46 protein-coding genes are annotated in these 57,411 nt (G+C 52.2%); 35 read left to right on the top strand and 11 right to left on the bottom strand.

What is annotated here, in order from left to right:
* Positions 1–99: 99 nt before the first annotated feature.
* Positions 100–741 carry a pyridoxamine 5'-phosphate oxidase family protein gene (locus tag ACFQ03_RS11485; RefSeq protein WP_379288240.1) on the bottom strand — a complete coding sequence of 214 codons (642 nt, stop codon included), beginning with the start codon at positions 739–741 and terminating at the stop codon, positions 100–102.
* Between the two features lie 273 nt (positions 742–1,014).
* Between ACFQ03_RS11485 and pdxR the strand changes: the two genes are divergently transcribed.
* Positions 1,015–2,463, top strand: coding sequence for a MocR-like pyridoxine biosynthesis transcription factor PdxR (pdxR, locus tag ACFQ03_RS11480; RefSeq protein WP_379288238.1), 1,449 nt, complete (start codon positions 1,015–1,017; stop codon positions 2,461–2,463).
* A gap of 461 nt (positions 2,464–2,924) precedes the next feature.
* Here the strand turns inward: pdxR and ACFQ03_RS11475 are convergent, their stop codons facing one another.
* Together ACFQ03_RS11475 and asd are read right to left on the bottom strand one after the other, a co-directional pair.
* Positions 2,925–4,172, bottom strand: a complete 1,248-nt coding sequence (locus ACFQ03_RS11475) for an MFS transporter (RefSeq protein ID WP_379288236.1) — start codon at positions 4,170–4,172, stop codon at positions 2,925–2,927.
* Between the two features lie 75 nt (positions 4,173–4,247).
* Positions 4,248–5,039 carry an archaetidylserine decarboxylase gene (asd, locus tag ACFQ03_RS11470; protein ID WP_150959677.1) on the bottom strand — a complete coding sequence of 264 codons (792 nt, stop codon included), beginning with the start codon at positions 5,037–5,039 and terminating at the stop codon, positions 4,248–4,250.
* Between the two features lie 172 nt (positions 5,040–5,211).
* On the opposite strand from asd, the gene ACFQ03_RS11465 reads away from it, so the two are divergent.
* Positions 5,212–6,174: an acetylxylan esterase gene (locus tag ACFQ03_RS11465; protein ID WP_379288233.1), complete on the top strand. Its 963-nt coding sequence runs from the start codon at positions 5,212–5,214 to the stop codon at positions 6,172–6,174.
* A 708-nt stretch (positions 6,175–6,882) separates the two neighbouring features.
* On the opposite strand, the gene ACFQ03_RS11460 is transcribed toward ACFQ03_RS11465, so the two are convergent.
* Positions 6,883–8,604: a methyl-accepting chemotaxis protein gene (locus ACFQ03_RS11460; protein WP_379288231.1), complete on the bottom strand. Its 1,722-nt coding sequence runs from the start codon at positions 8,602–8,604 to the stop codon at positions 6,883–6,885.
* Positions 8,605–8,928: 324 nt separating this feature from the next.
* Between ACFQ03_RS11460 and ACFQ03_RS11455 the strand changes: the two genes are divergently transcribed.
* From ACFQ03_RS11455 to ACFQ03_RS11445, 3 genes are read left to right on the top strand one after another with little or no spacing between them, the layout of a single operon-like run.
* Complete coding sequence (locus ACFQ03_RS11455) at positions 8,929–9,099, top strand: cytochrome c oxidase subunit 2A (protein ID WP_144939873.1); 171 nt, start codon at positions 8,929–8,931, stop codon at positions 9,097–9,099.
* A gap of 34 nt (positions 9,100–9,133) precedes the next feature.
* Positions 9,134–9,604, top strand: a complete 471-nt coding sequence (locus ACFQ03_RS11450; RefSeq protein WP_144939875.1) for a cytochrome c oxidase subunit II — start codon at positions 9,134–9,136, stop codon at positions 9,602–9,604.
* A gap of 29 nt (positions 9,605–9,633) precedes the next feature.
* Positions 9,634–11,292, top strand: a complete 1,659-nt coding sequence (locus ACFQ03_RS11445) for a b(o/a)3-type cytochrome-c oxidase subunit 1 (RefSeq protein ID WP_150959675.1) — start codon at positions 9,634–9,636, stop codon at positions 11,290–11,292.
* A gap of 163 nt (positions 11,293–11,455) precedes the next feature.
* Here ACFQ03_RS11445 and ACFQ03_RS11440 read toward each other — a convergent pair whose 3' ends face one another.
* Entirely contained in the window at positions 11,456–12,187 is a 732-nt protein-coding gene (locus tag ACFQ03_RS11440; protein WP_150959674.1) for a Crp/Fnr family transcriptional regulator, read from the bottom strand.
* 34 nt (positions 12,188–12,221) lie between these two features.
* The gene (locus ACFQ03_RS11435) at positions 12,222–13,349 is read right to left on the bottom strand and encodes a YheC/YheD family protein (protein ID WP_144939881.1); all 1,128 of its coding nucleotides are present in this window, start codon (positions 13,347–13,349) and stop codon (positions 12,222–12,224) included.
* A gap of 240 nt (positions 13,350–13,589) precedes the next feature.
* On the opposite strand from ACFQ03_RS11435, the gene ACFQ03_RS11430 reads away from it, so the two are divergent.
* Positions 13,590–18,515: a WIAG-tail domain gene (locus ACFQ03_RS11430; RefSeq protein ID WP_379288227.1), complete on the top strand. Its 4,926-nt coding sequence runs from the start codon at positions 13,590–13,592 to the stop codon at positions 18,513–18,515.
* Positions 18,516–19,814: 1,299 nt separating this feature from the next.
* Complete coding sequence (locus ACFQ03_RS11425) at positions 19,815–20,090, top strand: hypothetical protein (RefSeq protein WP_144939941.1); 276 nt, start codon at positions 19,815–19,817, stop codon at positions 20,088–20,090.
* A 28-nt stretch (positions 20,091–20,118) separates the two neighbouring features.
* Here ACFQ03_RS11425 and ACFQ03_RS11420 read toward each other — a convergent pair whose 3' ends face one another.
* Positions 20,119–20,622 (bottom strand): CcdC family protein, encoded by a 504-nt coding sequence (locus tag ACFQ03_RS11420; RefSeq protein WP_144939949.1) that lies wholly within the window; start codon positions 20,620–20,622, stop codon positions 20,119–20,121.
* A 311-nt stretch (positions 20,623–20,933) separates the two neighbouring features.
* On the opposite strand from ACFQ03_RS11420, the gene ACFQ03_RS11415 reads away from it, so the two are divergent.
* The 18 genes from ACFQ03_RS11415 to ACFQ03_RS11330 all read left to right on the top strand — a co-directional run bounded on the left by ACFQ03_RS11415 (position 20,934) and on the right by ACFQ03_RS11330 (position 41,831).
* The gene (locus ACFQ03_RS11415; protein ID WP_379288225.1) at positions 20,934–26,174 is read left to right on the top strand and encodes a fibronectin type III domain-containing protein; all 5,241 of its coding nucleotides are present in this window, start codon (positions 20,934–20,936) and stop codon (positions 26,172–26,174) included.
* Positions 26,175–26,495: 321 nt separating this feature from the next.
* Positions 26,496–27,359, top strand: coding sequence for a hypothetical protein (locus tag ACFQ03_RS11410; protein ID WP_379288223.1), 864 nt, complete (start codon positions 26,496–26,498; stop codon positions 27,357–27,359).
* Positions 27,356–28,087: a glycosyltransferase family 2 protein gene (locus ACFQ03_RS11405; protein WP_379288221.1), complete on the top strand. Its 732-nt coding sequence runs from the start codon at positions 27,356–27,358 to the stop codon at positions 28,085–28,087. The genes ACFQ03_RS11410 and ACFQ03_RS11405 overlap by 4 nt, the downstream gene beginning before the upstream one ends.
* 63 nt (positions 28,088–28,150) lie before the next feature.
* Positions 28,151–28,867, top strand: a complete 717-nt coding sequence (locus ACFQ03_RS11400; protein WP_379288219.1) for a sugar phosphate nucleotidyltransferase — start codon at positions 28,151–28,153, stop codon at positions 28,865–28,867.
* Between the two features lie 71 nt (positions 28,868–28,938).
* Positions 28,939–30,120 carry a CgeB family protein gene (locus ACFQ03_RS11395; protein ID WP_379288217.1) on the top strand — a complete coding sequence of 394 codons (1,182 nt, stop codon included), beginning with the start codon at positions 28,939–28,941 and terminating at the stop codon, positions 30,118–30,120.
* Entirely contained in the window at positions 30,117–31,241 is a 1,125-nt protein-coding gene (locus ACFQ03_RS11390; protein WP_379288216.1) for a CgeB family protein, read from the top strand. Before ACFQ03_RS11395 ends, ACFQ03_RS11390 begins: the two co-directional genes overlap by 4 nt.
* A gap of 47 nt (positions 31,242–31,288) precedes the next feature.
* Positions 31,289–31,609 carry a hypothetical protein gene (locus ACFQ03_RS11385; protein ID WP_379288215.1) on the top strand — a complete coding sequence of 107 codons (321 nt, stop codon included), beginning with the start codon at positions 31,289–31,291 and terminating at the stop codon, positions 31,607–31,609.
* Positions 31,610–32,168: 559 nt separating this feature from the next.
* Complete coding sequence (locus ACFQ03_RS11380) at positions 32,169–33,203, top strand: mannose-1-phosphate guanylyltransferase (protein WP_144939927.1); 1,035 nt, start codon at positions 32,169–32,171, stop codon at positions 33,201–33,203.
* The gene (locus tag ACFQ03_RS11375) at positions 33,200–34,147 is read left to right on the top strand and encodes a GDP-mannose 4,6-dehydratase (RefSeq protein WP_144939925.1); all 948 of its coding nucleotides are present in this window, start codon (positions 33,200–33,202) and stop codon (positions 34,145–34,147) included. Before ACFQ03_RS11380 ends, ACFQ03_RS11375 begins: the two co-directional genes overlap by 4 nt.
* 30 nt (positions 34,148–34,177) lie before the next feature.
* Positions 34,178–35,491 carry a glycosyltransferase family 4 protein gene (locus tag ACFQ03_RS11370; RefSeq protein WP_379288212.1) on the top strand — a complete coding sequence of 438 codons (1,314 nt, stop codon included), beginning with the start codon at positions 34,178–34,180 and terminating at the stop codon, positions 35,489–35,491.
* 207 nt (positions 35,492–35,698) lie between these two features.
* Entirely contained in the window at positions 35,699–36,829 is a 1,131-nt protein-coding gene (locus ACFQ03_RS11365; RefSeq protein ID WP_379288210.1) for a glycosyltransferase family 2 protein, read from the top strand.
* A gap of 130 nt (positions 36,830–36,959) precedes the next feature.
* The gene (locus ACFQ03_RS11360; RefSeq protein WP_144939921.1) at positions 36,960–37,559 is read left to right on the top strand and encodes a class I SAM-dependent methyltransferase; all 600 of its coding nucleotides are present in this window, start codon (positions 36,960–36,962) and stop codon (positions 37,557–37,559) included.
* A 40-nt stretch (positions 37,560–37,599) separates the two neighbouring features.
* Positions 37,600–38,496, top strand: coding sequence for a UTP--glucose-1-phosphate uridylyltransferase GalU (galU, locus tag ACFQ03_RS11355; protein WP_144939945.1), 897 nt, complete (start codon positions 37,600–37,602; stop codon positions 38,494–38,496).
* Positions 38,493–39,458, top strand: a complete 966-nt coding sequence (locus ACFQ03_RS11350; protein WP_144939919.1) for an SDR family NAD(P)-dependent oxidoreductase — start codon at positions 38,493–38,495, stop codon at positions 39,456–39,458. The genes galU and ACFQ03_RS11350 overlap by 4 nt, the downstream gene beginning before the upstream one ends.
* Positions 39,455–40,834, top strand: coding sequence for a UDP-glucose dehydrogenase family protein (locus ACFQ03_RS11345; protein WP_379288207.1), 1,380 nt, complete (start codon positions 39,455–39,457; stop codon positions 40,832–40,834). The genes ACFQ03_RS11350 and ACFQ03_RS11345 overlap by 4 nt, the downstream gene beginning before the upstream one ends.
* Before the next feature lie 81 nt (positions 40,835–40,915).
* On the top strand, positions 40,916–41,203 hold the full coding sequence (locus ACFQ03_RS11340) for a nucleoside-diphosphate sugar epimerase (RefSeq protein ID WP_144939915.1): 288 nt from the start codon (positions 40,916–40,918) through the stop codon (positions 41,201–41,203).
* A 20-nt stretch (positions 41,204–41,223) separates the two neighbouring features.
* Positions 41,224–41,556, top strand: coding sequence for a restriction endonuclease subunit S (locus tag ACFQ03_RS11335; RefSeq protein WP_144939913.1), 333 nt, complete (start codon positions 41,224–41,226; stop codon positions 41,554–41,556).
* Complete coding sequence (locus ACFQ03_RS11330; protein WP_379288205.1) at positions 41,553–41,831, top strand: hypothetical protein; 279 nt, start codon at positions 41,553–41,555, stop codon at positions 41,829–41,831. Before ACFQ03_RS11335 ends, ACFQ03_RS11330 begins: the two co-directional genes overlap by 4 nt.
* 3 nt (positions 41,832–41,834) lie before the next feature.
* Here the strand turns inward: ACFQ03_RS11330 and ACFQ03_RS11325 are convergent, their stop codons facing one another.
* On the bottom strand, positions 41,835–42,815 hold the full coding sequence (locus ACFQ03_RS11325) for an NAD(P)H-quinone oxidoreductase (RefSeq protein ID WP_144939909.1): 981 nt from the start codon (positions 42,813–42,815) through the stop codon (positions 41,835–41,837).
* Positions 42,816–42,882: 67 nt separating this feature from the next.
* The gene (locus ACFQ03_RS11320; RefSeq protein ID WP_144939907.1) at positions 42,883–43,887 is read right to left on the bottom strand and encodes a ketoacyl-ACP synthase III; all 1,005 of its coding nucleotides are present in this window, start codon (positions 43,885–43,887) and stop codon (positions 42,883–42,885) included.
* 228 nt (positions 43,888–44,115) lie between these two features.
* On the opposite strand from ACFQ03_RS11320, the gene ACFQ03_RS11315 reads away from it, so the two are divergent.
* The 4 genes from ACFQ03_RS11315 (at position 44,116) to ACFQ03_RS11300 (ending at position 48,254) form a co-directional block, all read left to right on the top strand.
* The gene (locus ACFQ03_RS11315) at positions 44,116–44,760 is read left to right on the top strand and encodes a YhcN/YlaJ family sporulation lipoprotein (RefSeq protein ID WP_144939905.1); all 645 of its coding nucleotides are present in this window, start codon (positions 44,116–44,118) and stop codon (positions 44,758–44,760) included.
* A gap of 120 nt (positions 44,761–44,880) precedes the next feature.
* The gene (locus tag ACFQ03_RS11310) at positions 44,881–45,105 is read left to right on the top strand and encodes a helix-turn-helix domain-containing protein (protein WP_144939903.1); all 225 of its coding nucleotides are present in this window, start codon (positions 44,881–44,883) and stop codon (positions 45,103–45,105) included.
* 1,407 nt (positions 45,106–46,512) lie between these two features.
* Positions 46,513–47,256 (top strand): class I SAM-dependent methyltransferase, encoded by a 744-nt coding sequence (locus ACFQ03_RS11305; RefSeq protein WP_144939901.1) that lies wholly within the window; start codon positions 46,513–46,515, stop codon positions 47,254–47,256.
* A complete protein-coding gene (locus ACFQ03_RS11300) occupies positions 47,253–48,254 on the top strand; it encodes an MBL fold metallo-hydrolase (protein ID WP_379288201.1) in 1,002 nt (333 codons plus the stop codon). The genes ACFQ03_RS11305 and ACFQ03_RS11300 overlap by 4 nt, the downstream gene beginning before the upstream one ends.
* A gap of 35 nt (positions 48,255–48,289) precedes the next feature.
* On the opposite strand, the gene ACFQ03_RS11295 is transcribed toward ACFQ03_RS11300, so the two are convergent.
* Entirely contained in the window at positions 48,290–48,841 is a 552-nt protein-coding gene (locus ACFQ03_RS11295; RefSeq protein ID WP_379288199.1) for a phosphatidylglycerophosphatase A family protein, read from the bottom strand.
* A 181-nt stretch (positions 48,842–49,022) separates the two neighbouring features.
* Here ACFQ03_RS11295 and ACFQ03_RS11290 point away from each other — a divergent pair, with 181 nt between their 5' ends.
* The 3 genes from ACFQ03_RS11290 to ACFQ03_RS11280 all read left to right on the top strand — a co-directional run bounded on the left by ACFQ03_RS11290 (position 49,023) and on the right by ACFQ03_RS11280 (position 51,581).
* Positions 49,023–50,072: a GerMN domain-containing protein gene (locus tag ACFQ03_RS11290; protein WP_144939895.1), complete on the top strand. Its 1,050-nt coding sequence runs from the start codon at positions 49,023–49,025 to the stop codon at positions 50,070–50,072.
* A 131-nt stretch (positions 50,073–50,203) separates the two neighbouring features.
* The gene (gene rph / locus ACFQ03_RS11285) at positions 50,204–50,959 is read left to right on the top strand and encodes a ribonuclease PH (protein ID WP_144939893.1); all 756 of its coding nucleotides are present in this window, start codon (positions 50,204–50,206) and stop codon (positions 50,957–50,959) included.
* The gene (locus ACFQ03_RS11280; RefSeq protein ID WP_379288196.1) at positions 50,946–51,581 is read left to right on the top strand and encodes an XTP/dITP diphosphatase; all 636 of its coding nucleotides are present in this window, start codon (positions 50,946–50,948) and stop codon (positions 51,579–51,581) included. The genes rph and ACFQ03_RS11280 overlap by 14 nt, the downstream gene beginning before the upstream one ends.
* 433 nt (positions 51,582–52,014) lie before the next feature.
* Here the strand turns inward: ACFQ03_RS11280 and ACFQ03_RS11275 are convergent, their stop codons facing one another.
* Complete coding sequence (locus ACFQ03_RS11275) at positions 52,015–52,611, bottom strand: biotin transporter BioY (RefSeq protein WP_144939889.1); 597 nt, start codon at positions 52,609–52,611, stop codon at positions 52,015–52,017.
* 104 nt (positions 52,612–52,715) lie between these two features.
* Here ACFQ03_RS11275 and ACFQ03_RS11270 point away from each other — a divergent pair, with 104 nt between their 5' ends.
* From ACFQ03_RS11270 to ACFQ03_RS11260, 3 genes are all read left to right on the top strand, one after another.
* The gene (locus tag ACFQ03_RS11270) at positions 52,716–53,597 is read left to right on the top strand and encodes an energy-coupling factor ABC transporter ATP-binding protein (RefSeq protein ID WP_379288194.1); all 882 of its coding nucleotides are present in this window, start codon (positions 52,716–52,718) and stop codon (positions 53,595–53,597) included.
* Complete coding sequence (locus ACFQ03_RS11265; protein ID WP_379288192.1) at positions 53,581–55,524, top strand: ATP-binding cassette domain-containing protein; 1,944 nt, start codon at positions 53,581–53,583, stop codon at positions 55,522–55,524. The genes ACFQ03_RS11270 and ACFQ03_RS11265 overlap by 17 nt, the downstream gene beginning before the upstream one ends.
* A gap of 157 nt (positions 55,525–55,681) precedes the next feature.
* Positions 55,682–56,734 (top strand): flavin-containing monooxygenase, encoded by a 1,053-nt coding sequence (locus ACFQ03_RS11260; protein WP_379288242.1) that lies wholly within the window; start codon positions 55,682–55,684, stop codon positions 56,732–56,734.
* Positions 56,735–57,411: the final 677 nt, after the last annotated feature.

Below are 57,411 nucleotides of genomic sequence, written 5' to 3'. Positions count from 1 at the left end.
CGCAGTTTGGCAACAGGGGGTTATACCCCAAGAGCAAACCACCCGTTGGACGGGTGGTTATGATTTTTCCCTCAAGCCGGATGAAATCCGGTTTGCGATCTATGCCTCTGTAGAGTCGTTACCATTGTCTTTATGAGCCGGACAATATTTCCGCATCAGCCTTGCCGTCTCTTCGTCCAGTTCTCTCTTTCGGCTGTTCAGCGAGGTAATAATGGATTCCCGGACCTCCTCATGCAAATTTTGGCCGAATTTGAATTTGGCAGACATCTCCATAATCTTTATGGCGAGAACGGCCACCCCTTTGATCCTTGGACGGTACTCCGGATCTTCGGCCGTAATCGGCCTGTAACCTCCTTCCGGCTGCAGCTTACTCATGAAGGCCTGCAGCACCCCGGCTTTTTCCACAGGATCTTCCACCAATTCAGCCGTTCCTTTAATGAGGACGGATTTGAAATAGGCGGTGGCCGGACAAGCCATTTCCGGGTCGGTATAATAGGACGGGATCAGGGAATATTCCTTGGCGATCAGGAAGGTGACCTGTTTGCACGCCTTCAGATGCTTCATCTTCTGGCCGTTTCGGCTGCCGTGAAAATAGATTTTTCCCTGGTGGTAGACGTAATTGACCGGGGTGACGTGAGGCCAGCCATCCTCTCCTGTAGTGCCTAGACAGCCGTATGTCATCTCGTTCAGAAACTGCTCCACTTCCGCTTGCTCGTTCATTGAAAATTCTTTTCTCCTCAAGCCCAACACCCCTTTTTTTATGAGCTAAGCCTATAGTATTGTACTTGTACTAAATGATTTGCTTCCGTGCGGGAAGCCTACGATCGGAACAGTAAGGCCGGATTCTTCAAGGCCGCGTTTAAAATAAACTCTTGGCTCCTTCTGCTGTCCACTTGCTAACAATCCTAATCTTTTTATTGACATGAAAAAAGATCCATTTTACTCTATTTTTAATAGACCACTGAGAATGGAGAATAGATTGCCGGAAGCCTTATACACACGGAGGTGAATGAAGTGGATTTCCAGGTTCACTATTTGGAATATACCAAGCGCTATCCGGCCAAATATGAAGCGCTGTTTCAGGCGATAAAAGACGCGATTACAGACGGGAGGCTGCCTTATCGGACCCGGCTCCCTTCGACAAGAGAACTGGCGAAGCTGTATGCGGTATCGCGGGGAACGGTCAATGTCGCTTACGAAATGCTCGCAGCAGAAGGATATATTGCCTCTCAGACCGGGAAAGGGACGTTCGTTACCCGGAAAGCCGCCCCATCCGGGCAGGCGGACCGGCCCGCGGTCCCGCTGCGGTTTTCCCCGTGGGGGAAACGAATGGCCGAGCTGCCGATGCGTTCCTTTGCTGCAGGGCATAAGGGGGTCCCGGACCGGATCAGCTTTCATATCGGAGAGCCTGATTTGACTGTCTTTCCGAATTCGATATGGAATAAATATTTGTATGCCCAGGTCAGAATGCAGAGGGAAAGATGGCTGGAAGATGCATACGAAACTGCCGGACATGCTCCGCTGCGCCGGGCGATCGCCCATCACATAGGCCGGACAAGGGGAATACGGGCAGAGCCGGATGATATTGTCATCGTGAACGGATCGATGCAGGCGATCGGCTTGCTCGTCATGCTGCTTGTGGCCCCGGAAGACCCTGTCGTTATGGAAAATCCGGGATATGGCGGGTTTCGCCATGCGGTGCTGGCCGCCGGAGGAAAAATTCTGGCCGCGTCGGTGGACGAGGAGGGAATCGTGCCCGAAGATTGGGAGGCGCGATTGGCGCTGGTGACCCCCGGGAGACAGTTTCCGACGGGACATGTATTGACGATGGAACGGAGGCTGAAGCTGCTGGAATGGGCCTTCAGGAAGGGAGGAATCGTAATAGAGGATGATTATGACAGCGAATTCCGTCATCGCGGCAAGCCGCTGGAGCCGCTGAAGGTGCTGGATCGGGAGGACCGGGTGGTGTTCATCGGAACATTTTCCAAAACGATGCTGCCCCGGCTTCGCATCGGTTATGCCGTGCTTCCCCGCAGCCTTCGTGAGGTTTTTGTTAAAGCGAAGCAGCTGTTCGAGCCTCATCCAACGGCAGTGCTGGACCAAGCGGCACTGGCTGTCATGATGAACAGCGGTCAATATGAGCGGCATCTCAGGCGGATGCGAAGAGTGTACAGCCGTAAATACTCGGCACTGCTGGATAGACTGAAGGGACGGCTGTCCCACTTATTCGAGCCTGTGGAATCGGAAGCCGGACTGCATTTGTTCGCATGGTGGAGACGCTCGCCCGAACAATTTGCGGAATACGCCGCAGCCTGCCGCGAGGAAGGGGTGCAGTGGTCCGAGACCTCTTCCTACTTTGTCGGAAAAGCTGGATGCTCTGCCTGTTTTAGCTTCTCCCATCTGAGCTTGTCTGAAATAGAAGAGGGCATCGAACGGATGGTCCGGGCGTGGCAGCGGATATAACAGCTCAACGAGCCAACCAAGCTTTGCACAAACTAGCTGCGGCTTTTCCACTTAGTGACCGCATTTCGCTTCAGAGGAACAAACTAGCTGTATGAAATCCAGTTAGACGCGCTATTCTGCGATTACGGCAACGTCAAGGATATTTAACGAGTTTCAAGCTGCGAAAGTGGAGTGATGAGAAACAACGCCCGATAGACAGGTCTGAAGCCAATCAAATGTGAATTCATCTATACAATGGGGCGTCTCTGAACGAGAAAACCTCCGGCCCTCTCTACAGAGGCGCCGGAGGTTTATTAATTTTATAAGTTAGGGGCTCCCCGCAAAGTACTCGGAATATGCTTCGGAGGCTATACGTCACTTTGTGGGGATTTTACAGAGGCTCCCCGCAAAGTACTCGGAATATGCTTTGGAGGCTATACGTCGATGGCGACCGACAGGTCATGTATGTTTGTGGGGTTATTTTATTCCTCTCCCATTTCCACATTCCATTCCCTGATTTTGCGGTCCGAAGGAAGCAGCATCGTCAAAATCCCTATTATCGGCAGGAAGCCGCAGGCAATCATTGTGAAGGAAATCGACGTAAGGTCGATCAATTTCCCGAGAGCGACGGCTCCCAGCGCCCCCATCCCGAAGGCCAGGCCGACAATGAGACCGGAGACGGTGCCGATCTTGCCGGGCATAAGCTCCTGGGCGTACACGACGGATACCGAGAAGCTGGAAAGGACGATAAATCCGATCAGCAGAAGCAGGACGAACGCCCATACCTGACCGACAAACGGCAGCAAAATAGCGAACGGAGCCGAGCCGAGCATAGAGAAGGCCAGAATGTTCCTCCTGCCGAATCTGTCCGCCAGGGGTCCTCCCAACAGAGTCCCCAGCGCGCCGGCGGCCAGAAAGGCAAAGATGAAATATTGCGCGGTTTCCTTGCTGATCCCGAAATTTTCTATCGCATAGAACGAGTAATAATTAGAGATCGCCGCATGGTACCAGGACCGGGCAAAGACGAGAAAAACGAGCAGATACAGGGCAACGGTGATCTGCTTCTTCCGCTCGGCCTGCAATCCGGACGCCCGGCTGCCGCGAGTCTTCGGCTTCGGAGGATGGGCCGCCAAATAACCGCGGTACCATCTGGCAATGTACATCTGCACTCCGATCGCCGCTGCCGCAACGACCGTAAACCAGGCCGCTCCGGACAAACCGAGGCGGTAAAAAATAAAAATAGCCATCAGCGGAGCCAACGCTTGGCCGGCGTTGCCGCCTACCTGATAAATCGATTGCGCCAGCCCTCTTCTCGATCCGGCGGCCATGTAAGAAACGCGGGAGCCTTCCGGGTGGAAGACAGCCGAACCAAGGCCAACGAGAAGCACCGAAAGCAGCATCATGGTATAGTTGCCGGCAAATGCGAGCGTAAGCATCCCGGCAAAAGTAAAGACCATTCCCAACGGCAGGAGGAATGGCGAGGGCTTGGAATCGGTATAGGCGCCCACTATGGGCTGCATGATGGAGGCCGTGAAATTGAGCGAAAAGGTAAGCAGACCGATTTTCGTGTACGAAAGCCCCATCGAGTCCTTCAAGATGGGATAAATGGCGGGGAACACCGCCTGGATCGAATCGTTAAACAGATGGACCAGACTAACGAGAAAAAGTATCCGATACAAAGTCGGCTTTGGATCCGGCCGGGCTATGCCGGCCGCTACAGCGGTTTGCATATGTTGTAACCTTCTTCCCATGAATGAAAAATCTTATGTTCTTAGCGAAAAATCAATAAATCGAACCGTCAGTCATCACTTCTTGCTATGAAAGGTTCCGAGCCGTTCCCCCATCTTGACCTTGCTGCCGATGGCCAGGCCGTCTCTCGGATCGAAGGTGCCGTTCTCCATGAGGAGGACGACGGTGGAGCCGAACTCGAAATAGGCCAGCTCATCTCCCGCCGCGAGCTCATTCGGCAGAGGCTCGACATACTGAATGCTGCTGACATTCAGGGCTCCGACCTTGACGACCGCAAGCTCTCCGAAGGGATGCTTTAGGTAAGTAACGAGCCGTTCATTCCGGCTGAGCACCCTTCTCATGTAGCGAAGGCCGAACTCGTTCACCGGGTATACCTTGCCCGGAATATGCTCCTTCTCGATCACCGTTCCCGACACCGGAGAATGAATCCGGTGATAATCGGTAGGGCTAAGGTATAGCACATAATAGAAGCCGTCTTTGTAGTTAAGCTGTCTCGGGGATTGATTCAGCAATTCTTCCAGCGTGTAATCCTGCCCCTTCACGTTAACAATCTGTCCGGACGCTATCGTCCCCATCCCCGTGATGGCGGCGTCAACCGGACTGATTAAAGCCTCGGCGGTCGTATCAATCGGTCGCAATCCGGATTTCAGTCGGCGGGTAAAGAAATCGTTCAACGATTTATATTCAGCCACAGGCTTCTCGGCATCTTCTATTCGAATTCCATATGATTTGGCGAACCATGGAATTAGAGAGCGGCTTATTTTCGATTTGGCAAAGGCTCCGGTCAATCGGGAAACCGATTTTCGCGAAGAAAGTTCGGTAAGTAAACGAAAAAATCGTTTTGCCATATAGTGTATTCACCTGTTTTCCCATGAATTAATAATCTATGAGGACTATCTTGACATAGAAGGAACGACAAATCAATAACCTAATCCATACATATTTACGTTAAGTGCGATTCTGTAGTACATTCAAGAGGATAGTTTAATATATGAAAATAGTGAGAGAGGATGTATGGAAATGCCTTTAGTAGACATGCCCTTGTCCGAGCTGGAGAAATATAAGCCGGCACTGACGGCGGAGCCGGATTTTGACGCCTTCTGGGGGGAGGCTAAACGCGAATCGTCGGCTGTTCCTCTGCAGGCTAAAGTGGTTCCGGTCGATTATCCGGCCAAGAATGTATCGGTATACGATGTCACTTACAACGGAATGGATGGAACGCCTATTCATGGAATCTATCTCGTACCCAACGAATCCATGGCTAAGCGCCCGATGCCGGTCATCGTTAAATACCACGGGTACACCGGCAGGGCGGGCAGACCCCAGGATTATATGCACTGGGTATGTATGGGGATCGCCGTCTTTGCCATCGATGTGAGAGGGCAGGGCGGGCTGTCACCCGATTACGCCCAATATCCAACCGGCAGCGCCCCGGGATGGATGACCTTGGGGATTCTTGATCCTTCGCGCTATTACTACAAACAAGTTTATATGGATTGCGTTCGGGCAATCGATTTCGTATGTGAACGCGAGGAGATCGACACCTCCCGCATTATCGTCTCAGGCAACAGCCAGGGCGGTGGCCTGACACTGGCGGCAGCGGGCCTGGATGACCGGCCGAAGCTGGCCCTGCCGATTTTCCCGTATCTGTGTGACTTCCGCCGTGCGCTGGAAATCTATACGACCGGACCGTATGCCGAGATCAGAAACTGGTTCCGCATCTACGACCCGGAGCACGAACAGGAAGCGCAAGTATACAGAACGCTCAGCTACTTCGACGGAATGAATCATGCCGCAAGGGTGGAAGCCAAGACGATGATGGCCATTACGCTTCAGGACACCACCTGTCCGCCTTCGACTTGCTTCGCCGCCTTCAATCATCTTCCCGGGGAGAAGGAAGCGAAGATTTATCCGGACTTCGGTCATGAGGGTCTTCCGTTTCATGAACTGGCTATGATGCGTTTTGTGGAAAAGCATCTGTAGTCAAGAGCTTTGGCAGGCTCTCCGTTAGCAGAGGGATAAGCCGGCATATCATACAATGCCCGGATGAGGGGAAATGGGCCGTCCATTAGGGCCGTTTGACAGAAGGCAAAGCCGATTCGACAAAATTAGAAGCTGACAGGTGTAAAAACTTCCCATCAAATGACATACAATGTGCCACGCATAAGCTATACTATTGTTGCAAGCCGTCATCATTTTATCCTGGACTGTTCAATGCTTCATTATTTCAATGGAAGGGGAGAGCAGGTATGGCACTCGCTAAATTTTATTGTGTGGAATGTAATCATTTGATCTCGGAGGAAAACGCCGGGTCAATTTTTCGTACGGGCTTCTATCGGAGGGGCGTCCCTCTAGGTCAATGCCGTGAATGCAGGGACAATAACACGTCTCATGTGCCTCGTTATACATTAACGGATACATACAGCTCCAAGCTGGGTTAGCCGTCATCTATATTTGTGGATAACCGTTCCGTTCAGGCATATCGACCCGTGGACGGAATAGCGAAATTAAAGAGGTTGTCTCATAAGTCGATCTATAATTTTTCAAGCCCCACCTAGAGTTAATTTGGTAACTAAAAAAAGGACCCCGTTCCCACACCAGTGGGATTTGAGGTCCTTTTTGCTTCGTTTTTGGGATGTTCCGTTTTATGCGAACGCTTTTGGGACACCCCTTTAGTTGTCCTGTATTTGCTTATGACAATCTGAACCTGGCTATCGCTTCCTGCAAATTCTCTGCCACACGGGTGAGATCGTTCGCCGAGGCGGAAATTTCCTGTACCGCCGCCAATTGCTCCTCTGTCGTTGCAGCGACCGTCTGCGCGTTGCTCAGCGCTTCCCGGGCTATGGAAGCCGATTGCTCGACGGATGCCAGCACCTCTTGCGAGCCGGCGGACATCTGTTCCGTAACGGCGGAGGTCTCATCGATTTGCCGGACCATCTGCCTGATCGCCTCAAGAATGGCCTCGAAGGCTTGTCCTGCCTCGTTGACGACCAACGTTCCCTGCTCCACATCGCGTGAGCCCTGCTCCATGGACTGCACGGCCTTCATAGTATCCCCCTGAATCTCCTCAACCAATTGGCTGACCCTCTGTGCAGATTGCTCCGACTGAGCGGCCAAATTGCGGATTTCTTTGGCCACTACCCCGAAACCGCGGCCTTCTTCACCAGCACGGGCAGCCTCAATTCCCGCGTTTAACGAGAGAATGTTCGTCCGGCCAGCGATGGAGGAAATTTCATAGACAATCTGTCCAATTTGCTCCGAGCGCTGATGCAGCCGGTCGATCGCTTCCGCCAGCTGCCTGACGGACATACCGATTGTAGCCATCTGGTTGACCGCTTGTTGGGCGAGCTGGGATCCTTGCTCCGCCTGGTGTTCGGCATTCTGAGAGTTGTCCGCGATGATTCCGGCGGATTCGGCCACCTTCTGAATGCCGACAGCCATTTCCTCCATCGCCCGAGCCATCTCTTCCGAGCGCACCATCGTATTCTCCGCGCCTTCAGCCATCTGCTGAACGCTCTGAGAGACCGAATGGGCGGATTCGGCGGTCTGTTCGGAGCTGGCTGCCAGCTCCTGGGACGCTGCCGCTACTTGCGCGGACGAATCGCTGGCCTGGCGGATGACCGATCTTAATTGCTCGACCATCCGATTGACCGCTGCCGCCATTTCGCCGGCCTCGTCGCGGTTGCGGATGACGATGGGCTCAACCGCCAGATTGCCGGATGTGATATCATTCATGGTTCGGGTCACGCGGGCGAGCGGGGAGGAGATCATTTTGGCAAGGGAGCCTGCAACGATCAACCCTATCAATAGACCAGCAGCAATCGCTATCCAACCCAATCTTGTGCTAAAGCCGTATTGCTTCCGGGTTTCTTCGCTGGTTTCATTTGCCATCTTCCAATTCAGCTCGGTAAGCGGCAGCAATTTCTCCTGAGCTTCGAGCAAGATAGCCGTTCCATTCTGGAGGCTCTGGATCGCTCTCTCTTTATCTGCTCTGCTGAGATCGATCATCTGTTCATTCCAGGCCAGAAACTTCGACCAGCCAATGTTGAAATCGTCAAACAGATCTCTTTCTTCCTCCAACGTAATGGTTTTCTCATAAGTCAAGAGCAGTTCCTGGATAGTATCGATTTGCTGCTTTCTTTCCTCCATGAGCCTTTCCTCTTCTTCTCCGGAAGAGAGCAGCAGGAGCAATGTTTTGGCGCGAAAATCATTCAGAGCGGCTTCGGTTTTATGAATCGTCGCCATTCCCGGCATCCAGTCCGTCAAGACCGTTTCCATCTTGTTATTAATGCTCCGCATTCCGGACAAGTTCATGAGGGATGATACGGTTGTCAAGGCCAGGAGAAGCAGAAAACCTCCCATTATTTTTTTCCCTACCGTAATTCTTAATGCGGATTTCAATTTTTGTTTCATTGGCTTCATTTGTCACCTCTACGTAGAAAATTTACCCATAGAAACTTTATCGGCATTGTTTCGACAAAATTCAACATGTATTTTTAAAAGAATAAGAGCCCGATGATGCGAGAGCTCTCCACTATTTAAACCTGTATGATCTTCTGGCCGATACGGCTCGTCGCCTGAATTTTCAATGCGTTTGTAAAAGTGGCGAAATTAAGTAGATTCCATTGCGATCCTGTGAACTGTGACTTTTGTCATAGTGAAGGCCGGGACCTGACTCCTACAATAAGCTTAAACAGCGCCGCTTTAAGGGCGCGCGGCAGGAAGGGGGAACCTAAGATGCAGCAACCGATAGCTACCCAAAAAGACAGCAAGGCCAAAACTCCACCATCTCCGGTTAACGAAGAGAAAGAAACGTTAAAAGGAACATTCGCTGCGGTTTTGATGCTCGGAGGATTTATCGCCTTGACCTGGTTGGGCGTATTTCTTCTATACATCGTTCGCAGTTAGTTAAGAGAAACCGCAACATAAAGGAGAGGCTCTTATGCATATTCATCGGCTGGAAAAGATTTGGTTAATCATTGGAATATCCATGCTGGTCATCTTTTTGGCTGTGCTTGGAGTCGGCACTTTCGCAATGGGCGTGGCGCCGCCGGGAGGGCATCACCATTCGATAGACCCCGAAACGGTGACGGAGAAAGAACCTTTCAACAATCCGGGCTTACGGCAGATTGGCGAGAACGAATATGAAGCCGTCATGCTGGCCTTTGCTTTCGGCTACAGTCCCGAGCAAATGGAGGTGCCGGTTGGCGCCAAGGTTCATTTTGTCGTTACCAGTACGGATGTGGTCCATGGCTTTGCCATTCCGGGAACTAACGTGAACATGATGGCTGTGCCCGGGGAAGTCAATACGATCAGCCATACTTTTAATGAGCCCGGGGAATATTTAATTCTCTGCAATGAGTATTGCGGTGCGGCGCACGAAATGATGATGACGACGATCATTGTACGATAACGGACGGTCAATCGGGGAGGTTGGAATCTATGGAGACGAATACTAAACAAGCATTGCCGATAGACCGGCGGGATGCCACTCTGGTTCTGGCACATGTGCTTCTGGCATTTGTGGCGCTGCTGCTCGGGGGGATTGCCGGAGTGCTGCAAGGTCTGGTCAGAGGAGGGCTAATTACCCTGCCATCGGGAATCGGTTATTATCAATTGCTAACAGCGCATGGTGTGCTGATGGCTCTTATTTTTACCACTTACTTCATTATTGGATTTATGCTGTCGGGAGTAGCGAAGACGACCGGAGGCCGGCTGCTCCCGTTATCGCGGAAGCTGGGCTGGATCGGATATGTGCTGATGACGGCCGGCACCGTAATCGGAACGATTTTTATCCTGCTGAATAAGGCGACCGTTTTGTATACCTTCTATGCGCCTATGCAGGCTTCCCCGTGGTTCTATATTGCTCTGGTGCTTGTCGTGGCCGGAAGCTGGATGAGCGGGATTGCCATGTTTCATAATTATCGGCAATGGAAGAAGACGAATCGCGGCAAATTATCGCCCCTGTTTGCGTTCATGGCCGTTGTGACGATGATTATGTGGATGGTGGCTACGGTTGGTGTCGCCCTGGAGATCATTCTCCAGCTCATTCCCTGGTCCTTCGGCTGGGTGGAGCGGGTTAATGTCATGCTGAGCCGCACCTTGTTCTGGTTCTTCGGTCACCCGCTCGTCTACTTTTGGCTGCTGCCGGCTTATATTTGCTGGTACGTGGTCATTCCCAAGGTCATCGGCGGCAAAATGTTCAGCGATGCGCTGGCACGCCTTTCGTTTCTGCTGTTTCTATTGTTTTCGATTCCGGTCGGCTTTCACCATCAACTGATGGAGCCGGGCATCTCGGACTTCTGGAAATATTTGCAGGTCGTGCTTACGATGATGGTTGTCATCCCGTCTCTCATGACCGCCTTCTCGTTGTTTGCGACATTCGAACGAACCGGCAGGGAGAAGGGGGCCCGGGGCCTGTTCGGCTGGTTCAAAATGCTTCCGTGGAAGGATGTACGTTTCTTCGCCCCGTTCATGGGCATGCTCATATTCATCCCGGCCGGCGCCGGAGGAATTATCAATGCCAGCAACCAGGTGAATGCCGTAGTGCATAATACGCTGTGGGTTACCGGCCATTTCCACCTGACGGTCGCAACGACAGTAGCGCTTACCTTCTTCGGCATTACGTACTGGCTGATCCCTTCCATCACGGGGAGGACACTTACCGCTCGTATGCATAAACTGGGGATTGCGCAGACGATCATCTGGGCCGTAGGAATGTTCTTCATGTCCGGCTCGATGCATACTGCCGGATTGTTCGGCTCCCCGCGTCGTACGGCATTCACGACTTACCAGGATCATCCGGATGCCGTCTTCTGGATGCCGTACCATGTGGCGATGGCGGTCGGCGGAACCATCCTGTTCATCGGTGTTGTGCTGATGGTCTACAACGTTGTCGCCCTGCTGAGAGCACCCAAAGGATATACCGAATATCCCTTGGCCGAAGTTGCGGAAACGGCGGAGCAAACCCCGCGTTTGTTCGAGCGCTGGGGAGTATGGATATCGCTTGTCGTTATCCTCATTCTGGTCGCTTACTCCGTACCGATGATGGATATGGTCAATAACCCCGTTCCGGGTTCGAAGCCTTTTGTCACCTGGTAAGATTCAGGTTATCTAACCTTCGGAAACTGAAGAACCTCGGATTCCGCCCTAATGGTGGTTTCCGAGGTTCCTTAGTTTATAATTTCATAAGTTCCGGGGCTCCCCGCAAAGTACCCGGAATAAGCTTCGAAGGCTATGCGTCACTTTGTGGGGAATTCCGCGCCTAGATGCGGCAGATTTCCGCGGGGCAGTCCGGGCAGCGGACGACCCGCTTGAGGCTCGACAGCTCGCGCACGACGATGTGTCCCTTCTCGTAGCCGATGATGCCTTCTTCTTTGAAAGCTGCAAGCATCCGGTTGACACTCTCCCGGCTCGTTCCGATCATATTGGCCAAATCGCTGTTAGACAGCTTGAGCCGAATGTAGATCCCATCTTCCACAGGCTCGCCGTAAGAATTGGTAAGGCGGATTAAGGTTGAGGCTAGGGCGCCCTTTTTGCCGTACAGGATCAGATCGCGGAATTTGGATTCGGTCGTTCGCTGCATGAGACTCATCCATTTGATGAACTGCAGGGCAAATTCTCCGCTCTCCGAGATCAATTGCTCCAGCTCCTTCTGCTGAATGACGCCTATCTCCGAATTTTGTACCGCGACGGCATCGTAAGAATATTGGACGGGGGCATAGCTCGCGAATTCCCCGAAGAAGTCTCCCTCTTGTAAATAGAATAGAATGAGATCTTTGCCGTCATCTGTAGATTTGGTAATCCTGATCTTCCCTTTTTTAACAAAAAAGAGGTGCTCTGCAGGTTCCCCCTCCCAGAACAAGTGAGAGCCTTTGGCCACGGAATGATCGTTCATCAGCCTGCTTAGCTGTTGGAAATGATCTTCCGCCAGAAAGTGGCCAATCTGATAATGAAGCTCATTCTTCTTCGGCTCGCATAGATTTGATGGGGACATGAGAAATTCCTCCTTGAGAAGCACTGTCCTTCTATTATAAACGATTTATGCTTGAAACTGTATGAGGAATATCTGTGTCCTCCCGCTTTTCCAAATAATCCAGCAAATAACTGGCGTAACCGATCGGGTGATGGCAGGACGCGGCCCACAGCTCGATTCTCCCGGTCTTCCGGAAAACATGGCCGACATCGGGAAGCCATCTTAGAAAGACGGGAATATCGGGCTCCTTCAGTCCGATCTCCATTCCGATGTCGGCCAACGAAGGCAGATACTGGCTAAGCTGCTCGCCGATGGCAACGGCTACCCTCTCTATTTCCTCCAGCAACGTAATTCCGTTGGCGGACAGCTTGGATTCAAGATGCTTCACGAACGGTTCCTTCTCCACATTCTCCTCCGGCTTCCACTCTTCGGAATCGGTATGGATCTCTTCCGGTTTTTCCACCAAACCTGTCAGCTGCCATTTCCCGGTTTCATTTCGCTGTACGCAGACATAGAAGAGAGCCGGCCTTCCGTCCCATCTCACCATGGAGACAGAGGGTCTGATCACATATTTGTTGTACAGCTCAATCAGAGTTTCCTCTTCCGTATGGAGCAAGCTCTGCGGAGAGTCCTCACCCGGATTTAACATTCCGCTAAATATCCACTCTCCTTCCTCATTTTTCACGAGCTCGCGATACCCTCTATGGATTAAGGCGCTCCCCTTTTCCAATACGACGGAGGGATAAAGCTCAAGCATTCTTCTTAAAACTTCGGGAGAGAACGGATAAATAATCGGAAGATGAGGATGGAGGGAGGGATCGAGTGATAGTAAATGGCGAATGTCCGGCAAGCTGTATCGGTTGCAGGCATTGAATACGATCCGGCCTCCGGCGGTAGACCAGCGGGCCAGGAAATCGATGGACGGCTGCTTCCGGTATATCGCCCGGTTATACACAACAGTCGGAGTCTTCACGGTGACTCTTCTGTATGCTCCCTGTTTCCGGAGGATCGCCTTCACTTTCTTTCCTCCGCTCTTCAAGTCTTTTAAACGTAAATAACAAGGATTTACCCCGTATTTGGCGCCAGCCTCCTCATACTGATTCAGCAGAGCGACGTCCCCGGCTCCGTACAGAATTCGTCTGTATACCGGATCATTGACCAAGATTCCGACTAACCGCCCCATGACGCTCCTCCTTCCTGAAATCATCATATGTTATATGAAACTTGACGGTAACCGGAAAATCCATATGGCCGGGAGGCGTTATTTCATTTAAGCCGAAAGCCGTTCCGCTTGAGTAGTTATTGCATGCGGCAGTTGGGTGGGCGTCTAATTTCCTTTGAAATTAGATTTATAGGTGACCGCCCTGTCAGGCTCCGCATATGTTACAAATGACCAGGTAACTTGCAAGGGAGGAGTCGAGCGATGAAAAAACGAAAGGCATCACCTTCCAGAAAACGCGTACGGGAACGCGGGACGTTCATAGACGCTAATTTGTCGGAGTTGAACTGGCTGGATGACGATATTTACCGGGTGGAAGATAACCCCAAGGATAAAAAGGGGAGAACGGAAATCAGGCAAGTTAGGGAAAATGAAGATGGAACCGTCAAGAACGGATTGCAGCTTCACAGGATGGTACTGGAGAAGAAGAAGGAACGGGCCGGTCAAGTTCCTGTACCCAGGCCGCCGCAGTCTCATCATGTCATTTCCCCTTCCGAGACCAGGGAGGAAATTACGGATACTTCTACAAAAGACAGGGAACAGCAGTCCGTATCTGGCGTCCAAGAGGACTTAAGCTTTCAGGAGGATAAAAGTAGTTCTGATACCGCCCATACGGAAAGTAAAGCCCGAGGAGAAGAGGGAAGGGTGGAGTCCAAGATGGCCTCTAACGAAGCTCAAGAAAAACGCTCTTCAACGGATCGTCCGGATAAGATGGCGGTATTGGATAGAAAGACGGAAATGCCGAATACCCCCATCATCTATACGGATGATCTGGTGGATGCGGCGGTTACCGGGGAGAAAATCGCCCCTCATGCGATTGATTCCCGCAAGCTAAAGCCCGGAAGCGTAACGACGGAGGCACTGGAGGATTTTGCCGTGTCCACCGAGAAGCTCGGCAACGGGACCGTTACCGGAATCAAGCTGGCCGAACAGGTGGTGGAAGAGAAGCACCTCATGGATCGGTCTATTTCCGGAGCCAAGCTCAAGGATTATTCCATATCCGGGGACAAGTTAAAGGATAACAGCATAACATCCGCCAAGCTGGCGGACAAAACGATTGATTCGATCAAAATTGCGGACGGCTCCATTCAAGCCAAGCACCTTCATCCCAACTCGATCTCGACGGAGCTTATCCAGGATCAGGCCATTACTACCGAGAAGATCAAGAGCGGAGCCATCCTTTCCAGCAATTTGGGCAATCAGGTTATCAATTCCGCCAAATTGGCCGACGGGGCGGTAACTACGGATAAACTGCGCGACGGGGCCGTCGTGTCAGATAAAATCTGCCCTAACAGCATAACTGCGGTACATCTTCAAGAGGAATCGGTGGAAGGAAGACATATCCGTGGCCGGTCTATCGGCAACAATCACTTGGCGGATGGCTCCATAACTCATGCCAAGCTGGCGGACCAGGCGGTACAATCCCAGAACATTGCTCCCCAGGCGATTGGAACAAGACATATGCAGGAGAAATCTTTGACCAGCGCTCTATTTGCGAAGGAGGCCGTCGATTCCGACATCCTTGCTTCTGAATCGGTCTTATCCAGACATATAGCAAGGGAGCAAATTACTGCCGAGCATCTGGCCTACCATGGGGTGACGCACTCCAAGCTTGCCGACGGAAGCGTCTCACGGGAGAAAATCACGGATGGGGCGGTAAGCGGTGAGAAACTGGCCGATGGAGCGGTTGGAACCACGAAGCTGGCACCTGATTCCATTCTTAGTGAGCATTTGACAGACGGCTGCGTCACACGGGAAAATCTGGCTCATCTTTCCGTAGAGGCTCATCATCTGAACCGCCATTCCGTCTCCGCGCAGCACATTCAGGACCGGGCGGTTTCGACCTCGGCCATTATGGATGAAGCGATCACCACTATAAAGCTGGCTGCGGGAGCCGTCACGAAGGAAAAGCTTAGCGAAGATTCGGTCGATAGCATTCATATTGTGTCCGAGGCCATTCGCGGCTACCATTTGCCAGCGGATGTCATCCGGACCTATCACCTGGACAGCGAGTCGGTAAGTGAGGATAAGCTGGCTCCGGAATCCGTCAACGGAAGCAAAATCAGAAAACAGGCCATAGGGACCCAACACCTGGTCGACGGTGCGGTGACGAGCGGGAAGCTTGCGCCTCAAGCAGTTAAGAGCGAGCATTTGGCCGACAGGTCGGTAACGACTGCACATCTCCATCCGCAGTCAGTCGGTTCGGAACAGCTTCAGGAAAACTCGGTGACAACCCATGCGCTGAGAGACAGCAGCATAACGACAAGCAAGCTGGCTACAGGGAGCGTAACTGCCGACAAGCTGGATATCGAAATTGTGTCCGGCAAGCACATTAAGACCGAAACGGTTCAAGGACGTCATATACAGCAGGGCAGCATTCAGGGCCGGCATTTGGAAAAAGGAGCGGTCCAAATGGACCATTTGGCTGCTCACAGCGTGGATGAGAGCAAGGTGAAGCCGGGCTCCATCCATACAGAGCAATTGGCCGGCGCGGCGGTGACGTCGGAGAAGCTGGCGACCGGGTCTGTCTTAAGCGGGCATATCGCCCATAAAGCGGTTCATACGGAACATCTGGGAGAGCGGATTATCCAGGAGACGCATCTCAAGGAAGGCTCCGTGACGGAGGATATTCTGGGCAAGGAGGCGGTAACGGGAAGCAAGCTGGCTCCCGGGGCCGTGACCTTCGACAAGCTCGCAGAGCAATCTGTCGGAGGAATTCACCTGCAGGAGCAGGCCATCGGCGAAGAACATCTTAGAGATGAGATGATAGCCCCCCGCCATTTAATGAAGGAGGCTTTTACATCCAATATTTTCGCCGACCAGGGGATAGACGGCAGCAAGGTGAAATCGTTGACGATCGATACCGAACAGCTGGCCAACGGTTCGGTGACCGCCGAGAAGATCATCTCGGGAGCTATACATGGCTATCACTTGGCAAATCATTCGGTGTCGACAGAGCATTTGGCCGGCCGCATTGTCGGTCCAGCCCATATCCAAGAGAATGCGGTAAGCGGGCCGATGCTGCAGAATGAATCGATCACCTCCGACAAGCTGGCTCCCGGTGCAGTGAACAGCACCATTCTTGAAGAAGAAACGGTCGAAAGCAGGCATATCCGTCTGAAGTCGATTGGCGAAGGGCATATTCAGGATGGAGCGGTAGTCGCCCGCCATATACAGCCTGAAGGATTGACCGGAGCGCATCTGGCTCCTGAGAGTATAGACGGCTCTCGACTCCAACCGGGGAGCATAGGCCGTTTTCATTTGGAAGAACAGACAGTTACCGGAGCGCATCTGGCTCCCGGTGCGGTCGCCTCCGAGCATCTTCAACCGCAATCGATTCTGGCAGACCATCTGCGGCCGGGATTGATCGAAACCGGGCATATTCAGGAAGGAGCGATTACCGCCGAGCTGCTGCAGAAGGAGACGATCACCTCCGATAAGCTGGCATTGGGAGCAGTCACCGCAGAGGTGCTGGAGGAAGGAGCGGTCGAAAGCCGGCATATTAAACAGGATGCGATCCGCGGCTATCATATTCATATCGGATCGATTCTCGGCCGACACATTCAGACGGAAGCGATTCATGCCCGCCACATCAAGAAAGGGATACTGACATGGGATCATTTTGAGGAGCCGGGAGTGGACGCTTCGCTCGTTCGAAATTTGAGTGTAGAATCCGAGCAGATTGTCAATGGAGCGGTAACCGGGTCAAAGCTTGCAGTAGAATCGGTTGGCAGTGAGCATATCGTCAGCGAAGCGGTAAGCTCCGATCATATAGCCCCCGAAGCGGTGACGGAGGAGCATCTGAAGGATGGAGCAGTAACCGGACCGAAACTTGCAGTAGAATCGGTTGGCAGCGAGCATATCATCAGCGAAGCGATAAGCTCCGGCCATATAGCGCCCGAGGCCGTGACGGAGGAGCATCTGGAGGATGGAGCGGTAACCGGCCCCAAGCTTGCAGTAGAATCGGTTGGCAGCGAGCATATCATAAGCGAAGCGATAAGCTCCGGCCATATAGCACCCGAAGCGGTGACGGAGGAGCATCTGGAGGATGGAGCGGTAACCGGGCCGAAACTTGCGGCGGAATCGGTTGGCAGCGAGCATATCGTCAGCGAAGCGATAAACTCCGGCCATATAGCACCCGAAGCCGTGACGGAGGAGCATCTGGAGGATGGAGCGGTAACCGGCCCCAAGCTTGCGGCGGAATCGGTTGGCAGCGAGCATATCGTCAGCGAAGCGATAAGCTCCGGCCATATAGCGCCCGAGGCCGTGACGGAGGAGCATCTGAAGGATGGAGCAGTAACCGGGCCCAAGCTCTCTACTGATTCTGTTGGCAGCAAGCATATCGTCATTGAAGCGATAAGCTCCGAGCATATAGCACCCGAAGCGGTGACGGTGGAGCATCTGAAGGATGGCTCGGTGACGGCCCCGAAGCTTGCTGAACGAAGCGTCGCCGGAATCCACATCCAGCCGGGCAGCATTCAACTGGAGCACTTGGCTCCCGAGCTGCTGGAGAACCTGCAGCGGACCGTTACCGCTGCTGTCCTTCCGGCGGAAACACCGGAAGTTGCCGCAGGCCCGCAGGAGACTTCCTCGACAGAGGAAGCGCAAGGCGCTGAGTCTTTGGAAGAAGGGCTTGAATCTGTGGCAGAACCCGCCGTTCCCGCATCCGATTCCGAAGAGGAAGTGAATGCGGAGGCACCGGTACCCGGAATGGAAGAAGCTAAAGATGAGAAGTTGGCAGAAACTAAGGATGCGCTGGTATCCGGATTGGAAGCAACAGAGAATGTACCGCTATCAGGACCGGGAGAACCGTCGAATTCGCCGTCGTCCAAGTCCGACGGGGCACAGCCAGAATTGGCTGCCCAAGCGACTACAGTCTCTCCCCTGCAGCAGTTCGGAGCAGCGCCATTCCGAATCGGGCTGGAGGAAGATTCGGTCGAGGTCGCCGTCAAGCTTCCTCAGGCTTACTCCGATGATCGTTATTCCATCGTGGCGATGACGAACCATCCGGCCTGCTATGCCGTATTGAAAGAGCAGGCGGCCGGCTCGGCTGTCATAGAGGTTGTTCGGACCAGACTGTGCCCGGCTTTCGATGGAATGATCACCTGGATTGCCCTCGGCCACCAATAACACACGAACGAGAAGACGCCCGGTAAACCTTTGGCCGGGCGTCGTTTTTTTTGTTTATCCAGATGCTGCGACAGAATTTGTGGGCCTGCATTTATTTATAGCCAATTCAATTTGCGTTTCTAACGCTCCCCTTATGCCTTCTTGGGAGCAAAATGTTCCATGGAACAGACTTACAAACCTTATTACAAAACAACCTATTACAAAACAACCTATTACAAAACAACCTATTACAAAACAACCTATTACAAAACAACCTATTACAAAACAACCTATTACAAAACAACCTATTACAAAACAACCTATTACAAAACAACCCCTTTTACCAAACCCCCATAAAACTTTTCGTGAAAGCTGCTTGAGATGAAAAAAAAGTTGTTTCCGGTATTTACATTTATCTCTTAATTGATGCTTTTGACTGTTATCCCTTAGACTCAGAAAAGATTATGACTTGCTTTCCTTCAGCCTTGCCACTGTCCTTGTAATTTTTAATCGGTATCTATCCTGGGCATGGTGTCTGGTCACCCACGTGTAAGGGGCAACTCACCCCGGGAGTAGCGTGTTAAGATGGTGGGGAGCTGATCAATATGTTTGGAACCTTTCGGGCCATCGGTGAGAGGAAATTGAGCAGTAGGGATAACAGTCAAAGGATGAGAAGAAGCAACAGGCTGGGCAAGAGTAACTGAGCGAAGGGGATAGCGGTTCAAAGGGTGAGCAAAGAGCAACAGGCCTCGGCACGAAGCTACTGAGTGAGCGGGATAACAGTCAAAAGGAGAGAAGAAGCAACAGGCGAGCAAGAGTAATTGAGCGAAGGGGATAGCGGTCCATAGGGTGAGCAAAGAGCAACAGGCCTTGGCACGAAGCTACTGAGTGAGTGGGATAACAGTCAAAAGGAGAGAAGAAGCAACAGGCTGGGTAAGAGTAACTGAGTGAAGGGGATAATGGTCCAAATGGTGAGCAAAGAGCAACAGGCCTCGACATGAAGCTACTGAGTGAGTGGGATAACAGTCAAAAGGTCGCCGGAGGAGGAGCCGGGCCCTAAAACGCAGAAGTCCCTACAAATAGGTAAATAAAAGGCGGATGGATCCGGTTCTAGATAGAAACATTGAAATGAACTCTGCCCAATAAATTAAACTTGTGTTTTAATAGAATTAATGAACAAGGATCACATTATCGATCCTTGTACTGCGGGCTGGAAAATATAATGTATAATTAATAAAAAAATGGAGGGAGAGGAGAAGAAATAATATAGAAGTTAATTCCTTTTATGCAAAAAATGGTAATAAAAAGGAGGTTGTTAATATGAGAAAGAATAGAATCTTTGTGCTCATAATGATGATCTGGCTTACCATCTTAACGGTTTGGTCGATCAATAAAGTAACCGCATCCCTGACCTTTGACCGCCCCATAACCATAAGCGGGTGGCCGGAGCAAAACCAGCAAATAACGGCCGTTCCGATGGACAAGAATACGGTGTGGATTATTGATTCCAACGATTATAGTTATATTAAGGTGATTACTCGTGATAATGAAGGCTTTAAAATAACACAGTCCTTCATGTCTCTAAGGAATGAATAAAAGCCATCTGTACATATTCAAGGTGCTGTTAATCTTTTTCCCCCGGTGCTTTCTGTCCTCTCCGTTCCAGCCTGCGGTACTGGACAAGCATAGCCGCCCGCCAAGGAAGCAGCATGCCGAACGCCAGAATGAAGAAAATTCCGGCACTTTGGGAAATAGTAATATAAGGCTCCAGAACATCGTGCAGTAGAGTACGCACTAGCAGCAAACCTATGATAACGACAATGAACATGCTTGATCGCTTTAAATAAATCTCATCGCCTACCTGATGAAATTTAGAGGTACGGATGAGCGGGTAAGAAAAAAGCAGCGCCCCGACCAGAAAGGCAGCAGCGACCCATGTCCACGGGATGCGGAATGCGGGTGCCAGAAACATTAAAAAGCCTGTTGCCATTCCGACAGGAGGCATAATGATTTTCTTGAGAGAGGTCGGTTTGTTAGCTGCCCTCAGTCTCAGAACAATGACGGCGCTGCCCGCGAACAGCGATACGAGGATGGACAGGACCTGCGGAGAAAACAGTGCGTGAGTCATCACAATATCACTCCATTTGCAAAAGTATGTGGCCATGGAATGAAGTAGGTCACCTTTCTATTGTAACTAATGTTGCAGCTATCTTCAAAACAGCCGTTGAAGCTAGCAATTACATAGATAATCCGCAGATTAGATAGGCGGCAGTCGGTCATGCGTTCATTATCAGTTTCTCCGTAGCTATGGCTGGTATGGACAAGATCTGAGCAAATGATTATTTATGTTATGGGGATTATTTCCTATGCTGATGAAGAATTTAATCATTTGAGTCAGGAGGGGAAATAGCGACCGTAATCTTTAAAAGAAGGCTGGCCATGCTGATGGTGATCACGACTATTTTGTATGCGTTTACAGTGTGGGTACCGACTGCGGTAACTCCAGTTATGGCTGCGGAGGATTATCTAGTTAATGATGATTTCGAGGATGGAGCAGTTCCAGACAGCTATATAATTAACCCGAATCCGCCAACGGCCGACAATTACGTTGAGGTAAGGGAAGATCCGGCGAATCCGGGGAATAAGGCTCTATATCTTCATGATACTGCCGGAACTACCTCTGTGGCCCGCTCCTTCCTCCCGCAGACGAGCGGTAGGCTGATTCTGGAAGCCGATTTCATGCATCATGAGGGTAAAACGAACGGAATGAGAATTATCCGTCTTCAGTCCTCGGACAATAAAACGGCGGTAAGCATTGAAACAAACAGCGGTCAATTTTCATATCGGAGGGCGTCAGCGGCTTCCCATAGCCTTTTTTATAATTACAGCGCCGACACCTGGTATAAGCTTAAGATCGTTGCTGATCTGGACCGACAATGTGCGGACATCTACCTGGACGGAGAACTTATGCTGACGGATCAGCCCTTCGACGCCGAAGTCCGGGATATAGCGAAATGGGATTCCAACACTCCGGGCAGCTCTAATCGCAGCCATTTTCTGGATAACATCAAGGTATATAAGAACGATCCGGTTACAGTTCCCCTCCCGCCGTCAGAGCTTCGTGCCCGCTCCATGGACGGCAGCGTGGAATTAAGCTGGGGGGCTGTCACCGAAACAACCTACTATACGGTTAAGGCGGGAACCGCTTCCGGCCAATATGACTTGTTCTACCGGACGGAGAATGCGGCGGTCACCTCTTATACGATAGAGGGGTTGAACAATGGCACACCTTACTACTTCACGGTGAGCGCATCCAATTCCGTGGGAGAAGGACCGAATGCGGCAGAGGTTACCGCGACACCGTCAGCCGCCCCGCCGGAACCGACCGGAGTATCGGTCCATGCCGGAGATAAGCAAATCCGACTGTCCTGGGATGCTGTAGCGGGTGCCGAATCCTATACGGTTAGAAGCAGCACCGTTTCCGGCGGGCCTTATACGATTGCCGCCTCGGGGCTTGCGGAAACGGAGTACACTTATACCGGTCTGCTTAACAATAGAACGTATTATTTCGTAATCAGCGCCGAGACGAACGGAGTGGAAGGCCGGACATCGGAAGAAATTGCTGCCTCTCCGATTTCGTCGAAGCCTGTGCAAGCGCCGATGAATTTAAGGGTTCCTCCTATGGCTTATGACGAGCAAAGCATCATTCTGGTTTGGGAAAAGCCGGAGGAATACAGCGGCATTCGCGATTACCGCGTTTATCAGGATGGAAAATTTATTGGCACCGCTAATGAGAACAAGGCGATTCATTCCCCGGCCAGGCGCTTCATCGACAAGTTCTATGCCGAGGATACAGAGCAAATCCATGTGCCGATATCCATGCATAACTTTACAGTCACCGGTCTCGCTCCGTCAACGGCTTATACCTTCACTGTGACCGCGGTTGACGCCGACGGCAACGAATCTCCCGCCAGCAATCCGGTAACACAGACTACGGCTGCCGTTCCCGAAATATTTAACATCGAAGATTATGGGGCGGTGGGTGACGGCGAGACATTGAACACTGCAGCCATTCAGGCGGCGATCGATGATGCGACGCCGGGAGGCAAAGTGGTTATTCCTCCGGGTGTTTTCAAATCCGGGGCCATCTGGTTGAAAAGCGATATGACTTTGGAAATCAGCAGAGGAGCAACGCTTCTCGGTTCGGAAGACCCGGAGGATTACCCCTACGGCTATATGCTGTATAACTATACGACGGTACCTCGTTTTTACTCGCTGATTAACGCTCATACTTATGACCGCGGGACGCTCCGCAATATCCGTATTGTCGGAGAAGGCACGATAGACGGGAACGGATGGCTGCCGCCGGTTCGGTATGATGATGATTATTTCCCAGTCCAACCGCCGGGCAATAACTCCACGTACGAGCAGTTTGGCGTATTGGCCAAAAATCAGACAAACTATGCCCGCGATGTACTCGGCTTAACTCAGGCAGGTGCTTATTCGACACGCTCCAATCTAATTACTCTTAGGGGTGTCGAGAATGTTTTCTATGGCGGATTTACCGCTTTAAATCCGTCCAACCATACTTTGGTTAATCTGGATTCCGATCACATTACCGTCGGAGGAGTCAAGCTGCTTACCTTCGATGACAACAATGCGGATGGGATTGAATTTGGCGGCGGCGAAGATCTGGTTGTGTTCAACAACGTTTTTGACACCGGTGATGATTCGATGAATTTTGCCGCCGGACAAGGGGCTCAAGGACAGAAGGAGGAGCCTACGCGTAATGCATGGATTTTTAACAACTACATGCGGGAGGGACACGGCGGCGTCGTTATGGGAAGCCATACGGCGGCCTGGATTGAGAATATATTGGCCGAAGACAACGTAATGGACAGGACGGAAGTCGGACTGCGCGCCAAAACGAGTACTCCTACCGGCGGCGGAGCAAGGAATATTGTGTTCCGGGATACCGCGATGAGAAACGGCAAGAATCAGGCCTTTATTTTTACTTCGTCTTACTCTGACGTGAATTCGGCGATTGAATATGAGCCTGCCGACCGGCCTTCCCAATTTAAGGGCATTTACGTTCATAACGTATCTGTCGACCATTATGCCAAGGAATCGATTAACGTGGCAGGGGTAGACGGGGGCTTTCACGAGGATATTCATTTCGACCACGTGACCTTCTATCGCTCCAAGCCCGCCAACATCAATTATATGCGCGGCAGCACCTTTAACCACGTGGTGTTCGTTGATCTGCAGAATCCTTGGGCCATAACGAATTCATCCGATCTGGAATTCAGCGGAATGACAACCATGAACACGGCTTCTGAGGATGCGGCTGTGCCGCCTCGCTGGCCGGAGGGAAGCCAATTAACGGCTCCCGCAGTTAACGATACCTCCGTCACTCTCACCTGGACCCCGGCGCAGGATAATGTGAAGGTAACGGGATACAGAATATTTGAGGGCGATACTATCGTTGGCGTTTCAACAGCGACAGGCATGGGGGAAGCGGCCAATACATATACGGTTCAGGGCCTCTCTCCCGGTTTAAGCTACGAGTTCAGGGTGGAGGCGGCGGACGCCACAGGAAACTGGACGGATGCGGGAATAAGACTGAACGTGGTGACAACGGGGCATAAGGATACAGTACCGCCCGTAGTTCCGGACGGAAGCCGGATTGAGCTGGCGGACAAAATCCATACGACCTGGCTCACGATAAAATGGCCTGAGGCTTCGGACAACATAGGAGTTCACAAGTATCTTATTTACGTCAACGGCGAACTGAAGGGCCAGAGCAGAGTAACGTCCTCTTCCCCGGGGAACATGTATACAGTGACGGGTTTGTCGTTCGAAACCCCGTATACTATCGAGGTGGAGGCGGCAGATGCTGCCGGAAATACGGCGAGATATCCCGAACCTCTTGTCGTAACTACGGCAGGGGCTTATGATACCGCTGTCCCCTATTGGCCGGAAGGGGCAGAATTGACGACAGAATCAGTTGCGCCGGACAGTGTGCTTCTGCGCTGGACGGAGGCGAAGGATGATTTGGGAGTCACGGGCTATCGAATTTATAAGGATGGCAAACCGTTTGAGGGTGAAGTGAAATTTACACCGGCCAACCAAGCTCATACAGTCCCAGGTGAAGCCACTTCGTTCAAAGTGGACGGATTATTGCCCGAAACCGAATATCGCTTCAGGGTTGAGGCAGGGGATGCGGCCTCTAAATGGACGGGCAGCGGCCCGAGCGTTACGGTAAAGACATCTGCCGCCGGTGAAGGTCCTCCGGACCCGGTCGATCCGACAGACCCTCCGGCCCCGGTTGACCCGACAGACCCTCCGGCCCCGGTTGACCCGACAGATCCTCCGGACCCGGTCGATCCCACGGATCCGCCTGACCCGTCTCCTGGACGCGATCCGCATCCGATCGGGGGCTACTGGCCGCTGGTTACCCGCTGGAGCGATGTAATCTCGCACTTTGTAGAAGGGGCTCAGGTCCGGGTTAAGATCGATCCGGTCCGGATGAAGGATTGGCTGAGCAGAAATCCGGAGAAGGCTCCTTACTTGGAAATGGGAACCCAAGGCGACGCGCATGATATTACGTTCGAATGGAGCGGCGAAGTCGTCCGGAGGCTGACGGAGTGGAATGCGGACATTACCCTCCTATTGGACGCGGGGTTCGCTGCCTTTTCCCTCCCCTTAAAGCTGTTGAACGACCCGGGCATTGAGGAGGAACTGCGTACTGCGGCAGAGGACATTGTCTTTACAGTCAGGGTAAACCTGGCGGACGAAAATTTCGTTAAACGTTTGGAGATTTATTTGCAGAATCATGGAATGAAGCGGGAGTCGGATATCGTTCAATGGACGGCGACAGCATCTGTTGACGGACGCGTAATCGAACTGCGGGATATCGGCATGCATTATGGCCATTATTTGCCGATAGCCAATGAGAGCATAGAGCCCGATCGTTCCACTGTTGCTCAATATGATCCGGCTGATCAGCGGCTGTCCTTCGTCCCATCTGTCTTCCGGAGGACGGAGGAAGGATGGGGGGCGGACTTCAGGCGGATAGGCAGCGGCTTCTATTTGGCGATAAGCCAATCTCGCTCCTTCAGCGATATGGAAGGCCATTGGGCGGAGGAAGATGTGATCATGCTGGCGAACAAACTCCTTGCGGAAGGGATTGCGAATGACCAATTCGCGCCGGAGCTTCCGGTAACCCGTGCCCAGTTTACGGAATGGCTGGTGCGGGTGCTCGGGTTAAGCGAAGCGGGAGCGGGTGATGAGCCGCTCTTTAAAGACACCGCGCCCGGAGACTGGTTCTCCCGATCGGTGGCAACCGCTGCGAAGCATCGGCTGGTCGTTGGTTATGAGGACGGGAGCTTCCGGCCGAATCAGGGGATTACGCGGGAGGAAATGGCCGTCCTGGTCCATCGTGCTTGGACATTCGCAGACGGAAGGGCCTTGTCACAGAGTCCTGTAAACCGGATACCGCAGTTCCTGGATACGGACAGGATCAACCTGTGGGCCATACCGGCGGTTCAACGGTTGGCAGAGAGCGGATGGATTGAGGGAAGAGCCGACGGATTCTTCGAACCGCAGCAGCCGGCAAGCAGAGCGGAGGCGGCGGTCATGCTGGTGAGGCTATTGAGACAGCTTGATTTTATTAAGTGACCGTAACGCCGATCGGGGACCAAGCCTCTCCGGTCGGCGCCTCATCAGTTGTCCTCCGCATAATTTCATATTCTCGGCAGCGCCTAACCTAACGGTTAGGCTTTTTTTGTGTTTTTGGAGGATGTGAAGAGTCCCGGTTACAGGTGCCGTTACACAACTTTCACGGAGACATACAATGGGATGAAAACCATTGAGCCCGAACAAGTTGTTCGGCTAACAGAAAGGCTAGATTATCCGGGTTCATTATCCGAAAATCCAAGCAGCGGTTGTCTTCCGAAAGAGCCGTACATTTTCCGAATCCGGTATGAGTGAGGGGTTGAGATGACAAGAAAAGTACGAACAAGAAGAGGCCGGCGCCAAGTCCTCAGCTCCCGCGCAAGGAAGGCTGCAATCCGCTGGGGACGCAGACGGCAGGGGAAAATAACCGGCTCGAGAAACAGAAGAAGAGGCATCGCACCCAGGCTGAGAAAATACAATCGCGGCAGCAGGGCAAGCCGGACAGCAAGAGCAAAACTCCTTCGCCACCCGGCTCCGCCCTTCCCCGCCTCCGCGATCAGCCGGACGACGGCTATTCTAGGTGTCCAAGAGCCCTATCCGGCTGTCCATTCTATCCTGGATGAGCTGCAGAAGCTGCCGCTTGAGGACATTATTCTCGTCCTCCGCCATTCCGATGACGCTTGGTTCGCTCAACTGCGGGCACATCCCGCCAGGCCGATCCTTGTGCGTGCGCAACCGCCATCGGAATCCGATACGGAGGCCAGGGAGGCCGGCGCGAGGATCAGCCGCTCCGACATTCTGCTCTTTGCCGATGCGGAGAAAGCTGTTCCGGCCGAAGCTCTCGTACCTCTCATCCTGGCTGTTGCCGGCGGGGTGGAGATGGTCGTGCAGAACGGGTCTGCGGGTCCCCCCTCCCTCCCCTACTCCCTCTCTCGGACGGCTGCCGAGCGGATGGGGTACGGTCGTGCGGCCGATCCCAGCGCTGCCTTATCTGATGCTCTCCGATTGGGTATGAGTGTACAGGCACCCATAGCCGCGGGTGCTGCAGAAGCCCCTTCGGGAGAGCAGGAAAAGCTGCAGGTTAGCAGTCATTCGCTCCAACCCCGGAGTGCGTCGGAGCCTCCAGGCCCCCTGCTTTCCCGGGATTCGGACGATCTGCCGCATGTGGCAGGGGGAGAACGGCCATGACAATGACGAGCATCATCATCCCGACGTATAATGGCCGGGAACTGCTGGCGGCTTGCATTCAGTCCATTCGCTCCTCTACCTCCTCTCCTTATGAGCTGATCGTGGTGGATAACGGTTCTGTCGATGGTACAGCGGAGTATTGCCGTGAGGAACAGCTTACTTATGTCGGGCTGCCGGATAACCGAGGTTTTCCGGCCGCTTGCAATATAGGGTTGAGGCTGGCGAAGGGAAGCTCCCTGATGCTCCTTAACAATGATGTAGTCGTAACCGGCGGATGGCTGGAACGATTGCTTGAAGCTTTGCACAGCGCCCCGGATATAGGAATCGTCGGCCCCTGCTCCAATCGGGTAAGCGGAAGCCAGAAGGTCCGCTTGGGCTATGCCTCTATGGAGCAGTTCCACTGCGAGGCTCATCGGTATATGGAAGCGAGAAGGGGAATCCGTACGGCCACCCGGCGCTTGACCGGCTTCTGCTTTCTATTCAGAAGAGAGCTGTGGGAGCGGATCGGGGAATTGGATGAGCGATTTACTCCCGGTTATTACGAGGACGATGATTATTGTTATCGGGCAAGGAGAGCCGGTTACCGGCTGCTGATTGCCCGGGATGCGTATGTTCATCATATCGGCAGTGCCAGCTTCCGCAGGCATTCGAAGCGGAGCAAACTGCTTTATATCAACCGAAGAAAATTTATTCGAAAATGGGGAGTTCATCCGCATCGGTTTATCTGATGAAGGACCTGACAGGCAACCTGTCAAGTCCATGACCATAACGGATGAAGGGGAGGAAAGCTTATGAAAGGAGTTATTCTGGCAGGCGGCAAAGGTACCCGATTGGCGCCGCTGACGGCGGTAGTTAATAAACATCTCCTGCCGGTAGGGAAATATCCGATGATCCATTACAGTGTACTGAAGCTGCGCGAAGCGGGAATCACCGATATTCTGCTGGTGACCGGCCGGGAAGCGGCCGGAGATTTCATCAGGTATTTGGGGAGCGGCTCGGAGATGGGGGTCCGTCTTACCTATCGGGTTCAAGAGGAGGCTGCCGGAATCGCGAATGCATTGGAATTGGCCCGGCCCTTTATTCAGGAAGGGGAAAAATTCGTCGTTATGCTGGGGGATAATTTATTCGAGGAGAGCCTGACACCTTTCGTCCGCAGCTTTGAACAAAGGGAAGGCGCAATGGTGCTGCTCAAGAAAGTCGATGAGCCCTATCGTTACGGAGTCCCCGTCTTTAGGGAAGGACGTATTATCCGAATTGAAGAAAAGCCGGACCATCCCCGTTCGGAATATTGCGTCACCGGGATCTATTGGTATGACAGCGGAGTATTTGATCGAATAAGGCGAATTGTCCCTTCGGAGCGGGGAGAACTGGAAATATCCGATGTTAACAACCTGTATGCCGAGGAAATGCTTCTTGCCTATGAAGTAATGGCCGATTGGTGGATTGATGCGGGCACATTCTCTTCCTTGCAGGAGGCCTCCAAGTACATGCTTAAACGGCAAGAGTGAGGCTGCCGGTTCTAACGGACCGGGCGCATCGCGGAAGAAGAACAACATTCGGGAAAGGAGCTGCAGATGTCATGAGAAGCGGCAGACAGGCTACATTCATACGCAGGAGGACGGGCAAAACCAGGCGCTTGGCAGGCGGGCGGACAGAGGACGGATTCCGCGCAGGCCATGCAGACGGATGGAGCGACGGTTATCATTACGGCCGCTGCCGGAAGGTGATGGAACAGGTTCCGGACCCATCCGAAATTTTGTATGACCTTCATGTCGTTTTTGTTCACGAGGCGCTGTTTGCCCTTAATGAAGGCATTCGCAGCGGTCTTGAATCGTTGGTCTCGCGAGTGTCGGTCGTCAATCCGATGCAGGCGGACGCGGCGGCCTATATTGCAGGTCTTGCTCCTGATTTGGTCCTCGTCTTGAACGGAGTTCATGCTTTTCCCCCCGAGCAGGCGCAGGCACTAAAGCAATACGGGGTGAAAACCGCGGTATGGTTCGCCGACGATCCGTATTTCACGGACGTCTCCTCCCAAATCGCCCCTTTATATGATTATGTATTTACGCATGAAATGGGCTGTGTTCCCTTCTACCAAGGCCTTGGCTGTCCAAATGTGCACTATTTGCCGTTGGCGGCCAGCCGCAAGGTGTTCTACCCTCAGCCTGTAGGCAGCGAGTACCGGACGGATATTTGTTTTATCGGCACCGGATTCTGGAACCGGATCTCCTTCTTCGATCAAATCAGCCGATACTTGACCGGGAAGAAAGTGATGATTTCGGGAGGTCTCTGGACGAGGCTCAAAGCCTATCCGCGGTTAAAGCATCGGATTACGCTTGCAGGAACGCCCTTCGAGCAGACAGCGGCCTATTATAGCGGAGCCAAGATCGTCGTCAATCTCCACCGGGCTGCGGAAGACAGCCAGCATAATAAAAATTCCCGCCGGCTTCCCGCGCTGTCCGTCAACCCGCGGACATTTGAGATGGCGGCCTGCGGGACTCTGCAGCTCACCGATATTCGCCAGGACCTGAACGATTTCTATATTCCCGGCAGCGAGATAGAAACTTATACATCCGCACAGGAATGGATCGAGAAAGTGGAATATTATTTAAATCATGAAGACCGACGGCGGGAAGTAGCGCTGCGCGGGTTACACCGAACCATGAAGGAGCATACTTACCGCCATCGGCTGATTCAGCTGTTAACGACGGTATTCGGCGATAGACTCGAGTCAGCAAATAAACGATCGGAGGTGACATCATGAGACGTTCGCCGGGAAGGGCCCAGCCTCGTTATACTGCGGGAAGAATGATCGGTTATCAGCAAGGACTTATAGAAGGTCGCCACTATGGAAGAGCATTGGCGGTCAAGCAGCAGTTCGCCGCGATGCACCAACCGCGGTTATGGAACAAGCGGGTTCTGTTCGTAACAAGCGGCAAAGGCTTCCCCTACTCTCCGCTGGACGAGGCGGTGGCCGCAGCATTGCGTAAAATGACGGCCTATTGCGAAACGGCTCTGCCTAATGATCCGATTCTCGGCATTATCGATCGGGTGCAGCCGGATCTTGTGCTGGTATTGGAGGGGATGGTACTTCCTCCGGACGTTATGAATACGATCCACTCGCGGGGAATCCGAACAGCGCTATGGCTGACGGATGACCCTTATTATACGGATATTACAGGCCGAATCGCCCCCTATTACGAATTTGTGTTCACACTTGAAAAAAGCTGTCTCCCGTTTTATCAGCAAATGGGCTGTTCCCGTGTCCATTATTTGCCGTTGGGAGCCAATCCCGATGTTTTCCTGCCGCGTCCCGTTCACCCGTTCCGGCGCCGGGAGATCAGCTTTATCGGAACCGGGTATTGGAATCGGATCGCCTTCTTCAATCAAGTGCTCCCCCTTCTTCATCACCGCAATTTCCTGTTGTCCGGCTGGTGGTGGCATCGACTTAGGCGGTTCCGTACGTATCGCCGCAAGATTCAGCTGGGCAGATGGATGGGGCCGCAGGAAACTTCGGAAGTCTATTGTGCTTCCCAAATCGTCATCAATTTGCATCGCGCCTTCGATGATGAGTCCTATAATTCCAACAGCCGGAAAATTCCGGCGGTATCCCTCAACCCGCGGACATTTGAAATCGCCGCTTGCGGGGCTTTTCAGCTAACAGACGAAAGATCCGACCTTGCAAGCTTCTATGTTCCCGGAGAAGAAATCATTACTTACAGCTCTCCGAGCGATTTTGTCGAGAAGGTGAACTATTATTTAAGCCGGCCGGAGGAAAGAAGGGATATTGCGCTGAGAGCTTTAAAACGGACCCTGCATGAGCACACCTACGAGCAGCGGCTGAATCAGCTCTTTACTATCATCTTTGAACAAACGCCGGGCTGACGGGCGCGGCCTGTCGCCTCAATTTTACAGAAGGAGGTCGCATGACTATGGCAGCTCATTCTATGCGGGCAAGACGAAGGAGCTTGCGGAGCCGCAAAGCTTCTCCGATACGGCTTCATGCCAGACCGGCCAGAAGAAGAACGGCGCGCCGGAGAAACGGTTTATCCTCCCGCCGGTCCATGTTCCGTCGGAAGGGTAAGGCTGCACGCGGACGCAGACGGCTTGGAACGAAACGAACAAGAAGTTACATCCCCCGCAGAACCGGCCCTTACTGGCAGGGCTATCAGCTCGGATACCGGCAGGGCTTCGATGAAGGGGCGGCACAGGGAATGGCGGAGGGAGCCGAAGGGCTTCAGGCTTCCGCTTGAACATGTTCCCGCCGTTTTCCAGAGCCTAGCCGTTTTTCCGGCAGAGTCCGAAGATGCTGAATTCTACTTTATGTCCTTAGCGGAGGCTTCCCTCGAGCAGGGAAGATCCTTCCATCCTACGGGGACAAGCCTTTACTTTTTCTCTATTCTTCTTCTCCTATTTCCTCTCTAATGGCAAATTCCATATTTTCTACTATTCTATGATTCTTCTCTACGAAAGATTCCTGTTGAATTACGAAATGACCGGCCCTTTTTTTGCTAGTGAAAGAATTGCCTGAAGATAGATGTCAAGGTCATAAGCCCCGATGAAACAGGGGATGGACGACCGCCAATTTTTTTCAAGATAGGTTTCTGCTTCATTTATATGAAAAGAAGACTGCATACTATGTATCCTAGTAACACTTATCCCTTAAGTTCTTTTACCCCTATTCCGACGGCTCGACATCACTCCAAGCATGGCTAGCATCAGTCGCATAAAATTACGAGTTGCGCCAGTTAACTTGATGTATTCATTAGGGGACTTGTGAACAACTGCCAGATGGAAAGGAGAGAGCTGCGGATGAAGGTCGTCATTATGGCCGGAGGCAAAGGAACCCGATTCTGGCCGAGAAGTGTTGAGCGCAAGCCTAAACAGTTTCTATCCCTCACCTCGAAGGAAACAATGCTGCAGGTTACGTACGGACGGTTTCGCAAATGGCTGCCGCGGGAGAGCATTTATGTAGTTACAACGAAAACCTATCGATCCCTGGTAGAGCAGCAGCTCCCGGACTTGCCCGCGGACCATATTATCGAGGAGCCGGCCCCTCGGGATACCGGTCCTTGCGTAGCTCTGACGGCGAATTTTTTCTTGAGGAGAGAAGAGGATGAAGTGATCGTGACCGCTCCGTCCGACCAATATATTCCCGATGACGAAGCGCTGATGAAGGCTTTGTGGAAGGCCGAGCAGAGAGCGGAAAGCGATTTGGCCATCGTTACGCTTGGAGTGATCCCGACCAGAGCCGAGACCGGCTACGGGTATATTGAGGCGGAGGAAAGCGCAGAAGGCATCCGGCGGGTCCGCAGATTTATCGAGAAACCTTCTCACGAGAAGGCCCAGGAGCTGATTCTCCAGCCCAATATGTATTGGAACAGCGGGATTTTCATCTGGAAGCCTTCTACGATTGCCTATTATATGAAGCTCTATCAAGCATCAATCTGGAAGAGAATAGACCTGCCGGGGGATACCTGGAAGGAAGGCTATTCCGAGCTGCCTAAAATATCCGTGGATTACGCGGTGCTGGAGAAAGCCGATACGATCTGGACGGTACCGGTCGACTTCGAATGGGATGACGTCGGGTTGTGGACGTCTTTGGAAAGAATTCACGGTACGGATGAGCACGGCAACTTGGCGGAGGGCCCCATCCGATTTTTACATTCGTTCAACAACATCGTCTTTACGGACAAAGCGAAGACGGTCGTCATCGGAGCCGCAGACCTGATCATCGTCTCTACCGGGGAAGGGCTGCTGGTATGCCACAAATCGGATGAGCAGCTCATTAAACAGGTTCTGCAGGAGTGGGAACGCGAAGAAGAAGGAGGAAGCGAGAGAGAATGAAGGCATTGATTACTGGAATATCGGGATTTGTAGGAAGCCACTTGGCCGAGTATTTGCTCGGCAAGCAGGTGGAGGTGACGGGAACGATACGCAATCGCAGCCGAATGGACCATATCCGTCATCTTAAAGATATTCAATTGGTCGAGTGTGAATTGAGGGATCCTTTTTCGGTGGAATCCTTGCTCGCGAAGGTTAAGCCGGATCTTATTTTTCATCTGGCCGCACAAAGCTTTGTTCCGACCTCATGGAATTCGCCTGTGGATACGATCCACAATAATGTGGCCGGACAGGTGAATATCTTTGAAGCGGTGCGCAAGCATGATCTGGACTGCAAAATTCAGATTGCCTGCTCCAGCGAGGAATACGGGCATGTGGAGCCTGACGAGGTGCCGATCAAGGAAACGAATCCGCTCCGCCCGCTAAGCCCTTATGCTGTAAGCAAAGTAGCCCAGGAATATTTGGGCTATCAATACCACAAAAGCTACGGGCTGAAGGTAATCCCGACCCGTACCTTCAACCATACCGGACCGCGCCGCGGAGAAAATTTCGTGACCTCGAATTTTGCCAAGCAAATTGCGGAAATCGAGAAAGGTATCAAGCCTCCGGTACTTATGGTCGGCAATCTGGAAGCGAAGCGGGATTTTACCGATGTTCGCGATGTCGTCCGGGCTTATTGGCTCGCTTTGGAGAAAGGAACACCCGGGGAGACCTACAATATCGCTTCCGGCAAATGCTGCACCATACGCGAGATGCTGAATCTTCTGCTTTCCTTCAGTAATAAGGAAATTACCGTTCAGCAGGACCCCGAGCGGCTGCGTCCATCGGATGTCGAAATTTTGCTTGGGGATTACAGTAAATTCCATCAGGCCACCGGATGGAAGCCGGAAATTCCGTTCGAGCAAACGATGGAAGACCTGTTAAATTACTGGCGCGAGCGTGTTTAAGAGCGATCGTAGAAAGGAGAGAGAGTCGGAATGGCTATCCTGAAGCCAAGAAAATGGTCGGCAGGACGCCGTACTCGCCTTAAGCGGAAGCGGCGCAGAAGGAATATCATTCGCCGATCCATTGCCGGATCCGGCAAAGGAAGGCGCCTTCTGATCGGCAGAAGGCGCAGAGGCTTGGCGTCCGGGCATCGCAGGAGGATCCGTGTTCGCCGCTATCAGCTGCCTATACTGCCTGCCGGCGTCAATCTGATCGGCACGGGAAGGGCGGAGAGCGGAATCGGAGAGAGCCTGCGAGCGGCCGCCCGGGCGTTGACGGCCGCAGAGGTTCCTTTCGGCATCATCGAGATTCCGGGATCTCCTTCGCGGACGTCGGATTTATCGTGGATGCATAAGGAAATGAGCGAGCCTGTCTTTAGAGTCAACGTGCTCCATATGAACGCGGATTTTCTCAAGCCGTACCAGATGCATAACGGGCAAGTCTTTCATAACCATTTGAACATCGGGGTTTGGCACTGGGAGCTGTCCGACTTCCCCAACGAATGGTGCGACAGCTTCCGGCTTGTTCATGAAGTATGGGCACCGTCCCAGTTCGTACTGCAGTCCATTGCCCAGAAATCACCCGTATCGGTCGTCCACATTCCCCATTCGATCGAGGTGAGGGTTCCGAATGAACTGACACGCGCCCATTTCGGACTGCCGCATGATCGCTTCCTGTTCCTGTCTATGTACGATACGTTCAGCTTCGCCGAGAGGAAAAATCCTCTTGCAGCGATAGAGGCGTTCAAGCGGGCGTTCGATCGGAATGATCCGCGGGTGGGGCTGGTCATCAAGGTCAACAATCCGCATGCCGATATCATTTCCAGCGCGGGGATCGAATTGGCGAAGCTCAGAGGGGCGGCGGAAGGATGGCCGAACATTCATCTGATGGAGCGGGTGCTGGACCGGAGAGAGATCAATGCCTTGTTCAGTTTGACGCACAGTTACGTTTCCCTCCACCGTTCCGAAGGGTTCGGCCTGCCGCTGGCTGAAGCGATGTTCCTCGGCAAGCCCGTTATCGGAACCTATTATTCGGGCAATGTCGATTTTATGAACCATGACAATTCTTGCCCCGTCCAATACCGGCTGATCCCGGTCGGGCAAGATTACGGCCCGTACAAGGCTTATCAGGTGTGGGCCGATCCGGATATCGAACAGGCAGCGCATTATATGCGCCGGCTGGTAGACGATCACCCTTACTATCAAATGATATCCGTTCAGGGAGCCCATACGATCTACAGCCAATATTCTCCGGCTGCCGTTGGCCAGAGAATCAGGCAAAGATTACAGCAGCTCCATGTTCTTTGAATCCCCTTCGAAAAATGTTTCCGGCGGCAAGCAGAAAGAGACCTTGTCTTTTGGAATCTTGTCCTGCCGCCTCACCAGAGAAGCTCCGCAGCTCGGGGGCTAAGCGTCAGGTGGAGCGAGAATCTCCACCTGATTTCCCGATGCTGAAGGATCTTCCAAACGGCATCAGCAGGATGCCTTCACTTTCAGCCATGGGGAGGCGATGAAATGAACATGTCCCGACTTACCGTTCCCGTAGTCCTGTTTATTTTTAAAAGACCGGATGTTACCGAACAGGTTTTCAACGCCATACGGTCAGCCAGACCGACGAAGCTGTTTCTGATCGCCGACGGTCCCCGTCCTGACCAGCCGGGCGAAGCGGAGTTATGCTCCGCAACTCGCGCTGTTGTCAGTAGGGTGGATTGGCCATGTGAAGTATCGACCTTGTTTTCCCCGGTTAATTTGGGGTTGAATCAGCGGATAACATCTGGCTTAAATTGGGTGTTCAGTCAGGTGGAAGAAGCGATCATTCTGGAGGATGACTGTCTTCCGCATCCGACTTTTTTTCCGTTCTGTCAGGAATTGCTGAACCGGTACAGGAATGATGAGCGGATTATGATGATCTCCGGCAACAATTTTCAGAAGGGCCGCGGCCGGCTTGAAGCCAGTTATTATTTTTCCCGCTTGTTTCATATCTGGGGCTGGGCGACCTGGCGCAGGGCCTGGAACCACTACGATGACTCCCTCCGCCTGTGGCCGGAGATCAGCCGTAACGGCTGGCTGCAAAGTGTGACGAGCGATCCGAATGCCATCCGTTTCTTCCATAAGATGTATCAGGACCACCTGGACGGCAAGCATGTGCTGTCTTGGGATTATAAGTGGAATTTGTCCTGTTGGCTGCAGAACGGGCTGAGTGTGATGCCCAATGCGAATCTGGTAACCAACATCGGGTTCGGCCGAAGCTCCACTTATGCGCATGATGCGGATAGCGCGCTAGCGCATCTGCCGCTGGTGCCGATGAGCTTTCCGCTCGTTCATCCGCCGTTTATTATGGCGGACTCCCAGGCGGATCAGTATACCATGGAGCAGCAGTTCTATCTGCCGGAGCCCGATTCCGGGCCCGCTGCCGCTGCCGGTGCCCCTCCCGTTCTGGAAAGCCCGGTTACGCGCCTTGCCAAGAGACAACTGCGTCAGCGAAGACGAAGAATCCGCCGGGCGGGCATTTCCCGGAGACGGGCGCGGAGAACGAGAAGCGGCAGGGGAAGAGTCCGTTCGGTACGCTCGACGAGGAAGGCGGGAGCGGCCGCGATGTCCGGGCGAAGGAGGATGCGGCGAAGCCGGAGGAGAAGGGCCGGCTGACAGGCAGAGAATGCCATTCAGGCCGAAGGTCGGGTGTCCGTCTGTACAGAGGACCTTCTCCAGCCGGCTCTTTTATGCACAATGAAGTCCGAATGTACCGCTTCTATTTATAAGAGAGGGGAGAGTCCTTTTGGGTTTAGTCGATTACATGAAGGCGCAGCCTCTATATCATTTGCTGGCCAATCAGGCTTCGATACTGGAAGGAAATCTGCTTGAATATAACGATCCCGCAACAGCCGAGTCCCAGGTGCAATTTCTGCGGTATGCTCTGGCGAAGGCAAACCCTCGGAGAGTGCTGGAAACGGGAACGAACAAAGGGTATTTTTCTTATGTTCTATCGCATTTGGTAAGTCAGGTCGAGATTTTTACTTTTGATATGAATCCTCAATCCCAGGATTGCGTTCATCTGATCAACCAGCATCAATCCAATGTGCGGGTTCATTTTACATTCGGAGACACCAGGGTTACCCTGCCTTCGTTTCATCAGCCTGGAATCGGCTTCGCCTGGATTGATGGAGGCCATGATGAAGATACGGCGTACAATGATCTATTCCATGCGGTCCGGCTCGGAATTCCATATATTGCGATGGATGATGTGAAGCAGTTTCCCCATCTGGCCCACCCGATTGGCATGATCCTGACGAATTTTCCCCAATACCGTCAAGTGTTCAATCCGTTCTATGAAACGGATGCCCGCGGAGCCATATTGTTGTCGACTGTATGGAATTGATTGATTACGGATTGTGAGGAGGGATGAAGCTGTGGGAGCCATGGTCCGCAAAGCGGTGATTCCGGCGGCGGGTCTCGGGACCCGTTTTCTTCCGGCCACGATAGCGATGCCCAAGGAGATGCTGCCGATCGTCGATAAGCCGGCTATTCAATATATTATTGAGGAAGCGGCGGCCTCCGGCATCCAGGATATTATCGTTGTGACGGGCAAGAGCAAGCGTTCCATTGAGGATCATTTCGACCGTAATCTGGAGCTGGAGCTTCTGCTGGCGGAGCGCGGCAAGGATTCGTTATTGCATAAAGTAAGGGAAGTAGCACAATTAGCGGACCTCCATTATGTCAGGCAGAGGGAGGCAGTTGGTCTTGGGCATGCCATATGGTGTGCGCGGAAATTTATCGGGGATGAGCCGTTCGCGGTCCTGCTGGGAGATATGATCATAGATGCACCGGTTCCGTGCCTGAAGCAGTTGATCGATGTGTATGAGCAGCACGGACATTCCTGTCTGGGAGTGGAGCAGGTCCTGCCATCGGAAACGGAGAAGTACGGGATCATAGACGGAACACAGTGCGGGGAACGCCTCTATTCGGTAGATCGCTTGGTGGAGAAGCCCATGGAGAATCCGCCGACGAATTTGGCCATCTCGGGAAGATATATTTTGGAGCCGGACATTTTTCCAATTCTGGAACGAACCCAGAGAGATGCAGGGGGAGAAATTCAGTTAACCGATGCGCTGCAGATGCTGGCGAAGCATCATACGTTACTAGCTTATCAATACGAAGGAAGATTGTTTGACGTCGGGGATAAACTTGGATTTCTGAAGGCAACGGTGGAGTTTGCCGCCCGCAGGGAGCTGCTTGGAACGGAATTCCGCCATTTTCTGCGCAGGTTCGTTCTGCAGACGGAGGAAGAAGGCGACGGAAGAGGGGAGAACGGATGAAAGCAGTCGTAACGGGAGCGGCAGGCTTCCTGGGCTCGGAGCTTACCCGGCAATTGATCCGGGAAGGGTATCAGGTGATAGCCATCGATAATTTGAGCACCGGTCTAAGGGAACGTCTGCAGGAGCTGGAGGCGCATCCGTCCTTCCAGTTTATTAATGCGGATGTGTCTTCGCCGGAAATGGCCGACCTTGAGAACGTGCAGGGGGTAGAGGAGATTTATCATTTGGCCTCCCCTGCATCTCCCCGATTCTATCAAGCTTATCCGTTGGAGACAATTGCCGCAAATACGCTGGGAACGAAACGGATGCTCGATTTCGCACGAACTTGGAACGCCAAGCTGCTGTACACGAGTACAAGCGAGGTTTATGGGGATCCCGAGGTTCATCCCCAATCCGAGGAATACCGCGGGCATGTCACGACCATGGGTCCCAGAGCCTGTTATGACGAATCGAAGCGGCTGGGGGAAGTGTACTGTTATGAGTATTATTCGAGATGGGGAGTTCGGGTTGCCATCGCCCGGCTATTCAATACTTATTCGGCCGCTCTGCGTAACGATGACGGAAGGGTAATTTCCAACCTGGTTACGCAGGCGCTGACCTCACAGCCGATGACGGTATACGGGGATGGCAGTCAGACCCGCTCCTTCTGTTATATAGATGATACGATTCGCGGGCTTCGTTCCATGATGAGGGAGGCTGCGGCCGATGGAGAGGTCATAAATCTTGGAAATCCCGGGGAGATTTCCATTCTCGATTTGGCCCGGCTGATTCGGAAGCTGGCGGGATCGGATAGTCCGATTATCTTCCGGCCGCTTCCGAAGGACGATCCGAAGCAGCGAAATCCCCGTATCGATAAGGCGATTAAGCTGTTGAACTGGAGGCCGAGCGTCACATTAGAAGAAGGCCTCAGACGGACGATCGCCGCTTATCGCTCTGTCCTGTCCAAGGAGGGAGCGGAATGAAGATAGTCTGCATCGGAGCCGGTTATGTGGGCAGCGTAACTGCGGCTGCATTAGCGGCGTTAGGTTACAAGACAACGGTTGTGGATATGGACCGGATGAAGGTCGAACAGATAGCCTTGGGAAACAGCCCGATCTATGAGCCGGGGCTGGGGGAATTGATAAAGATGACAGCAGGGAGGACATTGTTCTCCTCGATGTCCTATGAAGCCGTCCGGGAGGCCGATGCTGTGTTTATCTGCGTCGGAACTCCCTCGGCTCCCGGGGGCTCGGCCGATTTGACTTATTACCGTCAAGCGGTATCCTCCATTGCACGGCATCTGGATCCCGCTAGGCTGACGGTGATTGTGAACAAATCGACTGTGCCCGTAGGTACGGCAGGGCTTGCGGTTTCCTTGCTGGAAGACGAAGGATGGGAGGCAGGCAGGCAAGTATCCGTCGTCAGCAATCCCGAATTTCTGCGCGAAGGCTTGGCCGTTGAGGATGTTTTCCATCCGGAAAGAATCGTCGTCGGGGTGAGCGACAGGCGGTCGGGCGAAATAATGCGAGACTTGTATCTCCCATTCATAGAGCGACGCTATCCCGAAGCCCTGCAGGCCTTCCTCAAGGATCATTATCCCCGGAACAAGACGCGGAGCGCATATATGGAGACCGATCCGCGGAGCGCCGAGCTGATCAAATATGCCTCCAACGCTTTCCTGGCGGTGAAAATAAGCTACATTAACGAAATTGCCCAGGTTTGCGAAGCACTTGGAGCCAATGTCAGGGAAGTAGCGCGGGGAATGGGGTTGGATTCGCGGATCGGCAGCCGGTTTCTGCAGGCATCCAGCGGGTGGAGTGGAAGCTGCTTCCCGAAGGATACGTCCGAGCTGCTGGCTACGAGCGCCAAATATGGCTGCGAGCTGACGGTAGTGCGAGCGGCCGTAGAAGCCAATCAGGCGATGCATCGTTACGTGGTCGCCAAGATCCGCCGCCGGCTGAGAAGTTTGTACGGCAAGACGGTAGGGATCCTGGGTTTGACCTTCAAGCCGGATACCGATGACGCGCGGATAACCCAGGCGGCTTCTATTATCCGGCAGCTGGCGGAGCTTGGGGCGGATATTAAAGCCCATGATCCCCAAGGCATTCCCATGTTCCGGAGAGTGAACCCCGATTTGCCTGTCCGGTACTGCACATCGTTAGAGGAAACGGCGGACCGTTCGGATGCACTCGTCCTTCTAACCCATTGGCAAGAGTACATCGAACCGGATTGGGAGCAGATTCGTTCCCGGATGAGGGGAAGCTATCTGCTGGATACCCGGAATGTATGGGATGCCGGCCAATTAAGGGAGATGGGCTTTCAGTATGAAGGAATCGGGCTTGGCGATTCGTCGGAATAGGGCTGTTGTTACGTAAAAGTCGTTTAACCTTTACAGAAGTACTATCATAAGATAATGGTGTGAGAATAAGGGGGGATCGGTATGCAATCTCGAGTGACCGCCATAATCGAGCATATGGCCAAATCACACGGAGAACTGGCGGATATTATCGAATCTGCCCGTTATATTACGGTCAACATGGCTCAGGTGATTGAGGCCATTCCCGATGTTCAGATGAATTTTCAGGGAGTGGAGGCCGTAACCCAGCATTCTCTTGGAGTAACCAAAAATTTGACCTCCTATCTTAACATATTAGCTGATCTACAGGAGGCTATCGCGGATAATTTAACCGTTGTGATGAAAGAAATAGAACCGGCGGGCGAGGAATAAGGTCCAAGGAGGGGAGCGTATTGGAGAGGTCGGACTCTTACTTGTATATGCTGGATTCTACGGCCAAGATGCAGCATAACATCTCGGTAATGCTGGAAGCGAAGGCCGTTGAAGCGGAAAAGTCCAGAAAGTGGATTAATCAGCATATTCATCCTTCGTATTTCGAAGAGGATCATGAATCCCAAGTGAAGCTTTCTCTTGAATTTCATGAACAGGTGGTTGATTTGCTGAGTGGAATGACCAAGCTTGAAATGGGGCTGGCCCGAAATTTGCGCATTATACTGGGCCATGAAGGGAATGAGCAGCCCGCATTCGGGGGAGGATTTTTTGACATGGGCGGTAACGGACAATGACTTTTCTGGAAAAGAAAAACGAGCTTAAGCTGAATATTCTGGAATCGCTGGTCCGCAGCCAGGGGGCGGTAGCAGCCATGCTGGAAGGCTTGGCCGAAACGGCCCGTTGGACGGACGGGGATACCGAACTGGCGGAGAAATATTTGAAGGAAATTGCCGGCTACCAGCGAGTGCTCGCGGAAAGGCTGCTTACTCTGAAAGTCCGCGAGGTGTATAGAGGCAAGCCGGCATCCCCCTGGCTTGCCTCGGAATGTATGTGCCGCAGAGATTCGTGAAGGCTACCACGGGGTGCGCAGCACGATTTTACCGATATTTTCGTTGCGCTCCATTCGCTCATGGGCCTCGTTAACCTGCTCCAGCTCCCAGACGGAATCGATGACAGGCTGCATTCGTCCTTCCGCGAAGCGGCGGGAGGCGAATTCGTTAAATTGCCGGGTGAGCTCGATTTTTTCCGTTACCGGACGGGAGCGAAGAGTCGAGCCGATCAGCTGAATTCTGCGCATCAACAGCCGGTTTAAATCGAGATTTTGAATATGGCTTCCGCCCATGAGGCCGATTAGAACAAGGCGGCCATTGACGGCAAGGCAATCGAGATTCTGCTCGAAGTAGGAGGCTCCAATCAAATCCAGAATCAGGTCGACGCCTAGTCCCCCGGTAGCCTCCTTAACTTGGGGAGCGAAGGGTCCCTCCTTATAGTTGATCGCTTTGTGGGCTCCAAGCCGAAGACAAGCCTCTAATTTCTCAGGGCTCCCCGCCGTGACGATCGACACGGCGCCCGCCTCCCGGACAAGCTGAATGGCTGCGCTGCCGACACCGCTAGCTCCCGCATGAATCAGTACGGTGCTGCCTTCCCTTAAGCCTCCCAGCATAAACAGGTTCAAGTAGGCTGTCAGGAAGACCTCGGGTACGGCCGCCGCTTGTTCATAGCTCCACCCGTCGGGAATCGGCATGGCCATTCCTGCAGGAATGCTGACCTTCTCCGCGTACCCGCCCCCCGGCAGCAGGGCGAATACCCGGTCACCCGGCTTCCAATCCTTGACGCTGCCGCCTACTTGCACCACTTCTCCGGCCATCTCCAGCCCCAGGATAGGGGAGGCTCCCTTAGGCGGAGGGTATAAGCCCCTCTTTTGCATCAGATCCGCGCGGTTTAACGCCGTTGCTTTCACCTGGACGATCAGACCGTCTGCTTCAAGAACAGGATCCTCCCATTCCCGGATTTTCAAGAGACGAGTTTCGGGATCCAACCATACAGCTTTCATTGTTTTCCTCCTGTTTAAGCTTATTGAAGCCTAATCATTATCTTTCAACTATTCTACCCTTCCTTCCTTATTTCGCAAACTTAACAGGAAGTCCTCCCCATCGGATCAACAGGCCTGCTTGGACAAGCCCGCCGCCAAAGCCGTACAGCATTACGCGGTCACCGGGCTTTATTTTGCCGTCCCTTACCGCTTGGTCCCAAGCAAGAGGGATGGTGGCCGCGGAGGTGTTGCCGTAATGGACAAGGCTGTACAAAGTTCTGTCCATCGGGAATCCGCTCTTCTCGCAGATGGATTCAATCATTCGCAGGTTGGCGCTGTGCGGAATGAACCAATCCACATCCTCAAGCTCAAGTCCGCTGTTCTCTGCTACTTTCCGCATCCCGGCAGGAACAGTGGTAACCGCCCATTTGTACACTTCTCGTCCGTTCTGGACGAACAATCCGGAATCCTTGAGCGGATTACCGTTAAGGTTCTTCGCCAGGCCCGTTCGGTAAACAAGAGAGCCTCCATTTCCGTCCGTATCAAAATGATAACCGAGAAAGCCGGATTCCGGCTGTCTCTCAACAAGCGCTGCGCCTGCTCCGTCTCCAAACAGGATACATGTGGTCCGGTCAGTATAATCGGTAATTTTAGACATGGTGTCTCCAGCGACGACCAAAATTTTGCGATGCATTCCGGAGCGGATCATTGTATCCGCAAGGTGCAGCCCATAGACAAATCCGGCGCAGGTGGCATTCAAGTCCATGGCTCCAGCCTGTTCAATGCCGAAACGGCTCTGCAGCATGGAGGATACCATAGGGAAAGGCAGATCGGGTGTATGGGTGCAGGCGATAATGAAATCGCAATCCCGGACTTCCTTATTATACTGCTTCATCATATGTGCCACTGCATTAGCACACAGGTGGCTCGTAAACTGATCCTCGGAAGCTATCCTGCGTTCCTTGATTCCCGTTCTCTGCACAATCCATTCATCGCTTGTGTCGATCATTTGTTCCAACGCCTTATTATCAAGAATTCGTTCCGGGACGCTGCTTCCGATGGCCGTAACGGCAGCATGATGGGACATGATCATCGCTCCTTTTTCTCTACATTAATTTGAAATTCCAACCTTTATTGGGACCAACTATTATCACTAGGTACTAATATTAGGTTACAAAAAAATCACACCATCGTCAATTTCTTTTTAAAGCGTCCCCGGTTTACCTTCCACTCGCCAGACATAATTAAGCATATTTTTCCGCTGAATGCACAAACTACGAACGACTATTAAGTCTAAACACCATATGAAGGGGCTGATAAAGTGAATCTATATCCTGTTAAAAAAGTGGCGCTGACCCTCGTTCTGGTTTCGGCTGCGGCTGTGTTAAGCTTAACCGGCTGCGGAGCAGAGACCAGACAAGGAGCGACTCCGATTAACCAAAGGGGACTGGATCAAGCTAATCCGTATGGAGAGAATCGGGTGGGGGACGGAACGATCCCCAATGCGACGACGACTCCGTACAATACTAACGACCGGGTGATGGAAAGAAGCCGGATCAATGCCAATTCCACGATGGAGATGAGCCAACAAGTCGCCGATGCCGTCGCTTCCTTGGATGAGGTGGAGACCGCCAATGTGCTTATTACCGATAACAATGCCTATGTAGCCGTAAACCTGCATACGGGCTCCTCAGTAGCAAACACCGATCAGGCCAACCCGTCCATCATTGGAGACGTCACTCCGGAAGTGAAGCAAAAAATAGCCGATAAAGTTAAGTCGGTGAACGCCAATGTTAAAGACGTTTATGTTTCAGCCAATCCGGATTTTGTCGAGCGGATGAATGTATACGCGAAGGATTTTCAGGAAGGCCGCCCCTTGAGCGGTTTCGTGAAAGAATTCAGCACGATGGTCGAGCGTATTTTTCCAACGAGAGTGACTACCGATCAACCGGCTGTGACGCCTTAGCGGTCGCCTATTTTTAGGGAACAAAGCACCAACATTGCTAGCCTTTCATAGTATAAATTTGACTGTATCCCTTTACCTTGTAACTTATATAAATCCCGAGCAAGGAGGGGTGACACATCTATGAAGGGCAGCGATCATAAGAGCAAGTTTTTGTTAACTCACCGTGAACGAGAAGTCTTTGAACTGCTGGTCCAGGATAAAACGACCAAGGATATCGCGCAGCAGCTGTTTATCAGCGAGAAAACTGTGCGAAATCATATATCGAATGTCATGCAAAAATTAAATGTTAAAGGTCGTTCACAAGCGGTAGTTGAGCTCATTAAGCTAGGGGAAATAAAAATTTAAGGGCAAGCCATGCAAGGCGGTTTCGGCCAGAAGCCTTTCCTTCTGTTCTCCCGTTCCGGGGGGGAGAGCAAGGGGAAGGCTTTAATTTGTCCGATTTTCGAGAGTATAGCAGCCTGACCTCCTCTTTTCGTTTGGCGCGACTTCAACTCCTAAACCCCCCCTCGAGCATAAGCTAACAGCAGAACTTTATCCAAAACGAGTATGACCCTAAGGGAAAAAGAAATGTGCTCCGATGTCATTCCATTTTACCTTTTTCCGATTACCTCTCCATCGCGATTCCGATTGGTTTCCCCGATGCCTTCGGACTATTATCCCCTTGCCTCAGAACAGGTTGAACGTTCCGGATTCCATCGATTCCGAATGGTTTCCCCGATGCCTTTGGACAATTATCCCCTTGTCTCAGAAAGGATGAGCACTTCGGATTCCATCGATTCCGAATGGTTTCCCCGAGGTCTTTGGACATTATCCACTAGTCTCAGAAAAGGATGAACGTTCCGGATTCCATCGGCTGGGCTCCAAACATTGTTCAAAATTAATACAGATAACCCGAAATAGTCTCCTCCCATAGTAGTTCGAGCCAATTTACTCCCCAGAACATTCTGAACGAATGGGATAATAGTCAAAAGATCTCGAGAATGAGACTATTCAGCATGAGCGTTACTGAGCAAATGGGATAACAGTCAAAGGGGCGGCGAAGGAGGTACAAGTCTAAGTACAAAAGCTGCTGAGTGAATGGGATAGCGACCGAAAGGACAAAGAACGAGGGACTGAGAAACTGAGTAACTGGGTAACTGAGTAACTGAGTAACTGAGTAATTGGGATAACCGTCAAAAGAACTCGAGAATGAGACTATCCAGCATGAGCGTTACTGAGCAAATGGGATAACAGTCAAAGGGCCGGTGAAGGAGGTACAAGTCTAAGTACAAAAGCTGCTGAGTGAATGGGATAGCGACCGAAAGGACGAAGAACGAGGGACTGAGAAACTGAGTAACTAGGTAACTGAGTAACTGAGTAATTGGGATAACCGTCAAAAGAACACGAGAAGGAGACAAAACAGCATGAGCGTTACTGAGCAAATGGGATAACAGTCAAAAGGGCGGTGAAGGAGGTACAGGTCTAAGTACAAAAGCTGCTGAGTGAATGGGTTAGCGACCGAAAGGACAAAGAACGAGGGACTGAGTAACTGAGTAACTGGGATAACCGTTATAATACTTTGGTTCAGTTAACATAATGCATCTAGTGGTGGTTTCTTTCCAAGTACTACGGAAAAGAAGGGACGAAATTCGTGAACGAAGAGTAGGGCGATCAGTGCAGGCTTTTGGGAGAGAGGCAAATCTCGTTGCCGGGGCTGAAGATTAACGGTACAATAAAAGGTAAAACCTACTGGAAAGTACAGGAGAATGTAACATGACAGAATGGTATGAAAAAAGCTTCGGGGAAGATTATTTAATGGTTTACAAGCACAGAGACATGCAGGAGGCCCGGGAGGAGGTCGGACGAATGATCGGCTGGCTGGACCTGGAGCCGGGGGCTTCCGTATTTGATCTGTGCTGCGGAATGGGGCGTCACTCCTTGGCTCTGGCCGATCTGGGATTCCGCGTGACCGGTATGGATTTGTCCGAGGCACTGCTCCGTGAGGCGAAACGCCGGGACACGGAAGGCCGCATTGACTGGCTGCAGGGAGATATGAGAGAGGTGCCGGCAGACGGGGGCTACGATGCTGTTGTCAACTGGTTTACCTCCTTCGGCTATTTTAATGATGACCGGGAGAATACCAAGGTGCTTGGCGAGATTAGCCGTTTGCTGGTGTCGGGCGGGCGATTTCTGATCGATTATTTGAACGCGGAGCATGTCGCCCTTAATCTGGTTCCGCATTCCGTGCGGGAAGAAGCGGGATTAATCATCGATGAGAGAAGAACGATCGAGGATGGATATGTGCGCAAACAAATCACCATCTCCGAATCCGGGCGCAGGGACCGGAGTTATATGGAACAGGTCAAGCTTTACCGGCTCGAGGATTTTGACCTCATGTGTAAGGAAGCCGGACTGATGATCCAACAAGTCTACGGGGACTACCAAGGGGCGGACTATGATGAGAAAACCTCTCCTCGGCTGATCATGATCGGGCGGAAAGCAGGAAGTGGCCGATGAGCCGTATAGATGATCTCTTAGCGATGGACCCGCCCGAGCCTGGAATGCCGATTCGGGTGAAAGTACCTCTTCCCTTCCCCCTTAGATGGGTTAACAGCTATCTGGTTCGGGGACGTGACGGCTATACTTTGATTGATCCCGGTTTACATACCCCCGAAGCGGAGCAGGTGTGGGAGGAAGCATTAAGGAAGTACGGAATAGGCTACGGCGATATTGAGCGGATCGTTCTGACCCATCATCACCCCGACCATTACGGGTTGGCCGGATGGTTTCAGGAGCGGAGCGGGGCTCCCGTATGGATTTCGGAGGAAGGTCAACGGCAGGCGGAACGGATGTGGTCCGGTAGCTTCCCGATGAACGGACAAATTTATGATTTGTTTATTCATCATGGAATGGATGAGGACACAGCGGCCAAGCTTCACGGGCATTTCGAAAGCTTCCTTCCGCTCGTCCATCCCATGCCTGCTCAAGTAAGCTTTTATAACCTTGAACAACCGTTCCTTATAGGGACACGGAGTTGTGAAATGATTCATACCCCCGGCCATGCTTACGGCCATGTCTGCTTTTATGACCGGGAGCGGCAAGAAATGTTCTGCGGTGATCATGTTCTGCCGAGAATCTCTCCCAATGTCAGCTTCATTCCCGACACGGAGGATAATCCTCTGCACTCTTACCTGAACAGCTTGTCTGAAATGAACAGGTACGAAGTGAGATGGGCTTACCCCGGTCATCGGGATCCTTTCGATTCGTTCGCTGAAAGGGCAGTGGCCTTGATCAAGCATCATGAAGAACGTCTTGCGGAGATGGAGGAGCGCTTGCGGAGTACGTTAACGGTCTATCAGCTGTGCCGCGAGGTCTTCGGAGAGCGGCTGACGATGCACCAGCTTCGCTTCGCCATGGCTGAAACGCTGGCTCATGTTATATATTTGCACAGGGCCGAGCGTGTAGCCGAGCAGACGCAAGACGGCATCCATCTATATACAAGCAGCAAAAAATAAGTCTGGGAAGGCGTGTCCCCAGACTTGTTTTTTTGCTATATTTCCGATCCGTCCGTAGGCTCCGCCTGACGGGCGTTCTTCTCCTCCGCAATCTTCTGTTTATTATGGGCGATGCTGCTTGCAGCGGACGCTGCGATCGCTCCGACGATATCATCGAGGAACGTATGGACCATCGGGCCGCCCTTTTTGTTCAGTTTGCCGATGATTCCCGGCTTCACTTTATCCAAATATCCGAAATTGGTAAAGCCGATACTTCCGTATATGTTGACAATGGATAAAGCCAGCACTTCATCGCAGCCATACAAGCCTTCATCATTCTCAATCATATCCTGCAGAGGGGAGAACAGCTTGCCCTGGTCCGCTAATAAATCCAGCTGGATTCCAGTCAGCACGGCATTCTGAACTTCCCGCTTGGCCAGCACTTTCTCCACACTTGCCAAGCATTCCTCCAAAGTCAAATCGCTATAATATCCTTGCTGAAGATACATAACCAGTTCCGCGATGTCCGTCCTTTGCACGCCCCGTTTATGAAGCCAGTCATTCATGGCTTGCTCTACTTTCCGGCTGTCCAGACTGTATTTTTTCATAACCGGATCCCCCTTCCTCTAGTTCCTTTTCTATCGATTTCGGCACTATAGTCCATTAAGGCTGCCAGGGCCGCCTTCTTCCGGAAACACGTTTTACTATTGTGGACAAAAAGTAGTTATAAAATGCGGGACAGCTCGTATACATATTACTACATTAACCACACTGGAGGAGGTAAAAACAATGGCCGTAACGAAAGGGGTGCGCAGGGCTGCCATTACTGGAGCCATCATCTTGCTGGTCACGGGTTGTTCCGCTAACAAGTCGGAAGAGAGCCAATTTATAGATCCGCCGCCGGTTAGCGCCGAAGAGATGATGAACCGGACGGTTAACGAAACGGCAGCTCAGGAACAGGCCGGTAATACGTTCAGGGCAACTTTATATTTCAAGGATGACAAAGGGTTTGTCGCGCCGATCAGCTTGAATCTTCCCTGGGAGGAAGGGATTGCAAGAAAATCGCTTGAGTACATGGTGGAAGGCGGACCAGGAGAGGCGCTTCTTCCCGAAGGCTTCTCCGCTCTGCTTCCGGCAGGAACGCAAATGACGGTAAATATCGATCAGGAAACCAAGACGGCTTCAGTAGATTTCAATAAATCGTTCCAAAATTATAAGAAAGAGGATGAGCGCAAGCTGCTGGAGGCCATTACTTGGACGCTGACCGGATTCCCGACGGTTGAGCAGGTGGAATTGAGCATCAACGGCAACCCGCTAACGGAAATGCCGGTCGATCACACTCCGATCAATGGGGCTCTGAGCCGGGATCTGGGCATCAATATGGAGGTCGCAAGCGGGGTCAATCTTGGCCGCTCGACTCCGGTCACTCTCTATTTCCTGAAAAAAGCATCCGACGATTTCACCTACTTCGTCCCTGTGACACGTATGGTAGACCGGACAGACAACATCGTTCAGGCCGCCGTGGAGGAGTTGATTAAAGGCCCGGGTGCCAATAAAGGAATGCTGCCGGTGCTGTCCGCCTCAGCCAAGGTGTTGGAAGTGGAGAACTCGGAGGATAACGAGCTCGTAACGATTAATTTTGATGCCAGTTTGTTGAATGAAAACGACAAGACGACTCCCGAAGCGGTCAATTCGATCGTTCTGTCGGTCACTGAAAATACGGGAGCCAGCCAGGTTCAGATTCTGGTGGATGGCGAAGCCAAGGTCAGTGCAACCGACGATCAAAACTATGCAAAGCCGGTCAGTCGTCCTGCCCACGTCAATGATCTGAAGATGTAATGATGCGGCGAAAAGGGGAGTTCGGGCTTCCTTTTTCGCCTTCGGATGATTTTCCTCATAGGCTTTGGTAAAATGAGGTATACTCTAATTGTGTAATTGTGCTATCTAGCAAGCTTAGGAGGACTTCATGAATGAGAATTGACGGAAGACAGTACGACCAACTTAGACCCCTGTCTCTGACTCCCCATTATGTTAAATATGCGGAAGGATCTGTGCTCATAAGTGTCGGAGAGACGAAAGTGCTCTGCAACGCTACCGTAGAGGACAGGGTTCCTCCGTTTATGAAAGGGCAGGGCAAGGGCTGGATAAATGCCGAGTATTCGATGCTCCCGAGAGCAACCCAGGTCCGTAACCAGCGGGAATCGGTGAAGGGCAAGCTGGGCGGCCGGACGATGGAAATCCAGAGGCTGATCGGGCGTGCTCTGCGCTCGGTCGTTGATTTGGAGCGTTTGGGTGAGCGAACCATTACGCTGGACTGCGACGTCATCCAAGCGGATGGGGGCACCAGGACGACCTCAATTACCGGAGCTTTTGTCGCTATGGCCATAGCGGTTGATAAATTGTTCAAGAACCAAGCATTATCCGCTTACCCGATAACTGATTTTCTGGCTTCGGTCAGTGTGGGGATCGTCAACCAGCAGGTTTGCCTGGATTTAAACTATGCTGAGGATTCCTCGGCCAAGGTAGATATGAATGTGGTGATGACGGGCTCCGGCAAATTCGTAGAAATTCAAGGGACCGGGGAAGAGGCCCCATTCTCCAGAACCGAATTGGATGGGCTGCTTGCAGTGTCCGAAGCCGGAATCCGGCAGCTGATCGAAGAACAGAAGAAGGTGCTGGGCGATATCGCCTCCCGCATCGGGGTGGGAAATCATGCAACCAGTTAAAGAAAAGACCTTGGTCATCGCCACCGGCAATCCCGGCAAGGTTAGGGAATTTGCCAACTGGTTTCAACCGCTGGGATGGACGGTGCGGAGCCTGGCCGATTACGACCAGTTGCCCGACATTGTTGAAGATGGTGAAACGTTTGCCGATAACGCTTGGATTAAAGCAAGCACTATAGCGGACGTTCTTCGGGTTCCTGTCTTGGCGGACGATTCGGGCCTATGCGTCGATGCTTTAGACGGTGCCCCCGGTGTATATTCGGCGCGTTATTCCGGAGAGAATGCATCGGATAGCGCCAATAACGCCAAGCTGTTGTCCGAGCTGAATAAGCTTGCAGCCGAAGCATCCCCGGGAGACGGGCATCCCGAATGCCTCAGTGAAGCCAGCTTCGTCTGTGCGCTTGTGCTTTATGATCCCGCCACAGACACGAAGCATCAGGCGGAAGGACGCGTGCCGGGTTATATTCTGAAGCAAGCCAGAGGGAATCGGGGATTCGGTTACGATCCCTTGTTCTACTTGCCGGAATATCATTGCTCCATGGCGGAATTGTCCCTCGATGAGAAAAACCGGATCAGCCATCGGGCCAGAGCATTGCAGAGCTTATTCGAGCAATTGAAAAAATAAAGCATGAACTCGCCGATGATCATTTTTAAACTCCAAAGAGTGCAGCAGCAACAAGAATATCAAGGCTGGTTCCACTTTAGGTGCCTGCCCGCCGTTCAGCGAGAAAGGTCGGCTTACGGACGATCATGGTTCCGCCCAGGGTGTTAAAGCCCGGGCGGTTTTTTTTGTGGATTCAGTTTCTGTCTCGTACTTTGATCGATGTAACATTTCAAGCTTCTTCCATTCGGCGATCGGTCTCTCCCATTTCTTCGAACATAGCGGAAGAACTCGCCATAGGAATTGGCTGCATATGCTTTTCTCATAAAAATATGCATAAACCAGAAAGTTCATGTCTGTCCATGCTACAAAACCCTTTCGGCCCTCAGCCGGCCACCTCCAAGCTGCATTCCAACCGTTTATTGACACTGGTGGAAAGCGCTGAACGGGAAGCAGATCAGGGCTCCCGACGAATGATGTGGCTGTTGCCTTCTGTGAGCCTGGAGGCGGGGAATATTTTTCGCACCGGCAGTACAATAAGAGCAGCTGCGAATGCTTTGATAGCATCACCTGGCAGGTAAGGGTAGCAGCCGATCGCGAGCGCTTTGCCGAAAGATATTTTACTTGAATAAGCAAGCCAAGGGATACCCGTAACGTACAGCAAAAGCGAACCGAATGCGAACATAACTACGAAGATCAGGATGAATGCGGCCACACCTCTTCCCTGAATTCGGTTGACAAAGAAACCTATAAGCAAAGCGGATATCGGATATGCCCATATAAAACCGCCGGTGGGCCCAAAGATCAGTCCCGGACCTCCCGCTCCGTGCAGCAGTGGAAAACCGAGGGTGGTTAACACAACTACCGTCCCGATACTTATCAATCCATAGCGGGCGCCGAGGATGGCACCTGCCAGCATTACGGCGAAATTTTGCAGAGTAATGGGTACAGGGGAAAAACCGGTGTAAATTGTTACAAAACTGAGGACGACCAATAAAGCAGCGAACATTGCGCTGAAGGTCAACCCGCGAACCGTAACGGCCGAAGTTTTCATTGCATATTCTCCTTTCGTTTGTTAACCTTGTTTATGTATTTAATGGTTAACAATTCGCATTTTATCACAAAGACTACATATGGAAAAGAGGTTCCGGGAAAATCGTGGAATCGGTGGACGGGAAGTTTTTGCTAGAAGGAGCATCGGTATATTTTCGAAAAGGGAGCGGAAGTCATGAAGTGCTCGCCGATATTCATATCTCCATCTCTAAAGGAGAATGGATCGGGATTGTTGGGCGCAATGGCAGCGGAAAGAGCACTCTGGCTAAAGTTCTATCCGGTAGCTGTCCTCTTTCGGCGGGTACGATAAAGCAGGGATGGGTCAACGGAAGGCGGATAGGAATGATCGGGCAGCAGCCGGATGCGCAAATCGTCGGCGAAACTCTATACGAGGATGTTTGTTTTCTTATGGAAAATGAGGCCGTAGAGCCTGCAAAAATGCCGGACAAAGCAGAGCAGGCGCTCAGCCGTGTTGGTTTGAATTTGCCTCTCGACCATCCGGTTGGAGAGCTATCCGGAGGGCAGAAGCAGCTGCTGGCTGTAGCCGGCTGGTTGGTTACGGATACGGCTGTGCTTGTCTTTGACGAAGCGACAGCCATGCTCGATCCGGCTTCCCGGCTTAATGTGCTTCATATTGCGCAAGAGCTTAAGCGAGCGGGGACGACCATCATCTGGATTACCCAATGGATGGAGGAGCTGGCCTGGGCGGATCGGGTAGTAGCGCTGGACCGCGGGAAGCTTGTGTTCGATGGGACAGTCCCCTCCTTTTTCTACGGAGAAGATGTGACAGCGCAAGACAGAGACAGAAGCCGGGAAAATCATTCGCATGCGGATGACGTTACCCCCTGTCAGCGACTAGGGTATGAGCAGCCGTATGCCGTACAAGTGGCCCGGTCCTTGCGGAAGCGGAACATTCGCCTTCCTTCGTGGCCTGTAACTGTGGAACAACTTGGCGAGGCGGTGGACAATTATGGATCTACGGCTTGAAGGCATCGGCGTTACTTCGCCGAAGCATAAGGAGACATGGCTGCTCAGGGAAGTTACGTCAACCTTGCACAGCGGATCTCTAACTTTGCTGGTAGGACGTACAGGCGCCGGAAAATCAACGCTGCTGGATATTGTGGCCGGATTGACGGAGCCATCGGAAGGGACGATAGCGTTAGGGGGAGAGCCTTTCTGGAATAGGGGCCGGATAAGCCGGGACATTCTCCGCAGAAGCGCCCTGGTATTTCAAAGCCCCGAGCAGCAGCTATTCGCCCGGACCGTTCTGCAGGAGTTCAAATATTCGTTGAAACCGCTCCGCCTGTCCCCGGAGGAAGAGAAGCGAAGGATAGCCCAGGCGCTTTCGATAGTTGGGCTTCCTGAAGAGCTTCTGGAGGAAAATCCGTTAACGCTTAGCGGGGGGCAGAAGCGAAGAGTTGCTCTGGCTACAGCCTTTGCCTGCCGCCCGGAGTGGCTCCTGCTGGATGAACCGACCGCAGGCCTGGATGGGGAAGGGCTGGGATCGTTTGCCCGGTACATTGAAACGTGGAAGAGGGAAACCGGTGCCGGAATAGTACTGGCTACGCATGATCTGGATACTTTCCTCCCTATGGCGGATTTTGTATGGATTATCAATGACGGAAAGGTATCCGCGACAGTACCCGGCGAGGAATTGCTGCGCCGCCCGGAGCTGCTGCTGGAGGCCGGCCTGCTGCCTCCGGACGGGCTGCGGGCGGCCGAGCTGCTGAAGCGGCAGGGGCTTAAGCTGCCGTCAGGCTGGCTTGCGCCGGAGCAACTGGCCGCCGCAATCGCGCTTGCTCTTCATGCGCGGGCAGGAAGCGACGCCGCCGCGCAGGAAAACGGCCCGTCGCCGATAGCCGGTGCCACTGCGCAAGGGTATGACCCGGCACTGATAGCGGGTCCTACCGCGCAAAACGGCCTTGCGCAAGGAGATAGCGCCACCGCACAAGGCAAAAGTAATGCATCTGTAGTCGGCACTACCGCCCAAGGCACCAAGAATGCATCTGTAGTCGGTACTACCGAGCGAGGCAATGAGCCCATGCCGGGAGTCGGCAATGACCCGTGTGTCGCCAAGCCTGTTCCGGCAGCTACGGCAGCTTCCCGGGAAACGGCAAGCGTGACGAAGCCGGCCACCGGAGCCCCGGTCAAGAGCTGGCTGCAAAGCTGCGATCCCCGTTCCATATGGGTCGTATATATGTTAATATCCGTAGGGATCTTGCTGCAGCGCTCTTGGGCGGGGGTTGCCGCCGGGTTAATCATTACGGCTGCCGCGCTGGTTGGGGCAAAAGCCGGGTGGAGGCCTGTCCGCCGACTGGCTTCAGGCTTTTTACTGTTTATGGTCCTCTCTTCCGTTGTGGCCGGGTTACGGCTATCCGTGCATGGAACTGATGGATTTCATCTGTCCATCGGCTTTTCCATGCAGGCTGCTCAGCAAACAATGCTGCAGCTTTCCCGAATCTGGTGTCTGCTGCTGATCGGAGCCCTGCTCCCCTTGGCTGTCGGCTCCATGAGAATGAAGCAGGGATTGGAGCAAGGTTTGTCCTTCTTGAAACGTATCCGGCTTCCGGTGGAAGCCTTGGCTCTGTCCGTTGCTCTGGTCTTTCGATTTATTCCTCTAATTTTCTCGGAATGGGAACGCTTCTCAAGAATTGCAAGAGCAAGAGCGAAATCCGGGAGCAAGCCCGGACGAATAGCCTTGCGTGAACTACCCGCAGTTCTTATCCCCTTGCTTGCCTCTTTGCTTCATTTGGCTGATCAATTTTCATCGGCGATGGAGATTAGAGGATATACCGGAACCGGGATGAAGCGCACTTCCGGTGTTATGCTGAAAATAGAGGCGAAGGATTGGACTTTCATCGCTTGCGGCCTGTTCATATTCGCCATGCTTTTCCTCATCCGGCAATGGAGTTAACAAACATACAATCCTGCGAGCAAGAGCCGCAGGATTTATTTTTGCCGGTAATCCATACATTCTTCAGTCCATTGACAAAAACTATATAAAATATATAATGGTATATGACCATATGTTCATATTTAAATATACTCTTTGAAAGAGGGTCATGAAAATGTTGAAAAGAGATGTGGATGTTCTTGTTATTGGAGCGGGACAAGCTGGACTTGCTGCGGGATATTTTTTACAACAAACCGGCATCTCCTATTTAATCATAGACAAAAACGAGGAAATAGGGGCAGTTTGGAAATCAAGATACGATTCTCTGGTTTTATTTACTCCGAGACACTACAGCTCCTTGCCCGGGTTAGCAATGACAGGAGAGGGGAATGGTTACCCAAGCAAAGATGAGGTGGCTCGATATTTACAAACTTATGCCAAAAGGTTTTCTCTCAATATACAGCTAAATACGGAACTTATTCGTTTACAGCAGGACGGTTCCGGGTTCCGTTGTTGGACTGCTTCCGGAGTCATTCAGGCAAGAAGGATCATAGTCGCCACAGGCCCTTTTCAACGCCCTTATGTTCCCGGCTTTTCTCAGGAAGTTCCGATGTCCGTTAGGCAGTTACATTCCACCTCTTACCGTAATTCAACCCAATTGCAGGAAGGCGCCGTCCTTGTTGTCGGCGGAGGAAACTCGGGGGCACAAATCGCTGCAGAATTAGCAGGGGAGAGAGAAGTTTATTTATCGGTGGGTCATCGAATGAAATTCCTTCCGCTTCAGTGGTTGGGAAAAAGCGTCTTTTGGTGGCTGGATAAGCTGGGTCTATTGAGAGCGGATGGAAATTTATTCTGGGGACGAAAGCTTCGGCGGATGGAAGACCCGGTATTCGGAAGCCCCATCCCCCAGTTGATCCGAACCGGACAAGTCCGCATGAAACCAAGGGCAGTAAGGATTAGTTCTGGAAAAATTGAGTTTGAAGATGGTACGAAGTTGAGCCCGGATAACGTCATTTGGGCAACCGGCTTCCGTCCGGATTATTCATGGCTGGAGATACCCGGGGTATTAGACGAGAATGGTCGTCCGGTCCATAGCCGGGGGGTTAGTACAACTGTTCCAAATCTATATTATGTAGGATTACCTTGGCAATATAATCGCGCCTCCGCCTTGTTAACCGGGGTTGGGAGTGATGCGGAATATATCGTTAATCATTTGCGAACAAATATGTGATACGTTTGCATACTAGGCTGTCAACCATTGTCTGGTTTCGCGAAACTGGGTAAGACCGGTATCTCCATGCACCGCGCTTGTTCCTTTTCAAAGTGCAACTCATTTTCTTTAACCATACCTTTTGTTGAATTCTTTACCCAGAAATATTACATATATCCCTTTTCGCAAGCTTCTGACTGTTATCCCCTTCGCTCAGAAAATAAACGGCGCGACGTTCTGTTAGATAGTAACCATCAACGACCCCAACTAACCAAACTAACCCAACCATTGCAACTTTGGCATTTCGTCAGAAATATCCCTGGATCAAATGTGCAACATTAATAAAGGAATAAATTTACATACATATGAAAACTAACTATATTCCCCTGACCACACATAAAAGCTCTGAATGCACATCAAACCCTGACTACACATAAAAGCTCTGAGCGCACATAAAAACCTGACTACACATAAAACCCTAAATGCACATAAACCAATCCCACCCCTGTGATCAAACCGAGTCATGGGGGATAGGATACTCTTTTCGATGTTTATGGCCTTTCCATCGATGTCCTTAAACAAGCACGGGCGAGATGTTCAAAAATAGGGACGTTCTGCAACTGCTTATTCAAACGAAAACAGAATTCATCCAGGTAATGCTGTAAATACTTCGGTCCGATCCCGTTAAATACTCGATT

This window comes from Paenibacillus residui (genome assembly GCF_042677205.1).
GTDB classification, from domain to species: domain Bacteria; phylum Bacillota; class Bacilli; order Paenibacillales; family NBRC-103111; genus Paenibacillus_L; species Paenibacillus_L residui.
This window is presented reverse-complemented; position numbering and strand designations above follow the sequence as displayed.

Excerpts from the sequence above, each read along its gene's own strand:
- asd (WP_150959677.1), bottom strand. The coding sequence starts at position 5,039 with ATGGCAAAACGATTTTTTCGTTTACTTACCGAACTTTCTTCGCGAAAA.
- ACFQ03_RS11365 (WP_379288210.1), top strand. The coding sequence starts at position 35,699 with ATGAACATGTCCCGACTTACCGTTCCCGTAGTCCTGTTTATTTTTAAA.
- ACFQ03_RS11435 (WP_144939881.1), bottom strand. The coding sequence starts at position 13,349 with ATGGGGCGGTTAGTCGGAATCTTGGTCAATGATCCGGTATACAGACGA.
- ACFQ03_RS11380 (WP_144939927.1), top strand. The coding sequence starts at position 32,169 with ATGAAGGTCGTCATTATGGCCGGAGGCAAAGGAACCCGATTCTGGCCG.
- ACFQ03_RS11290 (WP_144939895.1), top strand. The coding sequence starts at position 49,023 with ATGGCCGTAACGAAAGGGGTGCGCAGGGCTGCCATTACTGGAGCCATC.
- ACFQ03_RS11280 (WP_379288196.1), top strand. The coding sequence starts at position 50,946 with ATGCAACCAGTTAAAGAAAAGACCTTGGTCATCGCCACCGGCAATCCC.
- ACFQ03_RS11450 (WP_144939875.1), top strand. The coding sequence starts at position 9,134 with ATGCATATTCATCGGCTGGAAAAGATTTGGTTAATCATTGGAATATCC.
- ACFQ03_RS11345 (WP_379288207.1), top strand. The coding sequence starts at position 39,455 with ATGAAGATAGTCTGCATCGGAGCCGGTTATGTGGGCAGCGTAACTGCG.
- ACFQ03_RS11350 (WP_144939919.1), top strand. The coding sequence starts at position 38,493 with ATGAAAGCAGTCGTAACGGGAGCGGCAGGCTTCCTGGGCTCGGAGCTT.
- ACFQ03_RS11410 (WP_379288223.1), top strand. The coding sequence starts at position 26,496 with ATGACAAGAAAAGTACGAACAAGAAGAGGCCGGCGCCAAGTCCTCAGC.
- ACFQ03_RS11460 (WP_379288231.1), bottom strand. The coding sequence starts at position 8,604 with ATGAAACAAAAATTGAAATCCGCATTAAGAATTACGGTAGGGAAAAAA.
- ACFQ03_RS11400 (WP_379288219.1), top strand. The coding sequence starts at position 28,151 with ATGAAAGGAGTTATTCTGGCAGGCGGCAAAGGTACCCGATTGGCGCCG.
- ACFQ03_RS11325 (WP_144939909.1), bottom strand. The coding sequence starts at position 42,815 with ATGAAAGCTGTATGGTTGGATCCCGAAACTCGTCTCTTGAAAATCCGG.
- ACFQ03_RS11390 (WP_379288216.1), top strand. The coding sequence starts at position 30,117 with ATGAGACGTTCGCCGGGAAGGGCCCAGCCTCGTTATACTGCGGGAAGA.
- ACFQ03_RS11445 (WP_150959675.1), top strand. The coding sequence starts at position 9,634 with ATGGAGACGAATACTAAACAAGCATTGCCGATAGACCGGCGGGATGCC.
- ACFQ03_RS11465 (WP_379288233.1), top strand. The coding sequence starts at position 5,212 with ATGCCTTTAGTAGACATGCCCTTGTCCGAGCTGGAGAAATATAAGCCG.
- ACFQ03_RS11420 (WP_144939949.1), bottom strand. The coding sequence starts at position 20,622 with ATGACTCACGCACTGTTTTCTCCGCAGGTCCTGTCCATCCTCGTATCG.
- ACFQ03_RS11275 (WP_144939889.1), bottom strand. The coding sequence starts at position 52,611 with ATGAAAACTTCGGCCGTTACGGTTCGCGGGTTGACCTTCAGCGCAATG.
- ACFQ03_RS11475 (WP_379288236.1), bottom strand. The coding sequence starts at position 4,172 with ATGCAAACCGCTGTAGCGGCCGGCATAGCCCGGCCGGATCCAAAGCCG.
- ACFQ03_RS11405 (WP_379288221.1), top strand. The coding sequence starts at position 27,356 with ATGACAATGACGAGCATCATCATCCCGACGTATAATGGCCGGGAACTG.
- ACFQ03_RS11330 (WP_379288205.1), top strand. The coding sequence starts at position 41,553 with ATGACTTTTCTGGAAAAGAAAAACGAGCTTAAGCTGAATATTCTGGAA.
- ACFQ03_RS11385 (WP_379288215.1), top strand. The coding sequence starts at position 31,289 with ATGGCAGCTCATTCTATGCGGGCAAGACGAAGGAGCTTGCGGAGCCGC.
- ACFQ03_RS11415 (WP_379288225.1), top strand. The coding sequence starts at position 20,934 with ATGCTGATGGTGATCACGACTATTTTGTATGCGTTTACAGTGTGGGTA.
- ACFQ03_RS11395 (WP_379288217.1), top strand. The coding sequence starts at position 28,939 with ATGAGAAGCGGCAGACAGGCTACATTCATACGCAGGAGGACGGGCAAA.
- ACFQ03_RS11440 (WP_150959674.1), bottom strand. The coding sequence starts at position 12,187 with ATGTCCCCATCAAATCTATGCGAGCCGAAGAAGAATGAGCTTCATTAT.
- rph (WP_144939893.1), top strand. The coding sequence starts at position 50,204 with ATGAGAATTGACGGAAGACAGTACGACCAACTTAGACCCCTGTCTCTG.
- ACFQ03_RS11455 (WP_144939873.1), top strand. The coding sequence starts at position 8,929 with ATGCAGCAACCGATAGCTACCCAAAAAGACAGCAAGGCCAAAACTCCA.
- ACFQ03_RS11295 (WP_379288199.1), bottom strand. The coding sequence starts at position 48,841 with ATGAAAAAATACAGTCTGGACAGCCGGAAAGTAGAGCAAGCCATGAAT.
- ACFQ03_RS11305 (WP_144939901.1), top strand. The coding sequence starts at position 46,513 with ATGACAGAATGGTATGAAAAAAGCTTCGGGGAAGATTATTTAATGGTT.
- ACFQ03_RS11375 (WP_144939925.1), top strand. The coding sequence starts at position 33,200 with ATGAAGGCATTGATTACTGGAATATCGGGATTTGTAGGAAGCCACTTG.
- ACFQ03_RS11430 (WP_379288227.1), top strand. The coding sequence starts at position 13,590 with ATGAAAAAACGAAAGGCATCACCTTCCAGAAAACGCGTACGGGAACGC.
- ACFQ03_RS11340 (WP_144939915.1), top strand. The coding sequence starts at position 40,916 with ATGCAATCTCGAGTGACCGCCATAATCGAGCATATGGCCAAATCACAC.
- ACFQ03_RS11300 (WP_379288201.1), top strand. The coding sequence starts at position 47,253 with ATGAGCCGTATAGATGATCTCTTAGCGATGGACCCGCCCGAGCCTGGA.
- galU (WP_144939945.1), top strand. The coding sequence starts at position 37,600 with ATGGTCCGCAAAGCGGTGATTCCGGCGGCGGGTCTCGGGACCCGTTTT.
- ACFQ03_RS11425 (WP_144939941.1), top strand. The coding sequence starts at position 19,815 with ATGAGAAAGAATAGAATCTTTGTGCTCATAATGATGATCTGGCTTACC.
- ACFQ03_RS11310 (WP_144939903.1), top strand. The coding sequence starts at position 44,881 with ATGAAGGGCAGCGATCATAAGAGCAAGTTTTTGTTAACTCACCGTGAA.
- ACFQ03_RS11370 (WP_379288212.1), top strand. The coding sequence starts at position 34,178 with ATGGCTATCCTGAAGCCAAGAAAATGGTCGGCAGGACGCCGTACTCGC.
- ACFQ03_RS11320 (WP_144939907.1), bottom strand. The coding sequence starts at position 43,887 with ATGATCATGTCCCATCATGCTGCCGTTACGGCCATCGGAAGCAGCGTC.
- ACFQ03_RS11265 (WP_379288192.1), top strand. The coding sequence starts at position 53,581 with ATGGATCTACGGCTTGAAGGCATCGGCGTTACTTCGCCGAAGCATAAG.